At 60.6% G+C, this 57,510-nt stretch carries 52 protein-coding genes and 3 pseudogenes (1 of these 55 cut by a window edge); 21 read left to right on the forward strand and 34 right to left on the reverse strand.

Annotated elements, in window-relative coordinates; genetic code table 11:
- Position 1: 1 nt before the first annotated feature.
- Positions 2-1,030: pseudogene (locus BQ8482_RS26550) on the forward strand (nucleotidyl transferase AbiEii/AbiGii toxin family protein).
- Between the two features lie 280 nt (positions 1,031-1,310).
- Here the strand turns inward: BQ8482_RS26550 and BQ8482_RS26560 are convergent.
- From BQ8482_RS26560 to BQ8482_RS26590, 7 genes are all read right to left on the reverse strand, one after another.
- On the reverse strand, positions 1,311-1,778 hold the full coding sequence (locus tag BQ8482_RS26560) for a PIN domain-containing protein (RefSeq protein ID WP_123150316.1): 468 nt from the start codon (positions 1,776-1,778) through the stop codon (positions 1,311-1,313).
- The gene (locus BQ8482_RS26565; protein ID WP_123150317.1) at positions 1,778-2,920 is read right to left on the reverse strand and encodes an ImmA/IrrE family metallo-endopeptidase; all 1,143 of its coding nucleotides are present in this window, start codon (positions 2,918-2,920) and stop codon (positions 1,778-1,780) included. The genes BQ8482_RS26560 and BQ8482_RS26565 overlap by 1 nt, the downstream gene beginning before the upstream one ends.
- A 199-nt stretch (positions 2,921-3,119) precedes the next feature.
- A complete protein-coding gene (locus BQ8482_RS26570) occupies positions 3,120-6,440 on the reverse strand; it encodes a UvrD-helicase domain-containing protein (protein WP_123150318.1) in 3,321 nt (1,106 codons plus the stop codon).
- The gene (locus tag BQ8482_RS26575; protein ID WP_244602972.1) at positions 6,437-8,860 is read right to left on the reverse strand and encodes a PD-(D/E)XK nuclease family protein; all 2,424 of its coding nucleotides are present in this window, start codon (positions 8,858-8,860) and stop codon (positions 6,437-6,439) included. The genes BQ8482_RS26570 and BQ8482_RS26575 overlap by 4 nt, the downstream gene beginning before the upstream one ends.
- A 345-nt stretch (positions 8,861-9,205) precedes the next feature.
- The gene (locus BQ8482_RS26580; protein ID WP_123150320.1) at positions 9,206-9,823 is read right to left on the reverse strand and encodes an RES family NAD+ phosphorylase; all 618 of its coding nucleotides are present in this window, start codon (positions 9,821-9,823) and stop codon (positions 9,206-9,208) included.
- 3 nt (positions 9,824-9,826) lie between these two features.
- Positions 9,827-11,008, reverse strand: coding sequence for a hypothetical protein (locus BQ8482_RS26585; RefSeq protein ID WP_244602973.1), 1,182 nt, complete (start codon positions 11,006-11,008; stop codon positions 9,827-9,829).
- A 266-nt stretch (positions 11,009-11,274) separates the two neighbouring features.
- On the reverse strand, positions 11,275-12,756 hold the full coding sequence (locus BQ8482_RS26590) for a hypothetical protein (RefSeq protein WP_123150321.1): 1,482 nt from the start codon (positions 12,754-12,756) through the stop codon (positions 11,275-11,277).
- 167 nt (positions 12,757-12,923) lie between these two features.
- On the opposite strand from BQ8482_RS26590, the gene BQ8482_RS26595 reads away from it, so the two are divergent.
- Complete coding sequence (locus BQ8482_RS26595; RefSeq protein WP_165848733.1) at positions 12,924-13,385, forward strand: phasin; 462 nt, start codon at positions 12,924-12,926, stop codon at positions 13,383-13,385.
- 614 nt (positions 13,386-13,999) lie between these two features.
- On the opposite strand, the gene BQ8482_RS26600 is transcribed toward BQ8482_RS26595, so the two are convergent.
- The 4 genes from BQ8482_RS26600 to BQ8482_RS26615 form a co-directional block, all read right to left on the reverse strand.
- Entirely contained in the window at positions 14,000-16,243 is a 2,244-nt protein-coding gene (locus tag BQ8482_RS26600) for a PBP1A family penicillin-binding protein (RefSeq protein ID WP_123150322.1), read from the reverse strand.
- Between the two features lie 222 nt (positions 16,244-16,465).
- Complete coding sequence (locus BQ8482_RS26605) at positions 16,466-16,873, reverse strand: hypothetical protein (protein ID WP_123150323.1); 408 nt, start codon at positions 16,871-16,873, stop codon at positions 16,466-16,468.
- Positions 16,874-17,462: 589 nt separating this feature from the next.
- Positions 17,463-17,912: a CBS domain-containing protein gene (locus tag BQ8482_RS26610; RefSeq protein WP_244602974.1), complete on the reverse strand. Its 450-nt coding sequence runs from the start codon at positions 17,910-17,912 to the stop codon at positions 17,463-17,465.
- A gap of 222 nt (positions 17,913-18,134) precedes the next feature.
- Positions 18,135-19,337, reverse strand: a complete 1,203-nt coding sequence (locus BQ8482_RS26615) for an RHE_PE00001 family protein (RefSeq protein WP_123150324.1) — start codon at positions 19,335-19,337, stop codon at positions 18,135-18,137.
- Between the two features lie 233 nt (positions 19,338-19,570).
- On the opposite strand from BQ8482_RS26615, the gene BQ8482_RS26620 reads away from it, so the two are divergent.
- From BQ8482_RS26620 to BQ8482_RS39590, 3 genes and pseudogenes are all read left to right on the forward strand, one after another.
- Positions 19,571-20,662, forward strand: a complete 1,092-nt coding sequence (locus tag BQ8482_RS26620; RefSeq protein ID WP_123150325.1) for a hypothetical protein — start codon at positions 19,571-19,573, stop codon at positions 20,660-20,662.
- Between the two features lie 9 nt (positions 20,663-20,671).
- Entirely contained in the window at positions 20,672-21,841 is a 1,170-nt protein-coding gene (locus BQ8482_RS26625) for a site-specific integrase (RefSeq protein WP_123150326.1), read from the forward strand.
- A gap of 60 nt (positions 21,842-21,901) precedes the next feature.
- Positions 21,902-22,110 (forward strand): annotated as a pseudogene (locus tag BQ8482_RS39590) (integrase); the annotation flags it as partial.
- 22 nt (positions 22,111-22,132) lie between these two features.
- Here the strand turns inward: BQ8482_RS39590 and BQ8482_RS26635 are convergent.
- From BQ8482_RS26635 to BQ8482_RS26670, 9 genes and pseudogenes are all read right to left on the reverse strand, one after another.
- Positions 22,133-22,615, reverse strand: a complete 483-nt coding sequence (locus BQ8482_RS26635; RefSeq protein ID WP_123150327.1) for an RES family NAD+ phosphorylase — start codon at positions 22,613-22,615, stop codon at positions 22,133-22,135.
- Entirely contained in the window at positions 22,612-23,043 is a 432-nt protein-coding gene (locus BQ8482_RS26640) for an antitoxin Xre-like helix-turn-helix domain-containing protein (RefSeq protein ID WP_123150441.1), read from the reverse strand. The genes BQ8482_RS26635 and BQ8482_RS26640 overlap by 4 nt, the downstream gene beginning before the upstream one ends.
- A gap of 88 nt (positions 23,044-23,131) precedes the next feature.
- Positions 23,132-24,337 carry a plasmid replication protein RepC gene (gene repC / locus BQ8482_RS26645; protein WP_123150442.1) on the reverse strand — a complete coding sequence of 402 codons (1,206 nt, stop codon included), beginning with the start codon at positions 24,335-24,337 and terminating at the stop codon, positions 23,132-23,134.
- Positions 24,338-24,492: 155 nt separating this feature from the next.
- Positions 24,493-25,509, reverse strand: a complete 1,017-nt coding sequence (gene repB, locus BQ8482_RS26650; protein WP_123150328.1) for a plasmid partitioning protein RepB — start codon at positions 25,507-25,509, stop codon at positions 24,493-24,495.
- Positions 25,509-26,702: a plasmid partitioning protein RepA gene (gene repA / locus BQ8482_RS26655; RefSeq protein ID WP_123150329.1), complete on the reverse strand. Its 1,194-nt coding sequence runs from the start codon at positions 26,700-26,702 to the stop codon at positions 25,509-25,511. Before repA ends, repB begins: the two co-directional genes overlap by 1 nt.
- Positions 26,703-27,018: 316 nt before the next feature.
- Positions 27,019-27,703, reverse strand: a pseudogene (locus BQ8482_RS26660) (ArdC family protein); the annotation flags it as partial.
- Between the two features lie 277 nt (positions 27,704-27,980).
- On the reverse strand, positions 27,981-28,163 hold the full coding sequence (locus tag BQ8482_RS37820) for a hypothetical protein (RefSeq protein ID WP_133254833.1): 183 nt from the start codon (positions 28,161-28,163) through the stop codon (positions 27,981-27,983).
- Positions 28,164-28,529: 366 nt separating this feature from the next.
- Positions 28,530-28,859 carry a single-stranded DNA-binding protein gene (locus BQ8482_RS26665; protein ID WP_123150330.1) on the reverse strand — a complete coding sequence of 110 codons (330 nt, stop codon included), beginning with the start codon at positions 28,857-28,859 and terminating at the stop codon, positions 28,530-28,532.
- Positions 28,860-28,944: 85 nt separating this feature from the next.
- Positions 28,945-29,451: a hypothetical protein gene (locus BQ8482_RS26670; protein ID WP_123150331.1), complete on the reverse strand. Its 507-nt coding sequence runs from the start codon at positions 29,449-29,451 to the stop codon at positions 28,945-28,947.
- A gap of 87 nt (positions 29,452-29,538) precedes the next feature.
- On the opposite strand from BQ8482_RS26670, the gene BQ8482_RS26675 reads away from it, so the two are divergent.
- A complete protein-coding gene (locus BQ8482_RS26675) occupies positions 29,539-30,069 on the forward strand; it encodes a helix-turn-helix domain-containing protein (protein WP_123150332.1) in 531 nt (176 codons plus the stop codon).
- A gap of 103 nt (positions 30,070-30,172) precedes the next feature.
- On the opposite strand, the gene BQ8482_RS26680 is transcribed toward BQ8482_RS26675, so the two are convergent.
- A complete protein-coding gene (locus BQ8482_RS26680; RefSeq protein WP_133254835.1) occupies positions 30,173-31,162 on the reverse strand; it encodes a hypothetical protein in 990 nt (329 codons plus the stop codon).
- Between the two features lie 146 nt (positions 31,163-31,308).
- Positions 31,309-31,434, reverse strand: coding sequence for a hypothetical protein (locus BQ8482_RS40160; protein WP_280178877.1), 126 nt, complete (start codon positions 31,432-31,434; stop codon positions 31,309-31,311).
- Positions 31,435-31,713: 279 nt separating this feature from the next.
- Here BQ8482_RS40160 and BQ8482_RS26685 point away from each other — a divergent pair, with 279 nt between their 5' ends.
- Positions 31,714-31,917 (forward strand): hypothetical protein, encoded by a 204-nt coding sequence (locus BQ8482_RS26685; RefSeq protein ID WP_123150334.1) that lies wholly within the window; start codon positions 31,714-31,716, stop codon positions 31,915-31,917.
- Entirely contained in the window at positions 31,914-32,396 is a 483-nt protein-coding gene (locus tag BQ8482_RS26690; protein WP_023801640.1) for a hypothetical protein, read from the forward strand. Before BQ8482_RS26685 ends, BQ8482_RS26690 begins: the two co-directional genes overlap by 4 nt.
- A 922-nt stretch (positions 32,397-33,318) precedes the next feature.
- On the opposite strand, the gene BQ8482_RS26700 is transcribed toward BQ8482_RS26690, so the two are convergent.
- Together BQ8482_RS26700 and BQ8482_RS26705 are read right to left on the reverse strand one after the other, a co-directional pair.
- The gene (locus BQ8482_RS26700) at positions 33,319-34,326 is read right to left on the reverse strand and encodes an RcgR family putative quorum lactone hydrolase (RefSeq protein ID WP_123150336.1); all 1,008 of its coding nucleotides are present in this window, start codon (positions 34,324-34,326) and stop codon (positions 33,319-33,321) included.
- Positions 34,316-35,929 carry an RcgA family putative transporter gene (locus BQ8482_RS26705; RefSeq protein ID WP_123150337.1) on the reverse strand — a complete coding sequence of 538 codons (1,614 nt, stop codon included), beginning with the start codon at positions 35,927-35,929 and terminating at the stop codon, positions 34,316-34,318. The genes BQ8482_RS26700 and BQ8482_RS26705 overlap by 11 nt, the downstream gene beginning before the upstream one ends.
- Positions 35,930-36,173: 244 nt before the next feature.
- Between BQ8482_RS26705 and BQ8482_RS37825 the strand changes: the two genes are divergently transcribed.
- The gene (locus tag BQ8482_RS37825) at positions 36,174-36,557 is read left to right on the forward strand and encodes a hypothetical protein (protein WP_133254836.1); all 384 of its coding nucleotides are present in this window, start codon (positions 36,174-36,176) and stop codon (positions 36,555-36,557) included.
- A 195-nt stretch (positions 36,558-36,752) separates the two neighbouring features.
- Here BQ8482_RS37825 and BQ8482_RS26715 read toward each other — a convergent pair whose 3' ends face one another.
- From BQ8482_RS26715 to BQ8482_RS26735, 5 genes are all read right to left on the reverse strand, one after another.
- Positions 36,753-37,676, reverse strand: a complete 924-nt coding sequence (locus BQ8482_RS26715; RefSeq protein ID WP_425294141.1) for a formylglycine-generating enzyme family protein — start codon at positions 37,674-37,676, stop codon at positions 36,753-36,755.
- Positions 37,677-39,008: 1,332 nt separating this feature from the next.
- Positions 39,009-39,341, reverse strand: coding sequence for a hypothetical protein (locus BQ8482_RS38740; protein ID WP_208867837.1), 333 nt, complete (start codon positions 39,339-39,341; stop codon positions 39,009-39,011).
- Entirely contained in the window at positions 39,338-39,550 is a 213-nt protein-coding gene (locus BQ8482_RS26725) for a hypothetical protein (RefSeq protein ID WP_123150341.1), read from the reverse strand. The genes BQ8482_RS38740 and BQ8482_RS26725 overlap by 4 nt, the downstream gene beginning before the upstream one ends.
- The gene (locus BQ8482_RS26730) at positions 39,547-40,053 is read right to left on the reverse strand and encodes a thermonuclease family protein (protein WP_133254837.1); all 507 of its coding nucleotides are present in this window, start codon (positions 40,051-40,053) and stop codon (positions 39,547-39,549) included. The genes BQ8482_RS26725 and BQ8482_RS26730 overlap by 4 nt, the downstream gene beginning before the upstream one ends.
- Before the next feature lie 34 nt (positions 40,054-40,087).
- Positions 40,088-40,705 (reverse strand): hypothetical protein, encoded by a 618-nt coding sequence (locus tag BQ8482_RS26735; protein WP_133254838.1) that lies wholly within the window; start codon positions 40,703-40,705, stop codon positions 40,088-40,090.
- A 241-nt stretch (positions 40,706-40,946) separates the two neighbouring features.
- Between BQ8482_RS26735 and BQ8482_RS26740 the strand changes: the two genes are divergently transcribed.
- Genes BQ8482_RS26740 through BQ8482_RS26765 form a run of 6 tightly spaced genes read left to right on the forward strand, consistent with a single transcriptional unit; the run spans position 40,947 to position 46,569 of the window.
- Entirely contained in the window at positions 40,947-41,651 is a 705-nt protein-coding gene (locus BQ8482_RS26740) for a lytic transglycosylase domain-containing protein (RefSeq protein ID WP_123150344.1), read from the forward strand.
- Positions 41,632-41,940: a TrbC/VirB2 family type IV secretion system protein gene (locus BQ8482_RS38340; RefSeq protein ID WP_165848726.1), complete on the forward strand. Its 309-nt coding sequence runs from the start codon at positions 41,632-41,634 to the stop codon at positions 41,938-41,940. Before BQ8482_RS26740 ends, BQ8482_RS38340 begins: the two co-directional genes overlap by 20 nt.
- Before the next feature lie 3 nt (positions 41,941-41,943).
- Positions 41,944-42,246: a VirB3 family type IV secretion system protein gene (locus BQ8482_RS26750; protein ID WP_123150346.1), complete on the forward strand. Its 303-nt coding sequence runs from the start codon at positions 41,944-41,946 to the stop codon at positions 42,244-42,246.
- A complete protein-coding gene (locus BQ8482_RS26755) occupies positions 42,243-44,654 on the forward strand; it encodes a VirB4 family type IV secretion/conjugal transfer ATPase (RefSeq protein WP_123150347.1) in 2,412 nt (803 codons plus the stop codon). The genes BQ8482_RS26750 and BQ8482_RS26755 overlap by 4 nt, the downstream gene beginning before the upstream one ends.
- Positions 44,638-45,813 (forward strand): transglycosylase SLT domain-containing protein, encoded by a 1,176-nt coding sequence (locus BQ8482_RS26760; RefSeq protein WP_165848727.1) that lies wholly within the window; start codon positions 44,638-44,640, stop codon positions 45,811-45,813. The genes BQ8482_RS26755 and BQ8482_RS26760 overlap by 17 nt, the downstream gene beginning before the upstream one ends.
- A gap of 18 nt (positions 45,814-45,831) precedes the next feature.
- Positions 45,832-46,569 carry a type IV secretion system protein gene (locus BQ8482_RS26765; RefSeq protein ID WP_123150349.1) on the forward strand — a complete coding sequence of 246 codons (738 nt, stop codon included), beginning with the start codon at positions 45,832-45,834 and terminating at the stop codon, positions 46,567-46,569.
- On the opposite strand, the gene BQ8482_RS37830 is transcribed toward BQ8482_RS26765, so the two are convergent.
- Entirely contained in the window at positions 46,561-46,854 is a 294-nt protein-coding gene (locus tag BQ8482_RS37830) for a hypothetical protein (protein WP_133254839.1), read from the reverse strand. The genes BQ8482_RS26765 and BQ8482_RS37830 overlap by 9 nt on opposite strands.
- Here BQ8482_RS37830 and BQ8482_RS26775 point away from each other — a divergent pair.
- The 6 genes from BQ8482_RS26775 to BQ8482_RS26800 all read left to right on the forward strand — a co-directional run bounded on the left by BQ8482_RS26775 (position 46,832) and on the right by BQ8482_RS26800 (position 54,170).
- Complete coding sequence (locus BQ8482_RS26775) at positions 46,832-47,869, forward strand: TrbL/VirB6 family protein (RefSeq protein WP_123150351.1); 1,038 nt, start codon at positions 46,832-46,834, stop codon at positions 47,867-47,869. The genes BQ8482_RS37830 and BQ8482_RS26775 overlap by 23 nt on opposite strands.
- A gap of 96 nt (positions 47,870-47,965) precedes the next feature.
- Positions 47,966-48,682, forward strand: a complete 717-nt coding sequence (locus tag BQ8482_RS26780) for a VirB8 family type IV secretion system protein (protein ID WP_123150352.1) — start codon at positions 47,966-47,968, stop codon at positions 48,680-48,682.
- Positions 48,679-49,488, forward strand: coding sequence for a TrbG/VirB9 family P-type conjugative transfer protein (locus tag BQ8482_RS26785; RefSeq protein WP_051695063.1), 810 nt, complete (start codon positions 48,679-48,681; stop codon positions 49,486-49,488). The genes BQ8482_RS26780 and BQ8482_RS26785 overlap by 4 nt, the downstream gene beginning before the upstream one ends.
- Positions 49,488-50,933, forward strand: coding sequence for a type IV secretion system protein VirB10 (gene virB10 / locus BQ8482_RS26790; protein ID WP_123150354.1), 1,446 nt, complete (start codon positions 49,488-49,490; stop codon positions 50,931-50,933). Before BQ8482_RS26785 ends, virB10 begins: the two co-directional genes overlap by 1 nt.
- The gene (gene virB11, locus BQ8482_RS26795; protein ID WP_123150355.1) at positions 50,930-51,967 is read left to right on the forward strand and encodes a P-type DNA transfer ATPase VirB11; all 1,038 of its coding nucleotides are present in this window, start codon (positions 50,930-50,932) and stop codon (positions 51,965-51,967) included. The genes virB10 and virB11 overlap by 4 nt, the downstream gene beginning before the upstream one ends.
- Before the next feature lie 28 nt (positions 51,968-51,995).
- The gene (locus tag BQ8482_RS26800) at positions 51,996-54,170 is read left to right on the forward strand and encodes a type IV secretory system conjugative DNA transfer family protein (RefSeq protein WP_123150356.1); all 2,175 of its coding nucleotides are present in this window, start codon (positions 51,996-51,998) and stop codon (positions 54,168-54,170) included.
- Positions 54,171-54,186: 16 nt separating this feature from the next.
- On the opposite strand, the gene BQ8482_RS26805 is transcribed toward BQ8482_RS26800, so the two are convergent.
- The 4 genes from BQ8482_RS26805 to BQ8482_RS26815 form a co-directional block, all read right to left on the reverse strand.
- The gene (locus BQ8482_RS26805; protein WP_123150357.1) at positions 54,187-54,723 is read right to left on the reverse strand and encodes a hypothetical protein; all 537 of its coding nucleotides are present in this window, start codon (positions 54,721-54,723) and stop codon (positions 54,187-54,189) included.
- A 167-nt stretch (positions 54,724-54,890) separates the two neighbouring features.
- Positions 54,891-57,194, reverse strand: a complete 2,304-nt coding sequence (gene merBA, locus BQ8482_RS26810) for a bifunctional organomercurial lyase/mercury(II) reductase MerBA (RefSeq protein WP_123150358.1) — start codon at positions 57,192-57,194, stop codon at positions 54,891-54,893.
- Between the two features lie 108 nt (positions 57,195-57,302).
- Positions 57,303-57,434: a hypothetical protein gene (locus BQ8482_RS40165; protein WP_280178878.1), complete on the reverse strand. Its 132-nt coding sequence runs from the start codon at positions 57,432-57,434 to the stop codon at positions 57,303-57,305.
- Between the two features lies 1 nt (position 57,435).
- Positions 57,436-57,510: the end of a heavy-metal-associated domain-containing protein gene (locus BQ8482_RS26815; RefSeq protein WP_123150359.1), read on the reverse strand. It continues 222 nt past the right edge of the window; only the last 75 of its 297 coding nucleotides appear in the window; its start codon lies off the right edge, out of view; it ends in the stop codon at positions 57,436-57,438.

Raw genomic sequence — 57,510 nt, forward strand, 5'->3', positions numbered from 1 at the left:
CATGAGTACCGATGCTTACCGCCAGATCATCGCGGCATCCGCACGTGACCGGCTCGACCTGTTCCTCGCCACGGCCAATCGGATCGGAGCTCCGGTGGGCAATGTCGAAAAGGATTTCTGGGTCTGCTGGACCCTCAATTCGCTCTACCACGAACGGCCTGCGGGGGAGCCACGGCTGCTTTTCAAGGGCGGGACGTCGCTGTCAAAAGGCTATGGCCTCATCCAGCGTTTTTCCGAGGACATTGACGTTACCGTGTTCCGCGACGATCTCGACGAGGCTGCCTCCGTCGAAGAGCTTGAGGGACTGTCGAACAAGAAGCGCCGCGCCAAGCTCGACGCCATCCGGGACGCCTGCCGTGCGTATATCACAGGGCCGCTGCGAGACTTCCTCACCGCCCAACTTGCCGACATTACGAACGGCGCCGGACGGGTGGAGCTCGACGAAGCCGATGCCGATGGTCAGACCCTGCTGCTCTGGTATCCCGAGGTCGAGCCGCGTGATGGCGCCTATGTGCGACCGGCCATACGCCTCGAGTCCGGGGCGAAATCGGCGCTCGATCCCAATCGCCCCATCACGATCACGCCCTATGTCGCGGAGGAAGCGGCAGGCATTGATCTCACCGTCGCCGACGTGACCACGATCGAGGCGACCCCCACCTTTTGGGACAAGGTGGTGATCGCCCATGGATTGCGCCGCTGGTACGAGCGGCGCGGCGAACGGCCAGCGGGTGTCTCGGCACTATTATGACCTGCACTGTCTTCTCGGATCCGAGACCGGAAAGGCCGCGCTCGGCGATCTCGATCTTGGCGCCGATTGTGTGCGGCACGCACGAATGTTTTTCGACCGCCCGACTATGACCTCGCCTCAGCAGTCCCGGGCAGCTTCGCGATCGCGCCCGCTCCAAAGATGGTGGACGCGCTCACGCGCGACTATGCCAATACGGCGGCCATGATCTTCGGCACTCCGCCGAGTTTCGATGACATTCTGGAATCAGCACGGCAGATTGAGCAGGACGTCAACGGCAAGTAGCTGTTCACAACCGCGTCCGCCTTTCTCCCATGAGCAAGCCGCCTTTCTTTGCGGCCCTTAGTTCGTCGAGAGTTGGCGGCCACCAAACGGCGCCATCGATCTCCGTCTTGGGACCCCGAGCGCGAGAGCCAGGTTTTGATGAGCTCATCCAGGTCAGCAGGACGCCATTGCCCTCAGACTGTGAATCGGCGTCATGCATTGCCCCTCCTACTTGCAATGAAATCAACTGAATAGAACGCCGAACGGCATCGAGACCCCTTCACAGAAATTCCCGCCGAACTTAGAACGTCCAGTCTTCGGCTTCCATGAACTCCTCAAGGTTCATGCAGCCGATGCCCATGTGCTTGCAGATGGCTGGGATTTTCGCGCTATTGGGCTTGTCGGCCTCGATCGTCACGACGGTACGCTTTTCCGCGCAGGCCTTGGCCATCACGAACGGGTCGGCATTGCGCCCACCCTTCAAGAGTTTCTGCTGCTCAATGTTCTGCTGAAAATGCGGGACCGCATAGATTTTCGCGATAATGCCCCCCTCCTCGGCGGTCGGGATGGCAAACACGTTGGGGTTATTCTTCGCCCAAGCGCGAAGACTCGGCACAGGACCATCATCGACCTCGCGGCCGACTTCACGGGTCGAAACAATCGCGCCGTTCTTAATCAGCTCATCGAACTGAGCCCAAAGCGTCGGGAACCGCTTGGGATAATAGTTCTTGAACAGCGTTGAGAGCGGCGAGGTGTCGAAGACGTACATTACGCCCCCCCTTCCGCAAAATAGCTCTCAAGCGATTGCAGATTGCGCGGTTTAGTATCGAGGTAGTTGCCGAGCTGCTCCTGGTCGATGACGTTGCGATGATACTGCCCGAGCGCGAGGCCCACATAGGCGCGGCCGAGATAGGCAAGCTTGGTGCGGTAGTAGTTGCCGCCGTCGCCGGCCTTCTTCTGCTGCGCAGCCCAGCGGGCGGCCGCCTTGGCATAGGCGTCTTGCGTGATCTGGCGTCGATCGAGAAAGCGGCGGTAAATGGATTCACGGCTGACATGGAAGCGCGCGGCGATCTCCTCGGCCACGGCCTCGGACGGCGCGCGGCCATTCGCCACCTGGTCGAAAGCGGCTTCGGGCACAAGGAACGCGGCGGCGAACGCATTGCAGAGAACTTCGATCGCCTGCTTGTCGCGATCCTCGATGTTGGCAATGAATTCGTCGTGCAGCGTGTCGATACCGCTGGTATGGAACAACAGGTGCGCCAGCTCGTGAAAGAGCGTGAATATCTGCCGGGTCTTGGAGGCGGTATTGTTCACATAGATGATCGGGAACACGTCATCATACAGGCAGAAGCCGGAAAACTCGTCGTAGTAAAATGCATCCTTGAACACGAACACGCCGGCATTCTGCAACGCATCGCGCCATCCTTTCAGCGCTGCATCCGTATCCGCCCAGCCCTGCTGCTGGACGACGGTGACGCCGAGATACTCCCGTACCTCGGCGGCCAGGTCGCCGATCGGCCGCTTCAAATCAAGCGCAAGGTCGCGGGTGATAAGCCGCTTGGCGGGATTCTGGCCCTGCGTCATCTCGGCGAGATTGAGCTGCAGGGCTTTCGCCTTGCGCAGCAACAGGCGGATCGCCGATGGCAGGCGCTCGAACTCGACTTCAGGCAAGGTCCGGAAAGTCTCGGCGATCGCCGGCACTTTGGGCGGCTCCGGAAAAAAGAACACGGCGATCGGCAGCTTGAACGCATCGGCCATGGCCTCTAGCTGCGGATACGTTGGAGAGGATTTCGCCAGTTCCCACTCCTCGATGCGCGGGAACTTCTGCGCGGCCTCGGCCACGCTCAAACCGGCGCGCGTGCGCGCCCAAGTGACCAATTCCGGCGTTATTGGAATCTGGTCATTGGCCATAGCGCAGAACCACGTGTCGGATTTCCATCTGTCTTGGGCGCACTTGTGAGATTTACCAGTATGCGCAACCTGCTAAGAGTTGCATCGCATGCTGATCTTGCGCGGGCCTACATTCTTCACAATGTCTGCTTTTCGTCAGGAGCACCACCCGCCAAGAGCCCGCTCCGGGTCAAAGGTGTGAATTTGACAAATCACGGCTTCAATCGGCGCGGACACCCGGCTCCACCCACCGCACAGCGCCAAGAGTCATATAGACCAAGGCGCCGCGGCTTGCTCCGGTGGTTCGCAAGTAGTTCCCGAGTTGGCCCGCGTGAATTCGCATGTCCTCCTCCGTCGGCGCGATGTCGCTTTTCCAGTCGAGAACGATCGCGGCGCGACCGTTGTCCAATGCGACGGCATCAATCCGGCCGGCAAGGGCTGTGGGCTCGCTCGCATCCGCGAGCAATGTGTAGATCGGCCATTCTGGAACGAGACGCGGTCGTAGGGCGGCGATCTCCGGAAGATGCAGGGTTCGCCAGGCGGTCAAGGCGATTTCCTCGATCTCGGGAACACCGACCCCGTCTCCGTCATCCACCACCAGCTCGGCGATAAGCGCGCGGGCGCGACTGGCGAACCCGGCGAGGTCTTCATCAAGTTCGCCAGTCAGGACCTCCTCCATCACCTTGTGCAAGACGAGTCCTCGGACGCGTCCTGCGCCGATCGGCAGCTCCGTCTCCGGAGCGTCGCCGGAGTCGATCGCGATCGCTTCGGTCATAGGAACGCGATCGGGATCCTGGTTGCTCGGCTGAAGCCACGTGAGCGGGACGGCGGCAACCGAGATGGCGGCGCGCTCCGTCTCGAAGATGTCCCGCGTCTGTCCGTTTGGCAGATCGGCCGCGGCGGAGCGAGGTGCCCGATCGAAACGCGATAGGTCTAGCAGCGGGAGATCATGGTGCGCCAGGTCGACGATCCGCGCCCAGGATCTTTGCTCCGCCTGCGGCAGCTCCGGGACGACGAGGAGCTCCCGAGCGCGAGTACATGCGACATACCAAAGGCGCTCGCGTTCACGGGCGAGGCTTTGATCATCGGACGCGAGCGCCAGCAGAAGATCGGGCGGGACGACGTCGCCGATAACCCAATGCACCGTGTTATCGGACCCGCGATGTACGAACGGCTCGCGCGAGCGGAGCAATGTGGCTGTGTTGACCGGAATCACCACCGGCCATTCCAACCCCTTCGCGCTGTGGATGGTGATGATCTCGATGGCGTCGCCTTCGGCATCGACCCGGCCCTCGTTGGACGGAACCCCCTGACTCCAATCCCTGGTGATGTCACGGACGAACCGCTTGAGACCGGTGACGCCGTAAGGCCGCGTGCGTTCGAGAAAGGCTTCTACGTTCGCAGCCGCGCGGGCGCTGCGATCACCTTCGCGCGCGGCAAGAATGGGTTGAACGGCCAGTCGCTCGGCTGCTTCGGCGAGCAGCAGCGCTGGTGTCGTCGCTCTAGATTTCCATCTCAGTTCTTGCAGGATCGAAAGTGTCCGACGGGCAATCGGATGGGTTACATCGCTCAGCTCGGTCAACAACGAGAATCGCGGAACCGCGTGCGGGCGATCGGGATTTTGGGGCAAAGCCGCGGTGATATCGAGAAGCTCTTCCTCGGTCAGCCCGACAAGCGGGCCTCGCATCAGCGCGCCGAAGGCCAGGCTGTCGCCGGCGTCGGCGAGCACACGAGCCAAGGCGAGCATATCCTGCACTTCCTGACGTCGGAACAGGCCCTTGCCTGCTTGGGACGCGATCGGCAGGCCTCGTTGTTCCAGCGCGCGTTCATAGCGCCAGAGTTCGGTGCCTGTCGGCGCAAGCAGGGCTATTCCGCCGGCGGTGAGTGGAACCATCACGTCGTCGTCGTCGCGAACGTGCAGGTTGCCGATGAGCCGCACGCAGAGTTCAGCGACGGCTTCTGCCTCGGCATCGCGGATATGCTCTGACCGCGAATTGGGCGGCACGTCGACGGTGATCCTGGCCGCACACGGAAGGTCGTGAGTGGGGGGATCGATGGTCGCCGTGAGCGCCACATAGCCAGGTTGCCCGACACCAGAAAGTGGCGTCTCGAAACAGCGGTTGACATGGGTAAGGATGTCCGGTCGGGAGCGGAAATTTGCGGTGATCTGGATGATGTTGTCCGGCCACCGCCGTTCGATTGCAGCACGCGCCTGCGCATAAGATCCGACATCGGCGCCGCGGAACCTGTAAATGGCCTGCTTCGGGTCGCCCACCATGAAGAGCGCCCCAGGACTCAAGACGCTGTCCTGCCATCGCGGAGTGCGGTGCTCTGCAGCGATCAGAAACAGGATTTCGGACTGAATGGGGTCGGTGTCCTGGAACTCGTCCACGAAGATGTGCCGGTAGCGGGCCCCGAGAGCGCGGCGCACGGCATCGTGGTCGCGGACAAGGGCCCGCGCCCTCTCAAGAAGATCGTCGAAATCAAGGACGGCCGCGGCGCGTTTGAAGGCGGCATAGTCGTCAAGCACCTCGTCGAGTTCATCGGATAGCCCTGCGACAAGTGCCGTGGCAATGCGGCCGAGCACCACTCGGTAGCAGTGGTCGACTTGATCGAAATATTGGCCCGCCTCCTCACTGAGCTGGCTACCCAGATCCTTGCCGGCGACCTTTTCCCAGGCCGATTTCCGTCTTGGCCTGATTAGATCGAACGTGTTCTTCCGCATGCAGGAAAGTCGAATCGGATGGGCGAGCGCCCAGAGCCGGGGGAAATCGGGCGGCGTCTCAAAACTGCTGGCGTAAAAGTTTGCCAGCGTCTCGAGCTCGCCTACCAGCTCGAGCGTTTTGGGCTCGACAGGTTGAGCGGCTATCCAGCGCCGGAAGCCCGCGACCGCTTCGACCAGGTCCATGTCCGGACGGCCGGTGAGGTCCGCAGGCAGCGCCCGAGCATCGCGATGCTTGAGACGAAAGCGCGCCAGTTCCTGAAGGGTGGAGACAACGCGGCGCGGGTCTTGGCGCGACAAGACTACGATCGGATCGCCCGGCCGCTCCGGACTGTTGAGCCGCCGTTTGAGCCATTGCTCGAATATGGAGTCAAACGCAGCGGCAGCCTGGACCGCATCGAGCATCTGCGCGCCTGGATCAATGTCAGCCTCGACCGCGTAGCTTGAGATTATAGTCTGGCAGAAGGCGTGGATCGTTGCGGTCGTAAGTTCGTCAAGTTTGGCAGCGGCGGCGGACATTGCGTGCCGCTGAGGCGCGTCGAGGCCTTTGGGCAGGGCTTCCCGCAATGGGGCCGGCACGCGTTCGGCCAGAAGTTCGTTGACATAGCGATGGACGCGCACCGACAGCTCGCTGGCCGCCAACTCAGTAAAAGTGATGGCCGCGATCTCACCGGGTTGGACGCCACGCGCAAGCAGCATCGTCACGCGCCCCGCCATCAGGGCGGTCTTGCCGGTGCCAGCCGCCGCCTCGACGAGCAATGTCGAGTCAAGATCGGTCAGAGCCCGCCGGCGCGCGAAACTGTCCGCCAGTTGGATCATCGGCAGCTCCAGACGCGCGCAAAATCGTCAAAGGCGCGGCTCAGCACCGACTGTTTGATTTGAAAGTACGCTGTCGGCGATGCCGGAAGCGCCAGCCGGAAGTCGTTCCAGTTCTCGCGCGCGTCCGGACCGGGCAAGGCCCTGCCCTGCCGCAAAAGGACACCGGCCGCCCTCACATGGTCTGCGATCTCGGCGATGGCCTGATCGAGATCGGGCAGTTTGTAGACCCGCGGCTCGCCGCCGCCGAGGTAGATGAGGCGGGCGACAACGCGCGGGTTGTCCGGCACGAGTTGGCGTGCCGCCAGCGCATAGATGACGCGCTGGAGCTCGGCGCCGCCCCCAAGCACGATCTGATCGGCCTTCTTTGGCTCTGCGCCTGTCTTGTAATCCGAGACACGAGCCGCGTTTCCGGTGGCAGTCAGATCGAGTCGGTCGATGCTGCCTTGGACCCGAATATTGGTCCCGGTGATTATGACCGGCGCGGTCGGATCCCAAGGAAGATCGATCGCCGCAGCAACTGCCTCGTCGGCACGGCCGAACGCCAGCTCGGTCCAGCTGCGGGTGCCCGGCTGAAACGTCTCATCAAGCGTCAAGGCTTTGAGCGCCAGTTGGGCAGCAGCGTCCAGGGTGTGCCGCCACAGCAGCAACGGCGGCACGGATCGCTTTAGCGGCCACTCCGCGCTGACCGTCGTCGTCGCCTCTGCCAGGGCGGTCTCGATCTCGTGCCGCGCGGCGCGGGAATAGCCTGGACTGGGCTCGAGCGTATCGACGGTCCGCTTGAGGAGCTCATGCACGAGATCGCCATAGGCACGCGCATCGAGCGTCAGCGGCTGATCGTCTTCGGGGACTGACCGCCAGCCCAACGCATAGCGCCACACGAAGGCGAGCGGATCGCGGAGCATCAGACGCAGCGACTTCGCGGACTGAACCTCATCGATTGCGCGTGCGATGACTGGATGATCGGCCCTCGTTCGACCATCATGGGCGGTGATCGCGGGATTTCCCCAGTCGCGCCAGCACGCGTTAGCCGCTGCCAGCGCCGGCGAGTTCGCGGCCTCGTCCGGTCGGGCGAGCAGACGATCGGCCTCGCTGAACGCGTGCGTCGGGATTCGCGCCCGCTTAAGCCCTTGAACACGGGCTCCTTGCGGCACGAGCGGACTGGCCGCGAGGAGCCCGCCTTGGGCATTCCGGCGGCTTCTCGACAGGATGCAGCCCCCGGATGCCTGGGCAGTGATTACCTGGAACGCTCGTCGGTCCTGCGCAGTGACAGGATCTGGATCGAGTGTGCCACGGGACAAAACATGGCTTGGGATCAGCGGATCTTCCGCAGCGCGGCGCGGCCATGAGCGTGTGGTCATTCCGAGCAGACGAACCCATTGGCGAGGTGCCGCGGCGAGATGACTCGCCGGGCACCACACGGCACAGGCGCCGGGATCGCGGCCGTCGGGCAAGCGAACCTCCTGCAGTGAGAATTCCAGCGCCTCGGCAGGCGCCCGCCTCAGTGCCTCACTCCAAAGCACGCGAGCGGAGGTTCCCAGCAACATAGTGCCAGCCTGCTCGGCCGCGGCTGGGCCGTTGGCCAGCATTTCGAGGACCGGGATCAGGATCGGCCTCGGATCAATGCCGTCGGATCGAAGCCGGGTCGCTGCGTCGAGCGCGCGAAGCCATTGATCGAGTTCGAAGAGCGCGGCACCAGGTTGCAATCCAAGCGCCCAGTTAAGCGGCAAGTTTTGCAAGGCTCGGCTACGGCCTGCGGCATGACTGAAGAGCCGGCGTAGGCGGTCCTGACTGAGGCCGTTCAACAGAACGTCGGCAAGCGCGCCGCAGACCTGGCCTTCGCGCGACGCGAGGGCCAGCACACCGTGAGAGAAATGAAGCGGCAGGTCGGCGTCCGCTGCCAGGGCGAGAAAGTGCTCGTCCCATTCCCCGGTCGAGGTGGCGCAAATCGCAATTTCTTCGGGTCTCGCCCTTCCGGATGCGATGAGCTCGCGCATCCAGCGTAGCGCTTCCACCACTTCAGCAGCAGGATTGGCGCAGGACACCATCTCCATGGCGACAGCTGTTGGGCGCTGGTTAGTAGTGATCTCGCCCGGGAACCAGCTGACATCCGTGGCGCCGGGACTGTGCCAGGAGAGGGGCACCGTCTCATTGAGGGCCTGAAGCAGAGGGTGCCAGACCGGGGCGACGCGGACGACGCGGTCAAGCTCCACCGACCCGAGCACGGCCGGAGCGTGGACGAGGCGCTCGAGCGCGGCGGCGCGAAGGTCGCGCGTCGTCAGCACGCCTCTGGGTAGGTTTGCGCGGACGCGCTGCTCGATCTCGGCAATATCCGCCAGTCGGGCACTGCGATCGTCGCCTATCGGCAGCGAAAGGTCGGCCTGCCAGATTTTGGCGAGCGTCCTTGCGACGGCACGGATCATACCTGGAAGCTGCCGGATACTTTCTAACTCGGCAAACCCTCCGGCTTCGAGTGCCGCCCGGATGGCCGGATCGAGGTCCGCGGATCGGGCAGGTTGTGTAAAGGCGCCGGCCAAGCGAGCGGCCAGTTGCGGCATAGTGAGGATTTGTACGCCTGTTTCGCCGCGGCGCGCGGCAGCGATTCGACGCATCCGGAAGGCGAGAGGCCCTTCAACGACGACGGTCCGGCGGTTCATTGGCCTATGGCATTGAATCATGATTGTTACCATGCCGCAACGCCAAAAGTCGCACAATGTCAGGCGCTTAGTACGAACGCGTTGGGGACCACATTCCACGCTTATTTACAGTTACTCAACCTGTGCACTCGCATCAAAGACCGCGCCGTGTAGGCGCATCAATTCATCTGTGCGTTCTCTATGGTTCTCAAAGCGCTTGCCTGCCAGATGGCTGAAGTCTGAAGGGAGCAGGCGATCAAAAAACGCGAAACACACCTCTCCGTTGTTATGTCGCGACCTGTAGGCGAGGCCATCGAGATGCGGAAAATCGGCATATAGCGCCAACGCTAGTGCGCGAGACGAAGTGTAGTCGTCTGTTGAGCTGATCGAGGCGTCAACGCCGTGAAAGAGCAGACCTTCGTCCATGATCTTGGCCACGGTGGCAGGACGCTCTAGTCGAATGGGCGTCCACATCCGCTCCTCCACGAACTCCCGTCGCAACACCCGGTGTGCCGGTCTCCTCAGGATCGTCTCGACGAATGCTCCTTCCAATCGTTGGGCCGCGTAGAGAACTCGATATTCACCTCCTGTCGCATCGAACCGGTTCTGCGGTGGCGTTCCCGGATTTGGGCCGAAGAAGACCGGACCAAGAGTTTTCCGATGGACGCGTACGATGATTTCGCCTGCCTCCAACGTGCTGGAGAGCAAACCGGACGGGAAGCGTGCGGTTGGCGCGGACAATGTCGGCAAGGATCAGGCCTCGTCCGCGCCGAGATATGCCCTCGCTGCGTTGACGACGTCGTCGACACGTCCCTTGATCAGGACATGGGTGGGTGTATCGCCAAGGTTCGGATCCTTCTCTATCAGGAACTGAAGCGCCGACCAGCGACCGGCCCGCGATGTGTCGAAGAGTTTGACGACTTTTCCCAAGCCCTCGACGATGTGAGTGCGACGTCTGTCATTCACAAACTGGAATTTCGGCAACGTCAACTCGCTGCCGTGCATCATGCCCAGAGCCGAACCTAGTTTGACGCGCTTGTGCAGCGCCTGCCGGGTTGTACCAAGTAGCTTCGCTCCCTCCGTGAGAGACACTCCGCCGCCGGATCGTTCCAAAATGGCAATACTGACATCCGAGAAGCTCTGCTCCACAGGTTGGCCGAGCCGCCGCTGTGTCCCTTCCATTTCGGCAAGGAGATCGGCAGACAACCTGAATTGGTCAGTCGCGAGATCGATGTGCTTTGCAAGCTCCGAAAACGCGCGCGGCCTGTCATATCGGCATAGGCGCAGTAACTCCGTTCGCGCCGGTGTCAGGTCGCTGAGCAGCACGAATGCGTCAATCGCCAAACGCTCCGCGCGTGGGGTCGGCTGCCATCGATGGGTCAGCGCACTTCTGATTTGCTTCGATCGAACGACACAGTCGCTGATGATACTCCCGTACCAAGTCGACTTCACATGACTTCGGTGAACCGCGGAATGTCGGTATTTGTGAAACTTGAAATCGGTGACGTCCGCCTCGTGAAACGCTGCCCCCATCAAGAGCGCGGCGCACTGGATGCGGTAGTTGAATACAGCGACGAGATGCAGTGCCGGACTGACAGAGAGCTCGGAAGCCAGCCAGGGTTCAGGGCCGGCGACCAGCTTGCGCCAATCCTCGCCGCTGTCTTGATGATAAAGATCATGCACGGTCGCGAGCAACTGCCGGCTGAAGTTGTTGGGCCAAGGGTCGCTCTCATCCTGATGTTTGGTTATAGCGGTCACCGCCTTTAGAGCGATGTCGGACGGCCCAGGACCGCGCGAGGAAGCCAGGATCAGCCCAGCCAGATAGTCCGTCATGCTCTGCCCGGCCTCCCTGGCACGAGCTTCCGCGACGGCGCGCACGACCGGGTCAAGATCGCCGCTCGTGGTCGCCTGCTCACTTGTCATCTTCTCGCTCACTCGCATTCACTTTTTGGAATGCTCTCATTCTCTGGTTGATAACGTGGGTTGATACATAGAGTATGGAGAAGGCGTTATCAACCTTTTGCCCCAGGATGCGAAGAGCGTCGATTCCGAATAAGGATCAATACCAACGTGAGTATAAGCTCGGCGGTGCGCTTCAAGGTCATGCGCTACGCGCGCAACGGCGACAATCAGGAGGTCTTCAGACGGGCCCGATGCCCCGATCGGAATGATGAACGCAGCCGGACGCTCTGAGATGCGCGCTACGCTTCGCGCGATCTCGATCGAAGCTCGATATTCTGGATTAGAGGAGCCGGCCCATCCTGGTTGAGGATCGCCGAGACAATCTGAAAGAGTTCGGGAAAGCTCTTGTCGCCATCGAGTACGACCTCTTCCCGCTCCTGAATAGCTCTGAAGGCGATCTCCTTTTCGTTGGCTCGGACGATATCATAGATGAAGAAGTCAGGCTCCTCATGATGAGATCGATTTCTATCGAGCCCCCGAGCAATCATCGGAGACAGCTGAAGTCCCGAACCCTTCTGTATATCAAACAAGAAGACGAACTCGGACGGCAAACCTTCTGCACCCTCATACTCGTAGATGTCTATGAATGGCGGTGAGGAGCCACGCGCATTTCGGAACACGCCCTGGAAGCGATTAATGCTGAACGGCTTGCGTCGCGCGTCCTCGAAGTAGCCGAACACCTTGCCGGTGAATGCTCTGGCCAGGATGTTGCCCATCCGCTCAAGTAGCCGGGGGTAATCGAGACCATTGACCCTCTTTCCGTGCTTTGACAGTGCCACCTTCGACACGGCAGTGTCGAACTCCTCGAACACCGGACCGTCGGAAAGCTCCAGCAGTTCCTGCGCGAACTGCCACTTTGGGCCGGTCAGCGCCGCACATTTCTTGAACATCGCCCAGAGCGGACCCGCTGAGCGCTGCCGGAACGCCTTGAATATATTTCCGTTCGCCCCTCCCACGGAGCAGTGCTCCGCATAAGCGATATACGCCGCCATAGTCAGCATGCCTTCGAAAGCTTCACGGCCCCAGCGATCCATCTGATCGACCGAAGTCTCAGACAAAAATCGCGCCAAAGGATAAGCGGCAGGGTAGGGAAGCACCTCGATCAACGAGCTTAAACCTAGCCAAGTGTGGTCATTCGCCCGATCGGCGTAGACCCGAATGTCGTTTTGGTTAACGTAGCAAAGCGACGAGGTACTCGTGCCAAAGTCGAAGCCGAGATAGGTCTCTCCCCCAGCGTCCTGCGTTGCGTAGGTCATGTCCATGTAGAACGGTCGTCCAGAAACGATGGTGGTGTTCCCTTGTGTTCCATGACCATAGACGAAAACAGGTTCGGCGGTGCCGTCCTCTCTTACCGTGAGTTCAACTCCGATGCTCCCGGCGAACGTGGCGTCTCGGGGAGTCTGGACTCGCGAGTCAATATTGTGCCGGGCCGCTGTCTCTTCGGGATCGAAAGAAGACCGCATGAAGAAGTAATCCAACGTCCGAGTAGGCGCCTTGCTGAGTCGCACCTTCCACCGCAGCGGCTGGCCGATCAAGCTCTTCAGACTCGTCGAAGACGGGAGCAGCACACCGACGTCGGGCTCGATGCCATCGAGGAGTCCATCCTCGGGTAGGAACTTCTTCAGTTCCAGGCCATTGCCATTCGGAAAGCCGAGAGGGATTTCGCCGTTTTGCGGAGCAACAACCTCTGTCGTGTCGACGCTGCTCGCCTTTCGCCGCAACCGATTGTGAAAACGCGCTGAACCTATGCTTCGGCACGATGACGTAACGCTGGGGGAAGAAATTTATGGTGCGATGCACAAAAATGTTGCGATGCACCGTACGTTCCGTTACGTCAGTTTCATAAATGAACGAGATGGCTTTTGTGAAAGGCCGTTCACCGAAAAGGATGGAAACTATGGCCAAGACCGCTGATACCGTTGAAAATACCGCATTCCCCACCTTCGATGCCTCGAAGGCTACCGACCAGTTCCGCGCTGTCGCCGAAAAGGGCGTCGAACAGTCGAAAGAAGCCCTTTCGAAATTGACGACCGGCGCCGAGACGACACAGAAGGCTCTCGAGTCGACCTTCGAGACCGCCAAGACCGCCGGCAATGAGCTGTCGCTGAAGACGATCGCAGCGCTGCGCGCCAATGCCGAGGCCAGCTTCTCACACCTCGAAGCCCTGGTTGCGGTAAAGTCGCCGTCCGAGTTCATCGAACTGCAGACTGCCTTCCTGCGCACTCAGATCGAAAAGACCGTCGAGCAGGCGAAGGAATTTCAGGCCGTGACGACAAAGGCTGCCGAAGACGTGTCCAAGCCGATCAAGGCCGCCTTCGAGAAGGCGATGAAGGATCTCAAGGTCGCCTGATTGGTTTAGCCGATCGGAAATACCCGGAAGACCGGCACCTCCGGAAAATAGCGGCCAGCACCTCCTCCCGCTGGCCACAGATAGGAAAAGATCGGCACATCATCTTGCCGGCCTTTTTCTTTTGGCTTGGCGTCTCGCAATCGATCGTCCAGGGCGTCACGTCACTCGTAAGGCAAGCACCAGCCAGAGGCTTTGAGCTAGCATCGCGCGTCTGGCAAGTCATCGGTTCCGGTATAGACGCGTCACCCGCTTCCAATTCGTCTTTGCCATATGCAGCGACGAGAGCCTGTTCCGATTCCTCGTCCCGCATGCCGGCGCATGAAGAGATTGCCACTCCGGAGACCCAGCGAGCGAGAAAGTCCGCCCCGCTCCGTGTTATGACGAAAACGGCGCCCTGCCTGTGACTCGGCGCCGAACCATGACCCCACGCAATTCGCCCCTATATTATTGGTATCGCGATCATACCAGCGCTGAAAGAGGGGCTACATCGGTGCCGGTCGTGACCCCTCAGCTGGTCAGGAAAAGCGGGATAAATCAAACGGTTCACACACATTGGGGTAGAGGTAATGGTTTGGCGCCGGTTCACACGCCATCGCGTGAAGAAGGCCAGGACCCTATTTTTCGCAAAGCCTCCGTGGCCCGCGATAGGGCTGGAAAGTACAATCCTCGGCCCTGAACGAGCGGTAGGACCGGGAACAAGCGCGCACATTGCATGCGACCGGCGCATCCGCATCCGCCGATGCTGTCACGGCCTCGCCTTGGGGCTCGCCGGCCGCATCGGCAAGTGCCGCCGACATGAAGTTTCGCCAGATCACCGCCGGCAGTTTTCCGCCGGTCATCTTGTTCATCGGCGAATCGTCGTCGTTGCCGATCCACACGCCGGCAACCAGTGGCTCGCTGAAGCCGATGAACCAGGCGTCACGGTGGTTCTGGCTGGTGCCGGTCTTGCCCGCGGCAAAACCGTCGATCGCCGCTTCCTTGCCCGTGCCGCGCGCCACGACCAGCTGCAGCAACCCGACGAGGTCGCGTTGAACGGCGCTCAGATCCACGTCCGGCTGTTTTGACGGGCCGACGCGAAAAGCCTGCGGCTGGCCCTCGCTTTGAAACGAGATAATGCCCCATGGCTCGATCGGCGCGACGCCCGCCCGCACCGAAGCAAAGGTGCCGGTAATGTCGAGCAGGTTCACCTCGGATGCGCCCAGCGCCAGCGCCGGCGTCTCGGCCAGCTTAGCGTCGATGCCGAGTTCGCGCGCCGCCGCCGCGACATTCTTGATGCCGACCTCCTGCGCCAGATTGACCATCGCCGCGTTCAGCGACCGCGCGAAGGCCTCGGCGATGGAGACGCGGCCATTATACTCGCCGCCGAAGTTCTCCGGTGCCCAGCCGGCGATCTCGATCGGCCGGTCCTCGACGCGGTCGCGCGGCGACAGACCGGCCTTGAGCGCTGCGTAAAGCACGAACAGCTTGAAGGTCGAGCCCGGCTGCCGCATCGCGGTGACCGCCCGGTTGAACTCGCTCTTGCCGTAGTCGCGGCCGCCGACCATCGCCACCACCGCGCCGTCCGGCGTCATCGCGACCAGCGCCGCCTGCGATGCGTTGGCCTGCTGTCCCTCGGCGTCTAGCGCGTCCTTGACCGCCTTTTCCGCCAGCGCCTGAAGCCTTGGAATGATCGTCGTGCGCACCTTGATCGTGCCGCGATACGGCCCGGCGATCTCGCGCGCGTCCTGGATCACCCAGTCGGAAAACCAGCTGCCGGCGCGCTCGGCGGGCCGCGTCGGATGCAGCGTGGCGAATTCCGCCTTGGCCGCCGCCGCGCCCGCCGCCTCGAGCTTGCCGTTCTCCACCATCACGTCGAGCACGACCGAGGTGCGCTCGGCGGCACCCTGCGGATTGGTCAGCGGGTTGAGCTGCGACGGTGCCCGGATGATGCCGGCCAGCAGCGCTGATTCTCGCAGATCGAGCTCGTTGACCGCCTTGTCGAAATAGACCCGCGCCGCCGCCGGCACGCCGGTCGCGCCGGCGCCGAGATAGATGTTGTTGAGATAGCGCGTCAGGATCTCGTCCTTGCCGAACTTGCCCTCCAGCCAGAAGGCGATGACCAGTTCCTGGATCTTGCGTTTGAACGTCCGGTCGCTCTCCAGATAGAGGATTTTTATCAATTGCTGGGTGATGGTGCTGCCGCCCTCGACGACCTCGCCGGCGCGCAGATTGCGCCAGATCGCCCGCCCGACGCCACGAAAATCAATGCCGTAATGCTCATAGAACCGCCGATCCTCGATCGCCAGCACGGCGTCGATGAGATGCGGCGGAAATTCCTCGCGCTTGGCGTAGCCGCCCTGAAACGGCCCCTGCTGCACGATCGGCGTGCCGTCGGCGCTTTCCAGCACCACCACCGGCTTCAGCGATCCTTCGGCGATCTCCTGCCACGGAACGTCGCGCAGCGCCCAGTAGAAAAGCCCGACGGCCAGCGCCAGCCCGGCGATCGAGGCGAGCGCCAGCGCCCTGAACCACGTCAACCGCCGTCTGCCCGCGCCCGCCGGCCGGCCGCTTTCGCTTGCCGCCCGAAAGCCGCGCCACCGCTCCGCGAGCGGCGTCATCGTCCCCGGCAGCCCCCTGATCGAACCCGCAATGGCTCCGAGCCGGGCTTCCAGCCGCGAAATGTCGGTTTCCCCCACCCTCGCCCGCAGCCGTGCTGCCGCCGCCGACAGTTTCCGCGCCGCATTATGTGCCGCCACGGAAAAATCCTGGCGCAGCGCGACGGCGAGTTCACCTGCCGCCCTGCCGCTGCGGCCAAATGACGGCCGCGATTGGTCATCCCGATCGCTCTCGCTCTCCGGAGCTTTCTTCTCGTCGGCCATCAAGTTTTCATTCCGCGCGTCCCTGCCATTTTTTTTAGGCTCCGTGCAAATTTTGCACCTAGTCAGGGACGTTCGCGGAATTCGAACTGCTCAGCAAGAGAAAGGTTCGGATTGGCGTATCTCGCCTGTCGTTTGCACATCATGTGGAGACAATGAAATGATCAGCATCATTGAGGATGAGAGTTTGCAACTCGTGGCGGGCGGCTTAAGGAAGTGACTTGGCTAGATCAACCGATGCCGCTTCTTAGATTCGTTTGCCCGTCGCCCTCTGCCATTGGTGTCATTGGTTTTCGCTCGCTGCGCAGCGTCGCTTTGAGCCCGATCTGAGTTCTTCTTCCTTCCGCTAGTGCCGCCTTCATTCTCCCATCGCTCGATCGCCCTCCGTTCGAGCGCCTTACGCGTCTTAAGCACGTCGAACTCAATGCCGACGCCAGCCGATAGAGCTTCACTCGCGATGGCGTCGGCAAGATCGGCGTCGGAGATTTCCAGTTCAGGAAAGATCTGTCTTATTGCTGCTAGGGCTTCCGAGAGAGCAAATAGTTTCGGGTCTCTTTGGACCTCGTTGAGGAAGGCGCTAATTGCGGCGCGCACTTCAGGCCGAATTCGGTGGGTCGGGTCCGCGCTATTCATGGTGATTCTCCCTGGCAATCGTCTTAACGGTGCATACGCGTTGAGGGTTCCCCACGCGCGCGGGCACCAGTTTTCGCGGGTATGAGTGATTGGCCGCATTCACCGTGGCATTTATTGCCTAAGTTCTCCGGCCATTCGCGCAGTCGGTGGAACAGCGCCGACCATACCAGGGCTACGGTCTTTGGGATTTCGACCGGGCGGTCATCTCCGCGACGGGTGCCGCGTTCAGACGCTGCCTTTCGACAGTCCCAAGGCTTCGGCAGCTTCAGCCTGGGACAGCGCCATCATGCGACGCGCTCTCGGATTTCACCACCAGGTTCAGGGGGGTCGGGGTGTATCAGTGCCTCCGGGAGCCAACAATGAGCGAGGACGTCGATTCGCGATCTCCGTAGGTTTTTGATAGCCTTCTTCGACCCGAATGCATGCAGCGCCTGTGAACAGGCGCCACAGTGTGACCCACCCGCCACTGAGATTGCAATAGCTCATCGTGTCAATCGGCGCGGAGACCCCACGCCGATTTGACATTGGGGCGGCATGCCGCTAGCGCTCATGCCGCTCCCGTCTATTTGACGCAAGCCTCCCTGAAACCTCAGGCAGCCTGCACGTGCCGTTCAGCGTCGCGTGCGGCGATTTTGGCAAGCGGCGCGAGGATCGAACTTTCGCCCTTCAGGGCGATATCACCCAGTGAGATGAGGCCGGTCATCCGCTTCTGCCGGTTGAGCACTGGAAGGTGATGCACCTGGCGCTCCTGCATTTGTCCAAGCGCCTGCTCCAGGGTCTGGTCCTCGAAACAGAAGAATATGCCGGGCGACATCACCGCGCGGCATGTCAACGCTTCGAGGCGTTCGCCCGCGGCCACGCCGCGGCAGGTGATGTCGCGATCCGTGATCATACCAACGAGCCGATCGTTCTCGCCGATCGGTACGCAACCGATGCCTTCATCACGCATGACGCGCGCGACTTCCTGGATCGGCGTATCGGGGGAGTACCAACGCACTTCGCCCGTCATCGCTTCCTTTACCAGCATGGTAGCCTCCATGTGGCCTGGTCCCATCGGGATCGCGGACGGATGCAGCACAAAGACGGGACCGGGCAATGGTATTGCTGCGGACAGTACCGCCCGCGAAGTCCCGGCCATAACTATGTAGCCGGACGATGCGGTATGACCAGCCCATTCAGCCGCCAGATCCGAAAAAACTGAGCTGGCCGCAGCGCGGCCGAGATCGGTGGCGAGACAAGCACCGCAGCACGGACAGAAGTATTAAAGGATCCCCCACGCCCGGTAGCGCCCCCGGCCCGTCACTTCGCGGACGGCGAGTTCAGCGACCAGGTCGAGCGCGGCGCGCTGGCTGATTTTCAGCTCGGCCGCAATCAATCCCGCCGACACCACCGGCCGCGCCAGCACCAGCTCGATCAGCGCCGGCAGGCTCGAGTTTTTTCGCCTGTTCCTGAGCCGGCGTTCCATCTGACCTTTGGCCAGCGCCAGCCGGTCAAGTTCCTTCAGTCCCGCCGATGCCGCCTCTGCAAAGGCATCAAGCACGGCCAGCAGCCTTGTGGTCCGGACCGCGCTTTTGCGCCGCTCCCGCGGAATGATGCGCAGACCGGCATTGAGGCAAAAGAGATGCGAAGCGACCTTGCCGCGCTGCCTGATCAGCGCGGCGACCAGCAGCGTGCCGAGCCAATGCTGGTGCTGCAGCGGTTCGATGTCCTGCCAGGCCTCCCAGGCGATCGCCGCGGACAGCACCGCCGGCATGTTTTTCACCTGGTCGACGACGGCGAACCAGTCGGCCAGCCGCTGGTCCTCGTCCCAGTCGAGATCGCGGATCAGCGGCCCGAGACCGTCAAAGGAAGCCGTCTCCGGGGTTTTTGCCCCCTGCCCTGCCGCGTCGACATCCGGGCTGTCCGCCCTGCGCGGCGCCAAATTTTCGCCCGCCAGCAGCCGGCTGGAGCGGGCAAGCACGGCATCGATCTCGGCCAGTTCCTCGGCAAGAGCGTCCTCCTGGTCGGTGTCTTCGGAAAGGCTTTCGCCGGCGTCGTCTTCTGGCCAGGTGGCCGCCGTCGCGGCATCGGGGTCGGAGCCGGCCCGTCCATGACTCGCCCCGTTGCCGCCGCCCTGATCTTCGCGGCCGCGCAATGCCAAAATGCCAACGCGAGAAAGCGCCCAGTCCGGCTTTTGGCCAAAAATCCGGCGGCGGGCGCGCAGCACGGCGTGCGCCCGAGTGAGCTCGTGGGTCGGGGTGCGGATGTCCATACGGGCGTCGTGCAGGACGAGGTCTTCCGTGTGGACGAGTTCGCCGTCGAGCCAAAGTGCTGCGGCCGCGTCGGCGAAGTGGGAGCGTTGCAAAAAACCGTCGCGCAGCGGACTCTTCTGCACGCGCTCGTCGAGGCGGGCCAAAAGGTCTTCGGCGCGGGCGAGCGGCGCGATCAGGGCGTTCAGGGGCAAGTTGGCAAGATCATAAGCCATTGATTCGATTGTAACCGATTCGCGTAACGGAGGCTATATTGCTATTCGCTTCCGTCACAGGCGATATCTTCGGCGACAAAGATGACTATCGATAATGACCTCTTATCGATAGTGATTGATCTCGCCGCCCAAATCAGTCATTTTCGCCCCCCAGGAGCCCGCCAGCCACGACAATCGGGCTCGCCTTCGACGAGAAACCGCTTCTTTCGTTCCCCGCCGCAGAGAACCTTGCCATGACCACGGAACCCGTCCGCCTGCCCGACCCCGCTTCCGTCGAAACCGTGCTCGCATCTCTGGAGGGGCAGTCGGCCGACGCCGAGCTCGCCCCCGCCCTCAACAAGGCCTTTCCAGGCTTTGCCTTCACCGTCGCGACGATCGACGATCCCTATTGGTGCAACCCTCACGCTGTTGTCGCTGCCGACGGCACGCGCCGCGGCGACCACCGTGCCTGGGTCGAACGCGGGCTGGCCGAACTCAACGGCGATCTCACCGCCTTCTGGAACCGGCATCGCAAGGACGGGGAAAAATTCACCGAATGGCGCGGCGCCAGCGCCTTCGCCATTGCGCCGACCGGGCCGGGGGTCGCCGACTTCGTGCAACTGTCGCTCGGCCGCGAGATCGAGGTTCTGGCCGGCCCCGTAGTTGATCCCGACTACCGCCCCAACAGCGTCGACCAGCTCTTCGAGCCGACCTGGGTTTCTCGCGCTTCCGCTGCCGAGGCGCAGCAGCTCGCAGGACCGGTCTACCGCCTGCGCGGCCGCGCTGGCGGCGGCATCGTTCACATGAGGAGTTTTTTGGGGCGCCGGGACTGCGTCGAGCGCGAGCAGCGGGCGGCGCGGCGGCCAGAGCTCGAGAACCGCGTCATTCGTGAGGGCGGCCCAGACGGCACGCGCGACACCACGTTTTTAGACGCCAATCCGGACTGGTTCGATTTTGTGCCGCGCGAGAACCGCTTTTTTGCCGACTGGGAGCGGTCGAGCGCTTGCGCCCACCGCATTTTTGACCATTGGGCCTTCGACATCCACGATCTCGAAGATCGTGGCCGGCGCGAGATCGGCTTTATCCCGCGGCCGCTCAAAATGCCGGCAGAGCGGCTGCCGATGGAAGACAGTATTTCGGTGCATCGCCTGATGGAGCGGACCGAGGCGATCGACGCCGATCTTGGCCTGCCCTTCGCCTGGTTCTTTCTGATGACGCACGGGCACTGGGTCGATCCGGACGTCGGCGATGCGATCGCTGAAGGCCTGCGCCAAGGACGGGTGCGCCTGCCAGACCGCGATGCCGCCGTGCTGCTCGCCTGGGCAGACAAAAAATATCTGTTCTGAGCCGCCGTCATGGATCTTCGCCTGCCAAAGCCCTTACCAGACCAAAAACTGCGCCGTGCGGAGGCGCTCGATGCGCTGGATTCGGTGCTGCCATTCGACCGGCGCGATTTTCTGGCCGAAATCCTCACCGACGACGATGTCGCCACACTGCGCCATCTCGCCAAAGAAGGCATCGGCGAGAATTCGCTGCGGGCGCTGGCCTCCGACCTCGGCTATCTCGAGGCCTGGTCGCTCGCCGCGACCGGTTTTTCGCTCCCCTGGCCGGCGCCGGAGGCACTGCTGATAAAATTCGTCGCCCATCACCTGTGGGATCCTGCAAAGCGTGAAACCGACGTGTCGCACGGTATGCCGGAAGACGTGACCGCGGCGTTGAAGTCGGCAAAACTGTTGCGCGTCGATGGACCGCACGCGCCGAACACCGTACGCCGGCGTCTGTCCAGCTGGTCGACGCTGACCGGCTGGCGCGGTTTTGTGGGAAAATTCAACGCGCCAGGCCTGCGCAGCGCCATAAAACTCGCCGTGCGCGCCAGCGCCCGCCCCCGGGGCCGCAAGAGCAAAAGGGCGGTGACCGCCGATATTTTGACCACCCTGCTCAACACCTGCGCCGGCGACCGTCTCGTCGACCTGCGTGACCGTGCCCTTCTTATCACCGCCTTCGCCTCCGGCGGCCGCCGCCGCAGCGAGATTGCTTCGCTCAGGTTCGAGCAGATCGTCGAAGAAGAGCCGGTGACCGCCGACCCCAAGAATTCCGGCGGCGAAAAACTGCCGTGCCTGTCGATCCGGCTCGGCCGCACCAAAACGACCCAGGCCGACAGCGACGCTTTCGTGCTGCTCGTCGGCCGGCCGGTGACGGTGCTGCAAGCGTGGCTGGAGCGTGCTGAAATATCTGAGGGCGCCGTCTTCCGCGGCATCGACCGCTGGGGAAATCTCAAAAAACGCGCGCTGACGCCGCAGGCGGTCAACCTTATCCTGAAGCGACGCGTCGCCGAGGCCGGGCTTGATCCGATGGCATTTTCCGCCCACGGCCTGCGCTCCGGCTATCTCACCGAAACCGCCCGCCGCGGCATTCCGCTGCCCGAAGCCATGCAGCAGTCACAGCATCGCTCGGTGCAGCAGGCGTCGAACTACTACAACGATGCCGAACGCACGCTCGGGCGGGCGGCGCGGATAATCGTCTGAGTCGCAGATCGACCCATCACAGCTTGCGGCGTCAGCTCCAGGACAATTGGTTCCGAGGCAGCCGCGCTTGCCACCGGCGTGCGCGGCGACCTCTCACAAGGCGAACGGAGCCAAAAGTTCTCCGACCAACGCTGCGCGCGGGCCTTGCCTCATCGGCCGGGGTCGACGAGCGCTAATGTGCAAAAGCAGCTCGGCCACGCCTCGGCCGAGATGACGCAAATACAAGCGCCGACGTGACGTCAAATCTCACCAAGGCCTCGGGATTGTAGGCGACAGAATGCCCCTCCCCCGTTACGCGCCAAACAGCCGCCGGTCCCAGTAGACGGGCTGGTGCAGACTTGTCTGGATCCTTGAAAACTCCGGATGCGCCGGATTGATCAGCACATTGCAATCGAGACGCGCCACGACACTCGGCACCAGCAGGATGACGCTGCGCCGTTCTAAACACCAGGTTTCGCCAAATCCCTTGCTCACCGTCGCCGGCATCGTGTCCCAGCCGGGCAGTGACGGCTGGGAAAAGACCTCGTAGCTCACGCCGCTCGGGATTGTGATTTCGATGTAGTGCTGGTTGGGCGGCAGTCGGCCGCTGCCATGCACCAGCTTTTCCAACAGCGCCGTCGAATAATGCTCGCTGGTGTAGATGATAGGACTTCCGGGCGTGTTCCACCGCCCAGGCGCGATTGTCGAACCGGTCGCGTCGAAGATAGGGTAGGTGCCGGCCGGATCACCGATACGAAAGGACGATAGCGTGCGATCGAGAGCCTGCGCCGTCACGCAGCACTGCCGTACTTCAGCCCTGCGAGAATATCGACCACCATTTCGGCACCGAACTCGCTCATGATAACGACGTCGATCGGTCGCTTGTCCTCAATCATCGGGTGCGGCCGAAACAAGAAATCGCGCGCTTCTTCTTCGTTCTGCCAGACATCGACAGCAAGGCCCCAGACGCGCGCCACGCGGGCCAATCGTGTGCCCTCGTCCGACGAGAGGCGATGTACCGCCTTGCGCCGCTCGTAGGTCGCCTTGGGGATCAGCCGGTATTTGAACTGAGCATCGCCAGGCGCCAGAAGATGCGCAACGCGCTCGAGCGCCCCAATGGGAAGTCCATGCTCGATCCTGGAGATCAGCCCGAAAGGCGACCGTGCCGCCACCTCTTTGACGGGCAGCCCCAACACGTCGGCGACATTTCCGAACGCTAGCATTTCACTCTCCATTCCATGTGAGGCAGAATATAGCCTCACATGATGCTCCATACAAGCCCCGCATCAGCGCGAACCGATCCGCCAACGGTCAGCCTGTCATCTTTGCTGTCGCGCCGTTCGCTCGTAATGCCGCCATCAGCATCGGCCCGACGGAAAACTCCCCTGCCCTCGCCTTCTCGGTCAGCACGCGCAGATAGCCACCAGCTGACTCGATGTGCTGTGCACGCTGCAGAATGCAGGCAATCACCACCGCGGCGATCTCCTGACCCATGACATGGCAGGCATCCTCATACGCCGACGGCGAGACACCCAGATATCCCCGCAGCTGGGCGGCGGTTATCATGAAATCGCGCCAGTTGCCGATGCCGTCGACGGCGTAGTCCGCAATTTCGGGGCAGGCCTTCAGCACCAGCCCCAGTGGATAGGTTTTCGGGGCCTCTGCGGTCCTCGTCCTTGGCTCGGCCGCCGACCCGCTTTTTTCCAAAGCCGGTTCAAATTCAAAAATAGAATCGGTATTTGAATCAGATTGCTGCCGCTCGTTTTGGGACTCATTGGCGCTCGGATTCGTAGATTCCATATGGATTTCCAGCAGCTTATCCACGTCGTCACGCAACGCGGCCAGATCGGCCACGATAGGTTCGAGCTCGGCAATGCGGGCTCGGCGCGGAATTGTCTCCACAATGGCGCGGAAACGCCTCCACAGGCTTCCCCAGTCGCCCGGCACGTCTTCCTCAACGGCCGCCTCGACCAACTTCTGGATATCCCGGCGGTGCAGCGTAATGCGTTCCCTCATTAGCCTGAGCGCCCGGTTGTCGGCGCGAACACGCTCGGCCGCCGCCTCGAACTCTTGAGCACGGGCCAGCAGCGGCGCCAGCGAGAAACCAAATGCTTCCTCGATCTCCCCACCCCTGCCCTTCCGTGCATAACGCTTGCCGTTCGGGCTGTCCCGACGGATGACCAGACCGCAATCCACGAGCTCCGCCAGGTTCCTCCGCAAGGTGGAATCGGGCATGCCGTGCGCCCTGAGGGACAGCTGTGCGTTCGAGGGAAACACGATGAGGCCATTTTCATCACTCAACTCACTGTCAGGATAGAATGACAGCAAGGCATTCAGGACGGCCAGGGCGCGATCGCCGATGCCGACGATGCTCTTGCCCTCGCAGAGGTTCCGGTAGATCTGCCATTTGTCGACGACCCTGCCCTTGGGGATCTCCCGTGACTCGTTTTGCGCTGCCAGCATGGCAAGCGACATCGGCCGCCGCCCAAAGGGCGTCGTTGCAATACCCGTCTCCATTTCTTCCTTCGCCTTCAATTAGGCAAAAGAAATCCATCCGCCGAATCGACGCTTAAAACTCTTGACACTGATTCGTGGAAATGAGATTCTCGGCTTGCTACAGATCGAGAAGGGCTTCCACGGTTCGCCGTCGGGGGCCTTTTTCTTTTGCGGTTTCAGTTCTCCTGCTTCGACTGCCAATCGGCATAGAGGCCATCTAGCCGTTCGGTAATGTATGCGGCAAAGAGCGGCCCGTTGACCGCGCCAATAGCGATTGTGGCGGTTTTTCCGTTGGTTTTCAGAGAGACGCGAATCGATTTGTCAGCGGGGGCCCAGGATTTGAGAGCACCGTTGCTTTTGGGCGTCTTCTCAGGTTTGGTTGTCAGGGCATCGACCACTGCTTGAAAGCGTTGATCGCTCGAGAGCGCCTTAGTTTCTGGTTCCGATAGCAATGCCAGCACGTTATTGACGTTTGCCTTCGGCAGCAGCTCGGCGAGTTCCATCCACCGCCTACGGCCGATTTCAGGCGCAGCGCCTATGGCTTCGATCAATTCGATTGGCACCTGCCGCACAACAGAGACCATTTTAGACAGAGCAGCCTTATCGATCCCAAGGGCCGCCATGATGGTCTCTCGGGAGAACGAGCGATCTTCCAGGCGAACTGCAAACAATGCTCTCTCTATGTATGAAAGATTAGTCCGGGCGTTGTTCTCCTGCCCCTGACTGACGACGAGCTGCTCGTCGGAAAGTTCCCGAACCACCGCGCGGACGTTGATACCTAATACCTTGACGGCCGCCAGTCTCCGATGGCCATAGGCGACCTGATACCGTCCCCGAGCGTCTGGATGAGGGCGCACAAGGATCGGCACCTGTTGTCCGTGGTCCTTGATTTGCTCGCTAAGCTGGGCAAGCTTGACTACATCGATGCCAATTCGATCGCTGACGAAAGAGGAGTCAACGAGGGCTGGATCGATCTCAATGATCGTTTGCCCTTCGGCTAGCTGCTTTTCGATATCCTGAGCGCGTTCGAACTTCTGCGTAATGTTGCCGAGGGTCTTGGTGATCCCCCCAATGGGAGTGTTGCGCATAGCAGGAGGGACGAAGCCCGCGATCGGTCTCGCAGCCGTCATCGGCGATGAAGTTTCAGTGGCTGGGTTATCAACCGAAACCTCAATGAGATTCTTGCGGGCCATTATTTCCTCCCCCAGGTCGCCTTCAGCAGGCCTTCGATTTCCGAATTGACCTGATTCAAGGACTCCATAGCGCGGTCGTACGTTCCCCTCGTGAATTGCGACCGCTCGACTTCATAGAGGGTCTGCTTTGTCACGCCTGCGTCGGAGATCGCCGTCGATTTGAGCATGGGGTTGTGAAGCATCCGATTCCCAAAGATGGCGCGCATGAATCCAGTCATCTGGCTTTGCGGGCCGTCATTCGGCTCGAAACGTGTCACGAGATAGCGCATCCAGTCGTAGCTGGTGCGTCCCCCTGCCCTTTCCACGACAGCCATTAACTCGCTGGTCATCGCCAGAAATTGACTCATCGACATCACATCGAGCATTTGTGGGTGAACGGTAATGAGAACCGACGTCGCGGCACAAAGCGCCGACATCGTCAAAAAGCCCAGTTGCGGGGGGCAGTCGATAATGACCACATCATACAGACTTTCAATATCGGTCAGGACTTCGCCGATCCGGGCAAAGAACATCGATTCTGCGGATCCAGCCATGATCGCTTTTGGGGTCTCATGCTCGAATTCCATCAATTCGAGGTTCCCCGGCACAATGTGCAAATTCGGCGTGTATGTCGCTCGGACGATCTCCGAGAGCGGTCGCGGTTCGTCGTATCGTATAGCGCCAAAGAGCGTCTCGCCCTCGCCAACATCGAGTTCGGGCTGATGGCCGAACAAAGCCGATAGCGACGCTTGTGGATCGAGATCAATCGCAAGCACCTTATAACCCCGAAGTGCCAGATACTGGGCAAGGTGCGCGGACGTGGTTGTTTTTGCGGAACCACCTTTGAAATTCATGACCGCAATCACCTGAAGTTTCTCTCCAGGACGGCGGTTCGGGACATATTTTGGGGACCCGTTCTTTTCGTCGAGAGTCTGCCGAATCCGCCCCATGTCGTCCGGCGTGTACATGCGCCGACCGTTAGCCAGCGGCTCTGGCCCGTAGCCTTCGGATGCGACTTGCCTGAGATATCCTTCTCCGATGCCGATGTAATAGGAGGCCTCGGCCGGGCTGAAATTGCGAATCGCCTTCTGAGAATTCGGAGGAAATATCTTCTGCTGGTGCAACTGCAACTGACGTGACAGTTCGAGCGAATCTGCCGACAACATAGACGGCAGGTGCTCCTGTTCACCGCTTTGAATTGAAGTCTGTAACATCCTTGACCCTCGAACTGCGCAATTAACGCTAAGATGCGATAAACAGCGCAGTTACAATAAGACCCGATTCGTTACGAATTTACAAACGCTTAACCCTGATGCCGTTTCGGACTCAGTTGTCCGCGGACAACTAATTGGGAATGGAGAAGAACTTCCCAGGCCGAGCAGTGGTTGTCCGCGGACAACCAAATGGCAAGTCACGTGAAACGATGAAGGATCGATTGCGTGACAGTGCCGAAGTCCCCGGCCGCCGTCCCGATAGCCGCTTCTCCTTACGCGGCGTGCTCTCCGGCGGCTGGCTGCAGGGCCGTGACAACTCGGCAGCGGCCTGCGCCTTCGCAGCGGCCGCGATGATGGCTCTCTTGTCATTCTTAAGGACGGGGAGCCAGCTCGCCAGATAGGCGGGTGTGTTGTCGCGCGGCATGCGCCCCGCCTAGGTGGGCATGCAGAAACGATGCGAGATCCGCAAAGGCTCCTCGACGGCAAAGCCTTCACTGCCGAACCTGCCCGACAATTCGCGGCTCCAGGCGATGCCTTGCGCCGGACCAATGCGAAACCTCGTGTAGCAAAGTTGAGTAAAGGTGCACCTCCCTGTCGTAGCGCCCGCGGTCAGGCATGAGGATGTCGTCGACGCTGGGCCGGTAGCAAGCTTTGGTGCCACCGTAGCTGACGCTTGCACCGGCGTTCTGGACAAAACTTTCGACGGTCTCAATGTATGGAACCGAATTGCCCGGCAGATCCTCAGCCGGGGTGAAGGACCGATCCGGCATGTTCTCGATCTGCTCAATATTGAGGACGGTGTAGCCCTCCAGATAAAGAATCGCGCGGTCTTCCTTGTCTTCGTTATCCTTCGGCGTGAACGTGCCGCACTTGACGACAAGGGTGCCTTTTTCGCCCTTGCGGACCTGGACGCCGAAGTCCTGGGCCTGCCGGTAAGTCATCCAAGTGTTTTCCTCGTAGCCGAATGTCTGGCCTGCGACCCACAGCATGATGACGCTCATGCACCCCGAAGGGGCCGCAACGGAGAGAAGGACCGCGACAGCGGTTGCATGGGGGAGGGGCTATCGTAGCTTGTCCGTCAAATCACCCCGACGGATGGAGGCGGCCGGGCCGCATCGATCACGCCTGGCCGGTCAACTACGGTTGTTGAGAACCTTGCCGCCTGCGGACGCTGTCACCGTTCGCGGTCATCGCTATCGCGCTCACGCGCTCGCTCCGCCGCGGTATCCGTAGTTCGGCAGGCGGCGTGTCTTGTCGGCTCGCTTCAGCCCGTTCGGCCTACCCTTCGATGACCCCCGGCTCACGGCCAAGGCGGGAAAAGTTGGATTCCGCGATAAAGGTAACCTCCGCCTCGTCATCGGGCAGCCGTTCGGGGAGGTCAGCGCGATCCACGGCGACGATCCGCTCGTTGGTGACACGGTCTTCGTCCCCGAGCATCGGGCCGGGACTTCTGACGTTCAAAGGAATTGTCCGCTGCCGGGAGACCCTCACTCGCTAGCAATGCACACACCACTGATGAGAGCTGCTTGTAAGCAGGGCTGCCTGCGCCCCCGCTCAGAAGGGCAGGGATGGTGTCCAAGCCAAAAGTCAAGGCGATGAAGAAGCACACGATGCCAGTGGTCGCGACCGTGATCACATCCAGTAAGTCGTCTACCAATCATCTTGTTGTCGGATGGTCTGCCAGGGCGCCACTCGGCCGAAGGGGAGGGGGGCACGAACCCAGCTGCGATAGCGGTGCCCTGCCGGATTGCGCCGCCGCGACGACTAGGCCGCTGCAGACGTTGCCGGAGGGCAAAGCGAAAACGTGCAGAATCGTCGGACGTTCTGTCAATCGCTCGTATTGGCATTGGCAACTTGGAAGGCGTTGAACGTCGTTGCGACCAGATCGGTCGTGTAGACCGTCTCGCCGTCCTTTTCGTAGGATGAGTTGCTGATGCGGCCTTCGGCTATGACCGGCTGGCCTTTGGAAACGTTGTCTTTGATCCAGGCGGCCTGATCATCGAACACGGTGACGGTGACCCAGTCCGTCCTGGTTTCCTTTTTCCCGGCGTCGTTGGTCCAGTGGCGGTCGGCCGCGATGCTGACCTTGACCGCCTTATTGAAGCTGGTGACGCTGCCGACGTTCCCGGCAACGGTGAAACGGTTGATGCTGCGCATATTGGGATCCCTTCTGTAATTAGGTGGCTCGATTTCCGTTCGCACGTCAATTAGAGTGTCATAATAGAATCGACGGAAGCAGCAGTCAGATGTTGAGATTGAACCAGGCCCGGTGTCTAAAACCCTTGGCGTCAGTGTACTCAACGTACCAAGGCTTTGACCGCACCGGCCGCGGCATGCTGATGGTCTTCTGGCAACTGTCGCCGTCACGCCGGTTGGTGACTGGCTTGAAGATTGGCCTGCCGTTGCGATGGTTGAAGCACAGATTCTCGCGCTTCTCGCACATGTTTGGTTTCGAGCGGTTGCAGTTGTGCCCGACGTCGCTGTAGCCGACGGTCCAACCTTCGGGGCAGTCGGCATAGACGTCTTTCCGCGCCGCGGAGGAACTCGCGGCGGGACACGTCGGCCACGAGAAACCAGGACGCTTCATGGCGGCGAGGAGCCGGTACATTGGCGGGTGGCAGCTTGGGGTGGCTTGCCAGTTCCCGGAAACGCACAGCAGTACCTGACAGCCCCATTCGGATGCCGGCGCGCTGCTGGCGTAGAGGGAGCCAGCCGCAATGGCGGCGGCATAGAGCAGAGATTTGGTCAAAAGGAGCTCCTTTCACGGGTGTCGCAGTTTATACTTTAACTTATTTCTTGCGGCCACGAAAGGAGGTTTGTATGGGGTTGGACGGCGGTGGAAAAATACGATCCGAGAAACGTTTTGGACAACCCAGAGCGCGATGCGATGCAGGCGCAAATAGCGGCAAAACTCGAAGAAGAACGACAGCGGCGGAATCTGGCGAATCGAGATTTCGTGGCGCTGATCAAGAACTTTGCCAGCGAAAAGGAGTTCTCCTACCGCACCTACTATTTGACGATGCGCCAGGAGCAGAACCTGACACTCGCGACGGTCGCGTTATTTGCACGGGCCCTTGAAATCAGCGTCGCTGAATTGCTGCTGCCGCCGGCAATCCTGGAGCCATCCATGAAGCGACTCGACGTCCAGCAGATCAAGGACAATATCGCGCGCGCGATAAATGGCTTCCGCAGCCGCAAGGACATGATGAAGAAGGATGTTGCCGACCTGATCGGCATCTCGGTCGTCACGTATTACAAGATCGAGCAAGGGCAGCAGAACCTGACGCTGGCGATAATCGGCATGATCGCCAAAGGGCTTGGCGTGCCGACGGCCGCTCTGCTCCTCGGCCGCGTCCCCAAGCGCTGATTTTTGCCTTGCCGGGCGCAAGCGGCTCCGGCAGGCTTGTTCAAAAGCCCCCTTTGCGACGGTTCGATTGGGCGCGGACTGGTTGGGTTATGCGTCCCAGCCGTCAGCCGGACGGTGGTTTGCGTCTAGCAAACCGCTGAAAGCGGCCCGAAGGGCCACCCGTCCGGCTGTAGGAAGGCTGTCCGCCTTTCTGTTCATTGCCGTAGGTTCCTGAGGACGCCGCTTTTTTGAACCCTGTCGGACAAAATTTAAGGCCGAGGTTCGGCCGAAATTTTTTGAGCCATGCGAGCCAGCGCCGGCACTGAATTTTTATCAGGTTTGGCAGATGCCTGGCGCGCCATTGTGGGCGCTCTGTGATGTCGAGCAGGCCAAGATGGCGTGCCCGGCGCAGCGCGTTGCGGACGGTGGTGGCGCCGACGCCGGCGCGGTCGCCGATCTCTTTGACGCTCGATCCGCAAGAGCCGTGCTGGCGGCTGTCCGAGGCAACAATATAAAGCACGGCCCGTTCACCCTCCGTGAAGCGATCCCGCACATTTGGGGGTAGGGCAGCCATATCGCCCAAGCGTCGTTTCCTCGCCCATCGGACGGGGCAGCGCGACCCGCTCGCCGCTTGGTGGCGCGACTGCTCGGATTTGGGGCGCTTCGAAAAGTAGGTCCGCGCCGGCGGCAATCGGGTTTCGCGCGCCACTTGCAGCAGGGAGCGCCGCGAATGGGCGGCCTCGCTGAGCTCTTGCGCCTCCTGGTCCCTCAAGGCGCCCTCGGCTAGCCCTCGCCAGACCAGCGCAAGATAGTGGTCGATCTGCTTGACCGTCGTGATGTCGGCAAGCCACTCGGCCATTTCGGTGTGTATGGTCACCACGTCTTTCCCTTGCTTGCGGCAAAGAAAATCCGTGGCGCGAAAGCGCATTTTCCTGTTGCGACTGTCAGGGGAAGAAGCTAGATTTTGCCATCTTGTTTTGGTGGCAATTCGACGGAATTGGCGTTCCGTTCTAGCTACGACCTCTTGGAAATCCGGCCTTCGCGCCGGGTTTTCTTTTTGCCTATCAGTTCTCCTACGATTCGATGATTTGCCACGGTAAGCGGCACGACGCATAAATTAAAGTAAAAACATGATTGCCGACAACCTCGGAATACGCGGTGCCGCCGAGGCGGTTCGGCTTTGCGCCGTCGGCGCATCCGTTCCCGGCCGATCGCCTTCGCTGCACAGGGGAGGGCGGCTTTCCCCGCCCCTGTCGTTAACTATTCGTCGCTGTCGTCAGTGTTTTCATTCGCTTCGGAGCGAGGATGGACGCGGGTGAATATCGGCGCGATAACATCGGTCGTGTAGACCGTCTTGCCGTCCTTTTCGTTGGGCGAGTTTGCCAACCCGGCCTTCCACGTAAAAGCTGTCGCCAACGTTCACGTTGTTCTTGATCCAGTCGGCGCGTGCCGCTCAGGATCGTGACTGTAAGGCGAAAACCGGTAGGGGGACCACTCACCCGAAGGGCCGATTCTCGCATGCGGATCCGCAGCCGGTCCTGCACGGAGTCCGCGAAGCCGCGGAGGAAGAATGGGGGGATGCCGGTTTTCGCCTTTTTGGGGAGAGGGGGCAGAGCCCGCCTTTCCCCTCTAGCGACAAAGGAGTTGATACTTTAACATCGCTGCATGAGCGACGCCCAACAGATCGCGAACATGTATTTTGAGGAACTGCGCGAACGCGCAGAGCGCGAGGGGATTGACGCTGCGTTGCATGTGGCAGCGATGACGCTGGCGTTCTATCAGAACAGCGCCAGCACTGGATTTCATCGGCGACAAGGGCCGTTGCTGGTCACGCCGACGACTGAGGTAAACGGGCCGGAAGAACCATGAACAATGACAGCGTGTCACTCTTTCGAATGCGTGCGATCGCCCCCGCAGCGATCATCACTCTGCTGGTGCCCGGATTCACGTTTGCGCAGGCAGGCAATCCGATGTGGCAGTCAGGGTATAATTGGACGTGCGAAGCGACGGCCCGCACGATCTGTGAGCGAGACGGGACTTGCAAAATCGGCGATGCAGGAGGTGTGAAGTTCGAGATCGAATATGAAAACAGCCGTGCGCTGTTTCCCGACGGGACGGTGAAGATCAAGCGACACTACCGGCAGACGGTCAATGACAGTCCCCTGCAGGCGGAGGTGAAAGTCGAGCTGGCGGACAACCGCGTCCTGTGGTTGACGGCGGTCGATGCGAGCCGCACTTACTCGCAAGCCTGGACGGGAGCCATTGTCGAACCGAAAGGAGGGGTCGTGCTTTCGATCACGCAAGGCGTTTTTTGCCTTCCAGAATCTGCGGGAATGCCAAAGGGATGACACCGGACAGTTTGACCCGAAGGCAGCGTCGGGAACTCCGATGGTGGGCCGCTGAACTTGGCAAGGATCAGCAAGGCAGCGTGCCTTGCGTATCGTGTCACGGCGTCGGGCTGCAGGCGCTCGAAAACGATCGCGACGCCGCCGAATTCAAGAACGGTGTGGGATACGCAGCTGAGCCTTGCCGCCGTTGCGCCGGCATGCGATTTTTTCGCCGCTAGGGGAACTGTTCCCGTCCAATCGATACCAGCCAATCGCCGCGTGCGGACCGGCAAAAAAACAGCCAAATTGTTCACCTCTGCGACGTTGTCGCTCCCCACAGCATCCCCGGATTCACATGAGGGAAGGCGGGCAAGACTGCGCCGGTCCTCGTCGGGGCATTGCTGAGCTAGGCGGGGATTTGCAAAACGTAGCGCATCATGTGATGCCGGGAAAACACAGTTCCCCGCGGCCGGCCCAGCCATCGTTCAAAAAAGCAGCAGCGAAAAGCTTGTCACAAACCTCAATTAAAGTACGACAATCAACGGTAGCAGGGGCGACATCATGTCGGAATCCGCGGCCGCACATGGCGGCTTCGTCGGATTTCGGCAGCGAGGTGCCGATGCAGATTTTTCAGGTCCCGGCGATCGAGGACCAGCCCCTTTTTGCGACATGCTTCAACGCCGCCTCAAGAGATTTTGCCAAACAGACTTTGATACTGGTGGCCGGGACGCTTGAGCGCGGAGGAAATTCCGCGGTGCCCGGCGGATGCTTACGGTGGTCCTAGGAATGCCAGCATCCTGTACTCCCAACCCAGCCGTTCCGCCATACGCACAAACGCCGCTGCCCCGAGAAACAGGCGGGTGCGCGCGGCCAGCCCATACAGATAATCGTTTACACAGGTCAGGATCGCCGGGCCGACTTGTCAGCAGACGACAGAAACCGCTCAACGGCCGCGCCTTAGTAACCGCTTCAAGCTCAAACCGGCCAACAAAATGTAAGGCGGCGTGGCGAGCGAATAGTGGCCACAGTTTAATTCCAAAATATTTGGCCTAGCCCCGGCGTCCTTCAGCCTCTGCATGAACCTCTCCGATAGCTCTGGCAACACCACTTTGTCTCTCTTAGCCAACACAACATGGAGATCGAGATCAGGCCGTGCCAAACTATGCGCGTAATTCTCCAAGTTAAGTGGACCCCAGGCCCTTCTGAGATCGGTCAGCTCAATCTCAGGCTCAAGGCTATCGCGTATCGATCGTGTCGCGCGGCCCGTCCAAACCATATCCGCTAGACTCCCCGCCGTCAGAAACAACGAGGCTTTTGACACAGCCAAGTCGTGTGCCGCGACTATGGCCGCAACCCAGGAACCTAAGCTCATTCCGAGAACCGAAATCTCTCGATAGCCTTCGCTTTTCAACCACCGTATGAGTTTTCGCCCATCCAACACTGCCTGCCTTACAGATTGGATCGTTCGACCGAGATTAGGGCTAAGCATATAGTCGGCGTGCACGGAGCCGGGACGGCTGCGTTCGAAGTGATAAGGCATAGCAATCTCGACAACCGTGATGCCACGCTGCGAGAAAAAGTTGGCAATCTGACGATTCCGGGCGCTTGCATTCCAGTGGTGAAAAATCACCATCGCCTGATCGAACGACCCGCTTTCTGTGACTTTCGCCGAGACGACATTGTTTTGTTCGATATCAGTAGAAATGTCCGATGGAAATTTGACCCACCCATCTAGCTTTTCAAAACCCTGATCACTCACACTCGGCTCATCGAAAAAGGCTGGATCAGCCACGGCTTGGTCCGCAAGGGCACAGAATTCCTCGATACTTGTTATCTTCTTCGCACCTGGAAAGGCGCGTTCCGCGTCAAGGACGAAATCCGTTAGTTTCTTCCCTTCCTCTCCGCGAAGGGCCCGGCGTTCGTCCCAACGATCGAGCCAACTATGAAACACTCTGATTGTTTCCTAACTCGCTCGCTCGCCAGCGGCCTAATCCTGGATCGAACAGGCCGTATAGTGCGACTAGCACTGAAATGGCCAGAAGGGTCGAAAAGCCGGCAAACGCGTCGATCAACAAGTAGCTGACAACAAGTAACGCCACGACCGCCGACATCTTCCACAAAGGCGCATGAAATCGACCTCCGACACCTAATCGGATGGAGCCATACAGAAATACAAAACAGGTCGAAATAACGATAAGAAGGCTGCTGTAATGCGTCGGCATACGATAGCGGAACCCGGTGCTCACATCATCGCGACCTTGGAACATCGAAGACATATCGCCGACCAACCACGCCATAATATTCTCACCACTGGACGCCAGATAAGAGCTTTGGACCTTCATCCATATGGCGACCAGAACCCCCAAAACAGTACACCGAAAAACCCCACGCATCACTGTGAGGCCGGCTTCATTGAGCTCTTGCTGATGATCAACATGCGGCAGCTTCTTCAATCCGTCTCCAATTCTCCAAAGATCATGAACAACCGTATAGAGCAAAATGAGACCTGCGAAGAAAAGATAAAACACCAGGCACATGTATAGGTAAGCGAGCCCCGTAAAACCGACTGTTTCGGGGACAGATATGACCTCAGGACGCACAAGAGCTATTTTTCCCCAATCCATGGCATAGTTGCCACCGCCCTTCATCAACGGGATCAAGGACACGCCGATCCATTGAAAAAGACCGGCGAACAGCAAGCAAATCAAAAAAACCGACCAATATGTGTACGAGGAAGCGTCAACGTTGCGCAACCAGGCGTCGTCGCTTTCCACCTGATCGCCCTGCACTGCGAGCTTTCTGCGCCCCTCACTTTTCCAGAAGACCAGCAACTCTGTAACGAAGAAGAAAAACAGCGGTAAGAACACCATAAAGTCGAGTGTCCAATTTGCGGCCCAAAGGAATCCAACCTGCTTAACGAGCCCGTCCGCTCGCTCGTAGGTGACGTTGTGGATACCAATGATGTAGGACAAAAAGCCGAGGGCGGTCATGCCGGCAAACACCGACGCCGGTAAATTCAGGGGAGATCCGTGACTAAAAAACGCCTCCGATTTCCTCGCCAAACTAAAACGTCGCCTCGGCCCCTTGGCGTCAGTATCCCGTGTCAACTCTGCCGGGGAGTCTGTCTCGTCATCGAAGGTCGCAGTCAGTGCCGTATCTGGAATCTCCTGTGCAACGCTGCTTCCGGCTCTCTTCCATTCTCGTCTCTTGGCCGATAACCGTGATTGCGCCGCACTAAGCTCCACCTGCCATTCGCTAGTTGCGACCGGATCATCGCATCCAAAAATCCTCGCCAGCCAACGAATGTTGGCAGTGCTAATTCCCTTCTCGTTCTCTTGAAACCAAAGCTGCACCGTTCGCAGATCGACCCCAACCCGGTTGGAATCAATCTGTGAAATCGCCTCTGCAAGAAGCTCGGGCGTCCATGGGCCTGCAGGAAACCCGTCTTTGCCCAACGGCCGACCCGCACCCGCCGCCGCCAATCGTTTGAACAATTCTTTGAAATCACTCCCGTCTCTCGGCGGAGGGAGAAATAACTTTCCGTTCCTAAACAATGACTTATAGGCTCTTGTTTCGTTCCGTTTCGCTAGGCTTCGTATCCTATCGTGCCTTCGTCCTCAATCAACGTATTTATCAACTCGATGCAACTTCGCAGCGCGCTTCCAAGCTTTGGACATGCGCCCCCGGATGAAGCGTACAACTGATTGATTTTGGGAAGGAACATGGCCGAAATCATTTCCTTGGAGCGGGCGAGGGACGCCCAACGTAGCTTCTCACCCCACAAGGAGGATGCGCGATATGGCTCTGGCTGTAATAACGTTTAATGGTGAACGCCTTGAGGATCCTATCACTGAAAGGCCGCTCACAACGGTACTTCGACGGCATCGTCAGTTGAGAGAGCAGGTGGAGCGTCTGTGTCGGCGTCTCGTCGAGTGCGAGACGGAAAGTCGGTTTTCAGCGCGGCTCGAGATGCGACTGAACGAGCTCCTTGCCCAGGAAGAGCATGCACGGGACGAGATGCTTCGATTTGCGGTCGAAAGCATCGAGGATTGCGCTGCCAAGGCCGAGCACCTTCGGTGGTTGCTCAACGAGGGCGACAGCGGATTGGAAGACGCCGATTGGAATCTGCTGTTGCAGTCGTTTGTGAATAGTACCCCGGTGGCCGCCGGCGCTTTCTCCTAAAGCTTGCGTGCGGACGCCAAAGGTGCCTGCTAGAAAACGAAGATTTTTCAGAAGGCGCCATCTCGCCGTCGCGAAAGGGTGGAATCTTGCTGTCTAAGCCGACTGCCGGAGTGCACAGGTAGCGCCATTTCCTGACCTTCCAACCCGCCGAATCAAACGTAGTCCTCGGATCCAAAGCGGTCGTTGGTTGCGGGATCACTCCCAGCTCCGGTTCTGCGGTCGCACGATACAGCGAAACCCGAGATGCGAGATCGAGGTATCGATGGGCTGTGCCATGCGCGCGGCAGGCCGGTAGCGCCGGCAGTAGTTCGGCGCGCACAGATGCGAACCGCCCTTGGTGACCTTGCGCGGAATTTTGATGTCCGGCTGGCTCGGATCGAGGCTGCCTTCGCGCGTGCCGCCGCGCGGGTTGGCGGCGCTGCAGCACGGGCTATCAACCTCGACGTGGTCCTGATACCAGTCGGTTGTCCACTGCCAGACATTGCCCGCCATGTCGAAAAGGCCGTAGCCATTAGGTGGGAACGATCCGACCGGCGCAGTGTATTCGAAGCCGTCCTCCAGCATGTTGCGGTAGGGGAATTCGCCCTGCCAGATATTGGCCATGTACCTTCCGTCAGGCGTTAGCTCGTCGCCCCACACAAACTCCGCGCCATCAAGTCCGCCACGCGCGGCAAACTCCCATTCGGCTTCGGTTGGCAATTCCTTGCCGATCCATTTCGCATAGGCCTCGACATCCTCGAATGCGACGTGCACCACCGGATGATCCAACACCTTCTTGATTTTGCTTGCCGGCCCTCTTGGATGGCGCCAGTTGGCGCCGGCGACATAGACCCACCAGTTGTAGTGGTTGCGCAAGTCGACTGGCCCCGACGGCTTTTTGAACATGGTCGAGGAAGGCGCCAGCATTTCGGGCAGCGCACCGGGATAAGCCGCCGCGTTGGCCGGCTTTTCGGCAAGCGTCACATACCCGGTCTCGGCGACGAAGCGCCCGAACTCGGCATTGGTCACGGTGAAGCGGTCCATCCAGAAGCCGTCGACACGCGCGCGATGCGCCGGAGCTTCTTCGGGATAGGCCGTGTCCGAGCCCATCAGGAATTCGCCACCGGAGATCCAGACCATATCGGGATATGGCGGTTCGCGGGGAGAGGTTTGAGCATCTCGCTCGCAGGCTCGGTTCATTTGCCCTGTCAGTGGTTCAACATCTGGTATGAAGCAACAGTGGGCCAAAATCGGAGCGCTGCCTATTGATCTTTGGGGAAATGGCGCCGGTCGGGCTAAGTTCGTGCGGAAAGAGCGGAAAGCCAATGCAAGCTGGCGGCATCAACGTCCGCTTTGCGCGTGACACCACGTGGATGGGACCGGACGTCAGTGGCTTCGGGACGGGCAGGATGCCGTTGTCTTAAAATGCACGTGCACAGCTTCGGCTCCTCGGGAGCCAGTTCCGGCGGACGCTCGGAAGGCGCCTTCTTCGCTATCCAGCGACAGAACACCAAACGATTCAAGCTTTTCTCCCGAACCTTCGCCCGCGCTCGACGGAGCGCACTGATTTTTAACTTGTCGGCCCCGAGCGCCACCGCGCCGAGGACGTAGGTCCGGTTTGGACCTGGTTCTCGACCTTCGGTGTAGTCACCGCGAAGGTCAGTAATGGGTCATGGGCCTGAGTTCGGCCGAGCGCGAGTGAACTTCCGCAAAGGTGAAGGTTTTTCGCGTTCGACGTCCGAGGGGAATTGATCGATCGAACAGGTCCGCGACAAGCCCGATCCAGGCGGTCGCCCTGGCTGTAACGCGGACGACAGTGCGACCCATCCTGACAGGAATTGCGCCAACGGTCGGCCGGTGTTTACGATACCGATCTGCCAGCCTGCCATGAAGTGAAGAGGAGAGTTCACCATGTCCGGGATCAGCCGCCGCGCCTTGCTTCTCAGCTCCGGGAGCGCCGTCATCGCCTCGACGATTGCGGCAACGGCTCACGCCGGAGAGCCGCGACGCCGGGACCGAGAACCGTCCCGCGACCTGCGGGCGCTGATAAAGGCGCACAAGGCAACGTACGCGGCGTTCGGCAACGCAATCCAAGAAAGGGACGGCAGTAATCGCGAACACGACAGAGCCAGCCGGGCCGAGGAAAGGGCACTGCTGGCTGTCTGTGCCTATCCTGCGGTCAGGGAAGGTGATCGCCGGGCCAAGGCCAGATATCTTTTGAGGATCGAGGGCCGCGGCGAGCTCGACTTGGCAGAGCACATGCAGGCTCTTCTCGGTTCGACAAATGTGGAAAGGGTAGGGGACTGGCTTCCGCATCGCGGAACTTGGACGTCCGTGCCTTAATCAGAGCTACGTCAATGCTCGATGTAGCCGCCAAGGCGGCCTATGTGCGGACGCTGCTGCGCGACGGTGGAGCGGTTTGGACGAGAAGGACTGGGAGACGCTTTTGCAGTCGTTTTCAGATCATGACGGCTATTGATAGAGCGAGGCCATCCAGCCGCTCGGGGTTTTAGAAAAGCCGACGATGGATTGTCTCTTCCTTTGGCCGCCGAGACCGTCATAAGTGACGTCAACGGCGCATCGTACACCGGGTCCCAGGGTGTCTTTGTCGCATTGCCCCAACGACAATTGTAAATTCGGCCAATCATTGGGCTTGGCAGCTTGCAGCGACGAACGAGCTTCTTCCTCAGTGGGAATCTCCCATTGGGAGTTTCGAGACGCCGGCGATGTTAGTGCATAGGTTCCGCCAACTCCTATGGCGACACCGATCACGAGAGCGATTGCAGAGGATGTGATGCTGTTCATGAGTACCAAAGACTAAGGAGCAAATCACCTAGAGCCGGAAATTGATCGCACAGCCATGTGAGCGCCAGAAGGAAAATGATGGCGGCTACAGCCCAACCGTTACCGCTGTGGAGATCGGCGAGATCGCGTTCGGTTTGCTTCTGCGCTTCCAACGCCTCTGCCTGCACGATTGTCATAGGGCGGTTGTATTGGGACTCTGGCATGGTCATTGGCCAGCTCCTTTCGTAGCTGCCGGCTGCGAGGACCGCAAAAGCGCCTGAACGGGGTGTGGGAATTTAAAAGCCCACAAGCCCTCGCCGGAGCCTTTTGCGGTCAATTCCGCAACAACATAACTCACGTTGACGGCATTGCCATCGGCATAGGTTGCTGCAAAGGCGAAGCCCGAAGAAATCATGGCTGTGCCAACGTCGATCGTCGAACCCTCGATCTCGGCGGCGCAAACTGTGAAAATCGCGTCGTCCCGCGCTCGCCCGATCGGTTGGCAAGTCACTGCCGCCGTCTGAAACAAGCCTCCGAGCTGAGCCAGCGAAAGACTTCCGCAGTCGCGCTTATTGCCGGCGGCGTCGACAGCGATGCTGCCGCGTATACAGGACTGGATGCCATATAGTCGGTAGACCTGGCCATTGAACTCCCAGGTGTCGCCGGTCTGCAACGTGATGTTCTTGGGGACTGTGAAGCTCGATGCCACCTGCTGGCCATAGGCCGGAAGCAAGGTTGCGGCGATTGTCATCGCCGTCAAAAGAATGTCACTGGCTCGTATCGCCAAGGCCCATTTCCTTTCCCATGACGGCCGACTCGAGGAGGTCGGGGCGAAGCGGCTTGCCCTTCTTGTCAACGGCGATCTGAGCAAAACCCTGGAAGACCATAGAGTCGTCGTCGTTGGCGACGAGGAACGGATCGTTGTTCGACCCTTCGCCAACGCGGGCGAAACAGGACACAGGATCGGGCGTTCCGGGCGTCGCTTGCAGGACCAGTGTCTTGCACAGGATCACGCTGGCGCGCTCGTTGTAGATCGTGCCGGCGTCGTCTTTCGCGGCGTCCTTGCAATCCCACGTCTGCACCCGATTGTAGATGACCTTCTTGGACGGGCACGACGTGAGGCCGCGCAAAACATATTCGACGCCGTTGATCTTGCGATGCGTCGCGTCAATGATTTCGACGGGAGACGAGATTTCGTCGACCTCGCGAGCTACGAGCTTGCCGGATGCATCGTAGCGTTCAAGAACGAAGACCTTCTTGTGAGGTTCGGCGAACTGGCTGAGATATTCAACGCGCGGTTCGGCGAATGGTGACGGCTCGTCCTGGGCGGATGCCGCGCTCATCGAGGCAGCGGCGGCAATCAAAGCGGGAGCGATCAATTTCATGACGGTATTCTCCGTTTTGGCTGCATTTGTGCGCGGCTGACCGAAAGCGTCAAGCGGCTGGCGCGGGCAGCGCCGAAGGCGCAACACGGGCGGCTTGGACGCGCTGAGGTCGCCCGCGCTATGGTCAGCAGCAAAAGGGGCGAATTGCCGACGAGAAAGAAAGCCATGGTTGTAGTCGCTTGTTGACGAGCAGGGTTGCCGCGGTTATGACGTAAGTTAAAGTAATAACCGGAGCGACGCAATGGCCAGAGTTTCGTTCGTCGGAATTCTTGCGGCGGGGGTTGCGCTAGCAACACAGGGCCATGCGCAGGATGCCGTCCCTCGGCACGCTCTGCAACCGGTAAATGTAGCAGCTCGCATGGCAGCGGCGTTTCGGAACGAGAAACCTGCCGCGTACACCGTGACATTGAATCATCAGTCGCCTGAGACGCAGATGCCAGCGGCAACCGAGTGTCCGGGAGTCGACAGCAAGGCCGTAAGCGACCTCGTGCGCGCGGTGGCAGCAGAGGAAGGTGTCGATGCTGACCTGGCCGATGCGGTGGCTTGGGTGGAAAGCCGGCATGGCGCGGCGCGCAAACAATCGTCGGCAGGCGCCGTGGGGATCATGCAGCTGATGCCGGGAACGGCGGGCGATCTTGGCGTTCGTGACAGGTGTGATGTCGAGGCGAACGTTCGCGGCGGCATCAAATATCTGAAGCAGCTTTACGGTGAGTTCAGCGACCCACTGTTGATGCTCGCCGCATACAATGCTGGGCCTGCAAACGTACGTCAGAGCCAGGGCATTCCGGAGTTTCCGGAGACAGCCGGCTACATCATCAAGGTTCTCAACCGCTGGAAGCTGTCAGCCATGGTCGGCTCGTCGCAGCCGGCGAACGTGTCTGAGGTCAATGGAGAAGGGAAACTCGAAAATGCGTGGAAGGACGGACATGTTATTGAAGTGGAGTAAATTCACGCTGCAGTTCGCGGCTGCCGTTGCAATCGGCACGATTTTGCAGCCGATCGCCGCTTTCGCTCAGGACGCGGCGCCAATTGAAAGTGTCTTCGATTGGCTGGTCGGCGTCCTGCAGGGCAACATCGCGCGCTCTATTGCGATCATAGCGGTCTGTTTCCTCGGGTTTATGGCAATGACCGGCCGTCTGGCCTGGCCGCTGGCGTTCTCGATCGTCGTCGGCATCGCTTTCGTGTTTGGCGCCTCGACACTGGTCGACGCAATCCGTGAGACCGCCTCGAGCTAAGACATGAACGACAACGAAGATGACCTGCCCACGGCCGAGCCTGTGAGCCTCGCCTTGACGCGCCCCTTGATGGTGTTGGGAGTGCGTTACGAGGTTTTTTGGCTGAACGGTTTGATCGGCGTCGTGTTCTTCATCGCCACCAGCAACATTCTGCTTCCGCCCCTGGTGGCCGTGATCGGCCACGGGGTGTCGGCCTATCTGTGCCAACGCGACATTCACATGTTTCATATTTTCGAGCGCCTTTTTCTGACCAAGCGGGCGATGGGAAACACCTCGTTTTGGGGAGCCAGGAGCTATTCTCCGTGAGCATCAACGCTGATCTCAAATACGGCAAACAGCGCAAGAAAGAGCAGGGCGTGAGTGAACACGTCCCATTCTTGCGTCATGTGGATGACAATGTATTGGTGACCAAGGCGGGCTTTGTGGCCTGCATCATCCGCATGGGCGGTCTGCCGTTCCAAACGATGGACCAGTCAGAGCTCAACGCCCGTGTCCTGAACCGCAACACCACATTCCGCAATCTCTCGTCGTCGCGCTTTGCCGTCTATGCGACGATCATCCGCCGTCACATCACGCCGGAGATCGAAGGTAGCTTCGACAACCCGTTTGTCGCGGAGCTGGACGCGCGTTACATGGAGGCGCTGTCCTCCAAAAACCTGTTCGTCAACGAAGTTTACATGACGGTCATGCGCCGACCGATGGTCGGCAAGATCGGCTGGGTGGACAAGATTTTTGATCAGTTTCGTTTGCAATCGGCCGGCGAGGAAACCCGCGCCGAAGCACTCAAGGAACTGCACGATGTGACCGACAGCATCGTGCAGGATTTCGGCGCCTATGGGGCGCGCAAACTCGGCGTGGTCGAGCGCAACGGCAGCGTATTTTCGGAGCCTGGGGAATTTCTAGCGAAGATCTTGGCGGGCGCCGATGAGGTGGAAGTCCCGCTCCCCCGAATGAGCTTGGCTGAGGCGATTCCGACGCGGCAACTGCTGTTCGGGCGCGAGGCGATCGAAATCAAGGGGGCAGAGCCCTCTGGTTCGAAATTGGCCGCGATGATCTCCATGAAGGAGTATCCCCCCTACACAACGCCGGGCGGCCTCGACGGGCTTCTTCGCCTGCCTCATGAGATCATCATTACACAGTCCTTCGCCCTGGAGGACCGCGTTGCCGCGATGGGCCAAATCCGCAAGATAGGTCGACAGGTTGTCGGGTCTGACGAAGGGGGCACGTCAGTCGAGCAATCCGTTCACGACGGCATGGACAAGCTGGCGCAAGGTGAAGTCGTGTTCGGCGACCATCATATGACCGTTTGCGTGGTCGCTCGGTCAGTTCCGGAGCTCAACAAGGCAATTTCCAACGTGCAGTCGGAAATGTCGCGTCTGGCCATCATTCCGGTACGAGAGCGTCTGAACATGGAGCCGGCGTTTTGGGCGCAACTGCCGGGGAATTTTAGCTACATCGCACGCAAGGCATTGATCTCGTCGATGAATTTCGCGGGACTGTTTTCGGGGCATAATTTCCCGTCCGGCCAGAAAGATCGACTGCATTGGAAGCGTCCGATCGCCCTGCTCGAGACGACAAGCCAAACGGCCTACTATTTCAATTTCCATGTCGACGACGTGGGTAATTTCACGGTTTTTGGACCGACCGGCTGGGGCAAAACCGTGGCAATGTCCTTCCTGTTGGCTCAAAGCATGAGGGTCGAGCCTCGGCCGCGCTGCGTGTATTTTGACAAGGATCGCGGCGCGGAAATCTTCGTGCGGGCGCTCGGCGGCCGCTATGAAGTTCTGGAACCCGGTGTTCAAACCGGGTTCGCGCCCCTGCAGCTGGACGACACGCCAGAAAATCGGTCATTCGTTGATACGTTGCTCCAGTATCTGCTGAAGCCCGACAACGGCACATTGGAGCCCGCCGAGATCCGGGTCATCGGCGATGCCGTCGATCAGATTTTCAGGATTCCGAAAGAGCGTCGCGTCTTTTCGATGCTGCCGGAGGTCCTGCGCGGTCGTTTGCAACCGGGGATGAACGACCTGACACAACGGCTCGAGCCGTGGCTCGACATGAAGAGCAGAGGGTGGCTCTTCAACAATGCGACCGACCAACTCGACTTCTCGTCGGTGGTGATCGGCTTCGACATGACCAAAATCCTGAATGAGCCGAAAATTCGCACCGCGGCGCTGCTCTATATGTTCTTCCGCATCGATCAGGAGATAAACGGCGATCCCTTCCTGGTATTCCTCGATGAAGGCTGGAAGCTTCTGGATGACGACGTTTTCGTCGAGTTCATCAAGGACCTGTTGAAGACGATCCGTAAGCGCAACGGCGTGGTCGGCTTCGGCACCCAATCCGCTGACGATGTTGCAAAGTCGGCGATCTCGAACACGCTAATTGAGCAGACCTCCACCAACATTTTCTTCCCCAATCCGAAGGCCGATCAGGAATCCTACCGCAGACGGTTCACCTTAACGGCCAAGGAGTTCCGGTTTGTCAGGGAGACGGCGAAGGAAAGCCGCGCATTCCTTGTGAAACATGCGTCGGATTCGATCGTCGCCAAGCTCGACCTCTCGACGATGCCGGACTTGGTGAAGGTCCTGTCGGGCAACGAAAAGACGGTTCGCGAGTGTGAGGAGCTGCGCAAGCACTATGGCGAAGAGCCGACCGCGTGGCTCCCCTATTTTTGTGGATGGGAGACGGAAGCGGATGAGCAGGCAGCTTAGAGCCGGCCCGACGGCCGTATTGTTCGCAACGGCCGTGACGGCGCCGATGCTCATCGCCCCAAGCATTGGTCTGGCGCAAATCGCTGTTGAAGACGATCCCAACCTCGTCGAGCGGAAAAAAGATGAGTTCCAGAACGACAGTTCCAATGAGGAAAAGAAGTCTGAAACTGGACAGCGCAAGGCCGTCGTCTGCACCTATTCGAACAAATACCGAAACGAGATGTTCCGGCGCTCGCCAAAACAGGCGCTCGCGCGCGATGCGGCCAATGTGTCGCTCATCCGGCACTACGCGAAGAAGTATGGCATTTCGGAAGGATTGGCGCTGTCCGTGTCCTACCAGGAAGCGCGCTTCGACACGTGCGCCGGCAGCCATACTGGCGTGAAAGGCGCGATGCAGCTCACCAAGAGTACGGGCCGCGGCCTCGGCTTCGATCGCGATATCAACGAACAGAATGTCGAGGGCGGAGTGAAGCTGCTGAGTCAAGCGGTCAAGAAATGCGGCGGCACGAATTACGCATGCCTCGCCTCTTACTACAACGGTTCGACGGCGGCCGAACAGGCCAATTGGTCGGCTGGCGTCGGGCGCTGGCATGGATACTTCAATGAGTATGCGGGGTCCGGTAAAGCGCCGGCTGCCGCCCCGCCGCCCTTTAGCATCCAGGTTAGCGGCACCGCCGCTGCCGGTGCCGCACAGACTGGCGGTGTCAATGCCGTCAACAAGACGGCTGCGGGGCTCGAAGCAAGCGGTGCGCAGCGATCGCAGTATTCCAGCCTCATCGACACGTTGGCGGCGGGTGTCGGGACGAAGGAAGAATACATGGATGCCTGGGACGAAAACTCCACGTCGCGCGGTTTGAATGCCGACCTGCTCAACCAGCTTATCCAGGGCTCTGCAGCGGTGAACGAGCTGCTGAACGCTCGTCTTCTCCAGCGCAACACCAAGCTCTCTCAGGTGTCAAAATTCGGTACCAGTGAGGGCACGGAAAACCCGTTCTCATGCGATCCCGTCATCCTGGGCAGGCTGGAGGTGCCGGAGCATTTGTGGCCCGGCTGCGCCAAACGCGTCACAGGATCGGGCGGCGCGGAAGAGAGCACACTGGTTCCCAATGCCAACGCGGCGGCGGGTGCTTTGGAAATCATGCAACGCAACGCGCAATAGAGTGAAAGGAGCCCCGTTATGAAACGGACTGTTGCAGCATCGCTATTCCTGGTCGCGTCTACTGCGCTCGGCAATGCGCAAATCGCGGTTATCGACGGCGCCAATCTGGATGTCGCGCGAGAAAACGCCGAAAACACCAGCTCAATCATGAAGAGCAACGAGGACATCCTTGAGAAGTCGCAGGAGATCCTGCAGGCGCTTTCCGGGACGCGAAACGGATCACTCGGCATCGGTCAACAGGGGCTCGGCGGGGGAATGTCGATCGCCTCCGCGCCGTCATTTGGATCGGTTCTCAACGGCGGGACACTCTCCTTTGGCGGGCTTGGTGGTCAGGCGCAACAGATCGCCGGCGCGGTGATCAACGGCCTGCAGCTGGTCAAACAGCTGAAAGCCGTCATCGAGGGTGAGGACCCAGGCGCCGTGAACAGCCTTTACAGCGGCAGCGTCAACGCCTCGGCGCTGCTGGCCGCACTGACGCAGCAAGCTTCGCAAGGCGTGACGACCCGGGAACAGTCATTGCAGTCGGCGACCGGCCAAATCGGTCAGGCGGAGAACGTCAAGGGTTCCGTGGACGAAAACACACGCATGCAGCTGGAAACCGCGCGCTCGATCAACGAGCTGATCGGCGTCCAGAACGGCGCGGTATCGGCCCTCAACGAAGACCTGAAGTTCCGGCTGACGCAACAATCTCAGGTACAAAAGCTGCTGCAATTCAAAGACGTTAACCCGTTCAAGGATGCCGGCGGTTCACAGTAAATCGTTTGCTACGGGGGCGGAGATCGCCGGCATCGATCCGGGGAACGGTGCCGGCGATCGTGACTCTGACGGCGGAGAAAAGCTCATGAATTCTCGGGTGTTTTTGGCGCTGATGATCGTCGCGCTGGCAACTGCCTGCGCGAGACCGGGCCGTGAGCTCAAGGCGCCTTGCGGCCCGATTTCCTCGTACGCGGCCAATGACGCGTGCGGCGAGTTGAAGCCGGCAAACTCGGCATTCGACAAGGTGATGTCGGAATAAGGCATGAACCCCGTTTCGACCATCATCAGCGACCTTCTGAGCGGTGTCGATCAGGCCGGGGCTCGCTTTGTAGAGGTCCTGTACAAGCGCATCGGCCTTTATAGCGAAAACCTGTTCTTCGCGATGCTGGTCCTCTATGTGGTCATTTGGGGTTACATGCAGATTTTCGGCCGCTCGACGGCCTCGCCGCTGGAGGCCGCGTGGCGTCTCGGCCGCGCGATGTTCATCTACTGGATGGTCACGAACTGGGCTCCGTTCTCCGAGACGATCTATACGCTCGTCCAGTCGATCCCGGAAGTTCTGGCCAACCGCATCGTCCAAACGATTTCGTCGACGACCGGCACTCAGGTCTCGTCGGTCGATGCTGTGCCGGCAATGTTCGACGCCCTCTACGAAGCGACGTTGCGGGTGGTGCCCGAACTCTACACGTCAGTGTTGACCGACTTCTTCGGCGCCCTTTTGGCGATCATCATCATCATTTTTACGCTGCTATTCATCGGCGTCGCCGTAGCGGCGATTATCGCTGCAAAAGTCCTTCTTTTCATCATCCTGGCTCTTGGGCCGGTGTGGATCATCATGGCCCTCTTCAATTATTCCTTCAAATTCACCGAAGGCTTTTTCTCCGTCACTGCGAATTTGGTGGTGCAGCAGTTGCTGATCTACGGCTTCCTGGGTTTCTACTACTACATGGTTCAGCTCTCGGTTTCCGCGATGGAGGGCGGCGCCGGGACCGACATAACCGGCAAGCTTTCTCACGTGATGCCACTCCTGCTGGTCACGTTGGTCGGGTTCTATGTTCTGTTACAAATACCCATCATCGCCGGCATTTTGACCGGGAGCGGACCGATAGGCACCGCCGGAGCCATTCACGGCATTCGGCGGGCGGCAAGGGGAACAGTGGACAACGCAGTTACGCGGACCACGAGGCGGGCTGGCAGTTCGCTTCTTAGGAGATCAGCCGAGGGACGTCCCCGATTTGCGGCTGATGTGGGGAAGGCAAGCATTCAACGCGAGACGGCCAAAAACGCGTCCTCGCTATAGGGTCCACGGGAGACGGCAGAAAGCGCCGAATTCGTCATCAATCGCTTGCGATCTGATGGCGGCGAGAAGCGAACTTGAAAGCAAGGCTAAATTAAAGTGTCAAACGCACCGACTGAAACTGGCTTGGTCGACCAGCGCTACTACCAGCAAGGCAAATCGTGGGAAGACGACACCCATCGCCGTTTACGGCGGTCGCGAACATTCGCTTGGCTGCTGACCGGCGTCTTCGGCGTCATAGCGCTTCTCTCACTGGTGGCGCTCGTCCTGGTTTTTCCGCTCAAGCAATACGAACCCTATATGGTCGCCGTCGACAAAACGACGGGCCACCTCGAGATTGCACGAGCCCTGAAACCGGGGGACCTGTCCCAGGATGAAGCGGTCACGGCGGCGAACATCGTGCGCTACATCAGGGCGCGCGAGACCTATGACCCGCGCATGATCAAATCGAATTTCGATCTGGCCCAGCTCTATTCGACCGGAGCAGCTGCCGACGATCTTGTGCGGGAATTTACGCCATCAAATCCGAATTCCAGAGACAAGCGCTACGGGATGGACACGACCATCGCCGTAACAGTGAAATCGGTTTCGTTCCTGAATCGCACGACAGCCACGGTCCGCCTTTCGACCGAGGAAACGCGGCAGAACACAACGCGGCGCGAGCACTGGGTGGCGGTAATCAAATTCCGCTACACCAGCACGCCGCTCAAAAATGAGTATCGGTTCGATAATCCATTAGGCTTCCAGGTCACGGAATACCGGCGTGACCAGGAATCGTTGCCCGACGCCGCGCCGGCCGACAGGACGGTACAGTGAGGCGGCGCCTGAAAACGGTGGCGCTGTCGGCCGCCCTTTGCCTGGCGTTGTCGGTCCCGGCGCTCTCGCGCGACAGCCGGATTCGCTACGTCACCTTCAACAACGACAATGTCGTGACGGTCCAAGCGGCGATCGGCGTCTCGACGATGATACAGCTGAGCCCGACGGAAGTTATCGAAACGATATCGGCCGGCGACACGATCGGATGGTCGATCGTGCCGAAAAAGGGCTCGGGCATCCTGTTCGTCAAGCCGCTGGTCGAAAAGGCCGAAACCAACGTCAACATCGTCACCAACAAGCGGGTCTATTCCCTGCTCCTGGTCGGCTCGCGCGAACCGTCCTTGCGGGCGTCGTTTCATGTTCGGTTCAAATACCCCGACGAGGACGTGAACGCGCGGCTCCTCGCCCAAGCCGAAGAAAGCGCCCGCAATCCATCGCTGAAGAACATCGACCCGTCGATGCTGAACTACGACTATGCCTATCGCGGTGATGACTCGCTCAAACCGCGCGTCGTGTTCGATGACGGAACGAAAATGTTCCTGCAATTCACGGGCGACGTGCCGGCGATCTTTGTTGTCGAAGCCAAAGGCCGTGAATCTCTGGTGAACCTGCGCACCGAAGGCGAATACATGATCGTCGACAAGGTTGCGGGGCAATTCACCCTGCGGGCCGGCGACAAGACGTTGTGCCTGTACAACCGTCAATCCCCATCGCAGCGCATGCCGGACCCGATTGGAGACATTTATGGCCCGGCAAAACTCGACAAGAAGAGCGAGCGTGGGCAGTTCGAACAGAGGAACCGCTGATGTCGAACATAGACTATCATGAGCTCGACGGCGGTAGCCCGGTTGCCCGGCGAAATGCAGGTTTGGGCACGAAACTCGGCATAGCCGGAATCGGGCTGCTTCTGGCCGGTGGCCTGTTGTATATCAATTGGCCGAGCGGGCCGTCCGACCGGAACGCGACATCGAACGAGGACGAGGCTTTCGAGACCTCGACTTTTCAGCCGCGCGAGCCGGCGACGCCGGCGACGGCATTGCCCCCGCAAGACCAGATTGTCATTCCGCCTCCTCCGACTCCGCCGCCGCAACAGTCGACCGATGTCGACCAGACGGTCGCACCTGGCGTCGATCTCGAGGAGCAGCGCCGCTTGCTCGAACAGCAAATGCGCGAGGCCGAGGCACGCCGACGTGCCGAGGAAGAGGCCCGTCGGCGGGAGGAGGAAGCGCGATTGGCGGAGGATGAACGCAAGCGCAAGGAGCAGGAAGAAACCGAGCTGTGGGAGCGGCTGCGCTCGAACCAGATCGTCACCGACGGGGAACAGGACGCCCCGACAGGCGACGCGGCCGCGGCCATCGCCGGCGACGGACAGCTCAGTCCTGTCCCTGGGGCAGACCTGGACCCCAACAAGGCATTCCTCGCCCAGGCCGAAAGTAGTCGGAACGCTCAGGCGACGGCGACGAAGAACTACCGCACGGATGCCCTGATTGCAGAGGGCACCATGATCCGCGGGTTTCTTGAAACGGCCATCAACACCGACCTGCCCGGCATGGTCCGTGCGGTTGTTCGCGAGGATGTGTATTCCCTTGACGGCCGCCGCGTGTTGATCCCGAAGGGATCTCGGCTGACCGGCGAATACAAGTCCGGCATTGCTCGCGGCCAAACGCGCGTTTTTATCGTCTGGAACCGGATGATCCGGTCCGACGGCGTGTCGGTCAACATCGGTTCGCCTGGCGCTGACAGCCTCGGCCGTGGCGGCATGGCCGGTCGCGTCGATCGCCACTGGCTGGAGCGCTTCGGCTCGGCGATTGTGCTGTCGATCGTTGGCGGTGCGGCGGAATACCTTTCGGCGCTCGCCGACCCGAGCGGCGGCCGGCGCCAGGAGACCATTACCCGTGTCGATCCTGTCACTGGCGAGGTAACGACGATCACGATCGATCCGGAGCGGACGGAAGAGGAAGCCCGTGAGATCGCGATCGAGCGCTCCGCAAGCACAATGACCGAACTGGCCAAGGAGGCTTTCGAGGATTCGCGCAACATCCCGCCGACGATCTATGTCGACCAAGGGACGTCGGTGATCGTTTTCGTGCGGCGCGATCTCGATTTTTCGGAGATCTACGCCGATCCGGTCCAAGAAGAGCTGGCGAGACTGAAACGCGGCGGCAAGCCGCGTGTCGCGATCGACCCTGTTCCCCTCTACATGACGCCGAAGGACAACTGGTTTCCGGCAGCACCCCCGGTGACCAAATGAACATGATCAAACACCCGGTCGCCGCGTCGGGCCCATATGCCAAGTTCCCAATTCTGGCAATGGAACTGGAACCGCTTCACGAACTGCTACGGCAGGACGATGTTTCCGAACTTTCCGTCAACAGGCCGGGCGAAATCTTTGTCGAGCGGCTTGGCGCCACGGAAATGGAGCGGATCGCTGACGCTAGGCTGACCGACAAATGGATTCGCAATCTCGCAACACTTGTCGCCAGCTCGACCAATCAACAGGTGAATGAGGAAAAGCCGATCCTGTCGGCGGCGCTCCCCAGCGGCGAGCGCATTCAGTTCGTGCTGCCGCCGGCAGCTCCGGACGGCGGCGCAATTTCGATCCGCAAGCAGGTCATCATGGACATGACCGTCGACGACTACGCCAAGCGCGGCGCCTTCGAGGAAACGCGCATGGGCAACGAGCTCGGTTTGTCGGAAGAAGAAACGGAGCTGGTTGGGCTGATCGGCGACTCCGATCCGATGAAATTTCTGGAGCATGCGGTCAAAAATCGCGTGTCGATCGTTGTTTCGGGCGGCACGTCGACCGGTAAGACGACCTTCCTGAACGCCTTGCTAAAGCTCATTCCTCCGGGCGAACGGATCATCACGATCGAGGACACACGCGAGCTGAAGCCCGCCACGCCGAATACGGTGGCCCTGCTCTCCTCCAAGGGCGACCAGGGCTTAGCGAAGGTCGACGCACAAAGCCTGCTGGAGGCGTCGTTGCGTATGCGGCCGGACCGGCTGTTGCTCGGCGAGTTGCGCGGCGCGGAAGCTTTTTCTTTTCTGCAGGCGATCAACACCGGACACCCCGGATCCTTGACCACGGTGCATGCCAATTCGGCGCGCGCCGCCTATGAGCGCCTGGCGCTGATGGTCATGCAGGGCGGCGTGAAACTCTCGCGCGACGAGATCATGGATTACCTGAAAGAGGTGATCCCGATCGTGGTCCAGCTCTCGCGCCGGGATGCCGGCCGGCGCGTCGTGAGCGAGATCAAATTCACAAAGGCCGAACGCCTCGGCTGAATCTGAGAAGGCGACGAATGAGGGCGTGATGGCACAGATCATAAAGGGATTGTTCGTGACGCTCATGGTCGTGGCCGTGGGCGTTGTTTTTTTCGCCATCGCCTATGCCGCCGTCCATTGGTACGAAACGGGCTCCTTCGCCCTGATTCAGGATCTCGACCAGGATCCTTTTGCCACCCTGCGCCGCGCCTACGCCGACGTCGCCATTCTCGGCCGCTATCAGCAGGCGCTTTATGCGGCCGGCCTGGCATTGATCGGCGTGATGGTGCTGGCTGTCATGACCGTGCTGATGACGCGCAAGGCATCGAATGACGCCAGGTTTCTTAGCTTGGCGGAAGTCAATCGGGCCGGTTTGACGAAACGCGGCGGCGTCTTCATCGGCCGCGTGGGCGGCAGCCTTGTGAACGTCATCGGCGCGTTCACCCAACGCGGTTCTAACAAGAGGCACTTGACCAAGCCGAAGTTCATAGGCGGAAAAAAGCTATGGGTCGATGGCGACGACGTCGGCGGCTTCGTCGTCGGGCCGCCGCGATCAGGCAAGGGTGCCGCGTTGGTCATCCCGAATGCCCTGCTCTGGCCGGATTCGCTCGTCGTGCTGGACATGCGGGGCGAGACGTATCAGGCGACAGCAGGCTATCGCTCGACCTTTTCCAAGGTCATCCGGTTCTCGCCGGCCGACGAAAAAGGCGAGACGGAATGTTACAATCCGCTCGATTTCATTAGCCTCGACACCGACCAGCGCGACATCGACATCCGCAACATCGCCGCCGCGCTCTTTCCGCGTCCGACGACAGGCGAAACCTATTGGGTCGACGATGGTCGCATGCTTTTTGCCGGCGTGATCTCCTACGTCATGGAAACGCCCCGCCTCGAGGACAGCCAGCGAACGCTGCGCCAGGCGCTTCGCATCATGAATGGTGCCGACCGGCCGTTCCTGGATTGGATTCAGGCACTCCGCGAGGAGGAAGCACGGGAACTTTCCGACTACACTCTGCAGATGCTCGCCAGTTACGCCGACATGTCGGACAAGCAATTTTCCGGCCTGTTTGGCAGCGTGCGAACCGGGCTAAACCCGTTCATGAACGAGCGGCTTTTGCGCGCGACCGACAAGAGCACGTTCGACATCCGCAATCTCAAGCGCGAAAAGGTCTCGCTCTATCTCGACTTCCGTATCGAGCAAATCCGATCCATCGGACCGTTGTTCAACGTCCTGATTTCGCAGCTGATGAACTATATGGCCAAAGAGCTGCCTGGGCGGGGTGAGAACCGCGTCTTGATCCTGCTCGACGAGTTCCAGAACCTCGGGAAACTCGAAAACGTCATGGAAGCGGCCACCATCCTCGGCGGCTATGGCGTGCCGACCTGGTTCTTTGTCCAGTCGCTCAAGTCGGTGGACACCATCTATCGCGAGGAAGGCCGCAAGACGCTGGTCAACTCCGCGCGTGTCCAGGTGTTTTTCGGCGCGCAGGACGCCGAAGACCTGAAATACATTTCCGACACCCTGGGCGAGCGCACGGAAGTCCAGAAGGATGTCAGCAAGACGCAAGCGACGATGTTCGACATGCACCACGCGCGCACCGTACATGTAAAGGAGGTCCGGCGGCCTTTGATGCGCCCTGACGAGATCCGCACCATGAGCCGGAACAAATGCATAATCCTTCCTCGCGGTTCGCACGCGATTTTCGGCACACGCAATTTCTATTTTGCCGACGCTGAGCTGTCGAAACGTGCCTGGATGCCGATTCCGGCTTTCAAGGCGGCGGCCGCCAAGGTGGACACAGAACCGGATGCCGGCCGGAAAGCAGCACCAAAGCCGAGTGCTGGTTTTGGCGACATGTTGGTTCCGCCGCGGTTTGCGCGCGCGAATGAAGCGGCGCCGGCACGAACGCGGCCGCGCGGCGCCGTTTTCGCGGCCAAGGCTGGCAGGCGCCCTCCCCCGCCGGCGCGTCCGGTCACCGTGACGACCTACATTGCAGCCAACCCTAAACCATCGACCCGGCGGCCACCCCTGCCTCGGAACAAGCCCGACTTGGCTGCGATTACGCGCGCCGCTGGGCACAACGACGCAGTATCGACAGAAGCACAGGCAAAGATCGCTGAGGCAATCAGCCGGGTCGCCAAGGTCGCCGCGAAGGCGGCCAATAAATCGGAAGCCGGCGCCGGCTTGCGGGATCTCGATACGGCCTTGCAGGGCGTTGATTAGTCAAGACCTTGCAAAGTCAGTGCGGCGCGCCGCCTTGAAGAAGATACCGATATCCGGTCGTCGTCGTCAGCGCCCGCGCCAAGTGGGTATAGTGGCCGACCGCGCACCCGAAGCGGCGGCGGATCTCGCGGGCAAAGTGCACGTGGTGAACGCCGGCCTCCCACGCTAGGCTATCGAGCGAATGATCGTGGATCTGCTCCTGCACCTGCACAAGCCACGGCGGTGGAGCGCTCCGCGCTTCGAGACCGGGACGCTCGGTGAGTTCGGTGAGAAGCACAACAAGGGTATGCGCAACGGAGGTGGGCGACAGATCGTCCGATGTCTCAATTTCCCGGCGTAATTGAAAGGCGAGCCAATGCAGCGGCGCACGGCGTGCTGCGTTCAAGCGCTCGAAATCGACGACAGTGTCGCCGGCGCCGAGCATCTCGGGGTCGATAGCCACCGTCAGGCAGTGGCTGCCTTCGTGCGAAATGCGCGCACTGTAATGCACTCCGGGCGGACGGAAGATGAGCGATGCCGGACCGAAGGCGAGCCGCGTGCGACCCCAGTCCACCGAGTAGCTTCAGTCGAGTGTAAGGCAAAGTCCTGCCCAGCGGAGTGGTTCGGCCGGAACCATGGTGGACGCACAATAGGCGGCTTCTCGAACCTTAAATCTCGGCCCGTCGAGCGCGTTCAGGGGGCGGACGCACCTATGGCTATTCAGGCAATCGGATTGCTGGTCTAGCCTGCGCAGCATGAGAGCTTCGCCACGTCCTTATCGAAGGCGAGCGCCGCTAGCTTCAGGCCTTCGACGGTGGTGAGATAGGGGAAGATCGTGTCTGCAAGATCATTGATCGTAAGGCCCTGCCGGATCGCAAGTGCCGCAGTTTGGATGCTGTCCGCCCCTTCCGGCGCAAGAACATGCGCGCCGAGCAGCCTGCCACTGCCGGCCTCGGCGACAAGCTTGATGAGCCCGCGGGTGTCGCGGGCGGCAAGCGCGCGCGGCACCTGGTCGAGACCGATCGTGGAGACACGGACGGCATGGCCGGCCGCACGCGCCGTGGCCTCGGTCAGGCCGACGCTCGCCACCTGCGGATCGGTGAAGACAATGGCCGGCATTGCGCTGTTGTCGTAGCGCAGGTCGTCGCCGTTGAGGGCGTTCCTGGCGGCGAGCTTCGCGCCATAGGCGGCCATGTAGACGAACTGGTCGTGGCCGGTGACGTCGCCGACGGCATAGATGCCGGACCGGGTGGTGCGCATGCGGTCGTCAACGATGATGCCGCCCTTCGGCGAGACGACGACCCCGTGCTCGGCTAGCCCGAGGCCTTCGAAGTTGGGCGCGCGCCCGGTGGCGATAAGCACTTGATCAGCGTCGATCGTCGTCTCCTGGCCATCGTGCGCGACCGTGAGCGCAACGCCGTCGTTACTCTTCCGGATCGCGCGGTAGGCAATGCCCGAGACAACAGCAATCCCCTCGTCGGCAAAGTACCCCGTCAGCGCCGCGCTGATCTCTGGCTCGGCTTCGGGGAGCAGGCGGGAGCGGCACACCAGCGTCACCTTGACACCGGCGCGCCCAAACATCTGGGCGAGCTCCACCCCGACATAGCCGCCGCCGATCACAAGCAGGGAGCGGGGCAGCTCCTCGAGGTCGAGCGCCGTCGTGCTGGTGAGATACGGTACAGTCTCGATGCCGGCGATGGCGGGCACGGCCGGTCGCGCGCCGGTCGCGATGATGATCTTGGCGGCGGGGATGCGCGTGCCGTTCACCTCGACACCGCCGTCCATGAGACGCGCCGGCCCGTCGTGGTAGGCGATGCCGTTGTAGGCGGGAAGCAGATCGACATACTTAGCCTGGCGCAGCTCGGAAACGAGCGTGTCCTTCTGCCGAACGGTTCCCCGCCAGTCTGTCACTTCGGCTTCGGCCGTAATGCCGGCGAAACGTGCCGCCGCCCGAGCATTGTGCAGCGTCTCGGCGGCGCGGATCAGCGTCTTTGACGGCACGCAGCCGATATTGACGCAGGTGCCGCCAATGGTGCCGCTGCCGATGAGCGCGACCTGCGCGCCCTGATCGGCAGCCGTGATCGCGGCCGAAAAGCCGGCCGAGCCGGCGCCGATCACGGCAAGGTCGTAGGAACCACTATTGCGGCCATTCGTGCCAAGGCGCCGATGTGTCACGGGCCTGTCGTGCGATGCGGTGTTGCCCGGCGACTGAAACTCGCCTTGTGCTCCGGCCGCATCGTTGTCTTGGCTCGCGATTGCGTCGACACCGGCAAGGCTCGGCCCGAATATCGCCCGACCTGCCTCAAGAGCTTCCTCGATCGACAGCCGGAATCCTGGTTCATCGGATTGACGCTCCTGACGCCACGTGGCGAGGTGATCCTCCGAACAGAAGAAGGCCGTATTCGCACAGAGCGAGTTCGCAGCGCACTCACCTTCGTATCGGACGCTTTGCCACATGACCGCCGTCCGCGGCTCGACCTGGGCTAAGCCCTTACCGCGATCTCGCGTGGTGATGCGGATCGGCGCGCCGCAATGGCGGCAGCGCGATGCGATCGCGATGTCGTGGCCGGTCATGGCGCCGATGCCGAGGGCGTCGACCGAGCACATGGCATTGAGTGAGCGTCCGTCCAGTGTGACCCGGTGGCCGGTGTCGCGGTCGGTGACGGGATAGGCGCCGACGATTTTGTCGCCGTCGAGCACGACAAGGTCGCGACGGCGGAGCTCGTCGAGCAACGATTGGATGGCCGTCTCGTTCAGTCCCACGCGTATGGCAAGCACGGCTGGCGTCGGCGCTCGCCCGTGTTCCACGTAGTGCTGGAGAAGGGCAACGCGCACGCCGTCCGTGGCGGGGTCGTAGCCGCTCCAGCGATTGAGCACATGGTCAGAGCCGACCATGGCCAGCAGGGCGTCCTTGACTGCGGGCGATGAAACCACCGACCAGTCCGGAAACGTCACGCCCGGCCGCACGGCAAAGTTCGGCGGTGGTTCGGATGCGGAAGCCGCAACCTTTTCCCGGGACGAAGAGGATGCGCAGCAATCGTTCATGGCTTCAGGCTTTCCTTGAAGGCTTTGTCTCACATCGGATCGTTGTGGGATGGCGATAGAGGCCCAGGGCGAGGACCACGAGGAAGGCAAAGAGCAGCGGGAACACGATCATGTCCGCTCCCGCAATCCAGGCCCTAGGCCAATCGCCGGCAGAACCACCGCAAGCACTGGCGTGGCGCGGCAGATCGCGGCGATGATCGCACCCACCGTGCCGGTGAGGATGAGCGCGCGGTCGTTCATGTCAGCTGCCTTGCCGCTGCGTCGGGCGGGCCGGATAGCCGGCATTCATGCTGGCTGCCGCGATGGCATCGGGGTT

It is taken from the genome of Mesorhizobium delmotii (assembly GCF_900149755.1).
Lineage (GTDB): Bacteria > Pseudomonadota > Alphaproteobacteria > Rhizobiales > Rhizobiaceae > Mesorhizobium > Mesorhizobium delmotii.

Bases quoted from the DNA above. Each gene is read 5' to 3' on its own strand.
- BQ8482_RS26560 (WP_123150316.1), bottom strand. From the start codon at position 1,778: ATGTACGTCTTCGACACCTCGCCGCTCTCAACGCTGTTCAAGAACTAT.
- BQ8482_RS26565 (WP_123150317.1), bottom strand. From the start codon at position 2,920: ATGGCCAATGACCAGATTCCAATAACGCCGGAATTGGTCACTTGGGCG.
- BQ8482_RS26570 (WP_123150318.1), bottom strand. From the start codon at position 6,440: ATGATCCAACTGGCGGACAGTTTCGCGCGCCGGCGGGCTCTGACCGAT.
- BQ8482_RS26575 (WP_244602972.1), bottom strand. From the start codon at position 8,860: ATGATCCGTGCCGTCGCAAGGACGCTCGCCAAAATCTGGCAGGCCGAC.
- BQ8482_RS26595 (WP_165848733.1), top strand. From the start codon at position 12,924: ATGGAAACTATGGCCAAGACCGCTGATACCGTTGAAAATACCGCATTC.
- BQ8482_RS26600 (WP_123150322.1), bottom strand. From the start codon at position 16,243: ATGGCCGACGAGAAGAAAGCTCCGGAGAGCGAGAGCGATCGGGATGAC.
- BQ8482_RS26605 (WP_123150323.1), bottom strand. From the start codon at position 16,873: ATGAATAGCGCGGACCCGACCCACCGAATTCGGCCTGAAGTGCGCGCC.
- BQ8482_RS26610 (WP_244602974.1), bottom strand. From the start codon at position 17,912: ATGGAGGCTACCATGCTGGTAAAGGAAGCGATGACGGGCGAAGTGCGT.
- BQ8482_RS26615 (WP_123150324.1), bottom strand. From the start codon at position 19,337: ATGGCTTATGATCTTGCCAACTTGCCCCTGAACGCCCTGATCGCGCCG.
- BQ8482_RS26620 (WP_123150325.1), top strand. From the start codon at position 19,571: ATGACCACGGAACCCGTCCGCCTGCCCGACCCCGCTTCCGTCGAAACC.
- BQ8482_RS26625 (WP_123150326.1), top strand. From the start codon at position 20,672: ATGGATCTTCGCCTGCCAAAGCCCTTACCAGACCAAAAACTGCGCCGT.
- BQ8482_RS26640 (WP_123150441.1), bottom strand. From the start codon at position 23,043: ATGCTAGCGTTCGGAAATGTCGCCGACGTGTTGGGGCTGCCCGTCAAA.
- repC (WP_123150442.1), bottom strand. From the start codon at position 24,337: ATGGAGACGGGTATTGCAACGACGCCCTTTGGGCGGCGGCCGATGTCG.
- repB (WP_123150328.1), bottom strand. From the start codon at position 25,509: ATGGCCCGCAAGAATCTCATTGAGGTTTCGGTTGATAACCCAGCCACT.
- repA (WP_123150329.1), bottom strand. From the start codon at position 26,702: ATGTTACAGACTTCAATTCAAAGCGGTGAACAGGAGCACCTGCCGTCT.
- BQ8482_RS26665 (WP_123150330.1), bottom strand. From the start codon at position 28,859: ATGCGCAGCATCAACCGTTTCACCGTTGCCGGGAACGTCGGCAGCGTC.
- BQ8482_RS26680 (WP_133254835.1), bottom strand. From the start codon at position 31,162: ATGCGTCGTGCCGCTTACCGTGGCAAATCATCGAATCGTAGGAGAACT.
- BQ8482_RS26685 (WP_123150334.1), top strand. From the start codon at position 31,714: ATGAGCGACGCCCAACAGATCGCGAACATGTATTTTGAGGAACTGCGC.
- BQ8482_RS26690 (WP_023801640.1), top strand. From the start codon at position 31,914: ATGAACAATGACAGCGTGTCACTCTTTCGAATGCGTGCGATCGCCCCC.
- BQ8482_RS37825 (WP_133254836.1), top strand. From the start codon at position 36,174: ATGGCTCTGGCTGTAATAACGTTTAATGGTGAACGCCTTGAGGATCCT.
- BQ8482_RS26715 (WP_425294141.1), bottom strand. From the start codon at position 37,676: ATGGTCTGGATCTCCGGTGGCGAATTCCTGATGGGCTCGGACACGGCC.
- BQ8482_RS38740 (WP_208867837.1), bottom strand. From the start codon at position 39,341: ATGAACAGCATCACATCCTCTGCAATCGCTCTCGTGATCGGTGTCGCC.
- BQ8482_RS26725 (WP_123150341.1), bottom strand. From the start codon at position 39,550: ATGACCATGCCAGAGTCCCAATACAACCGCCCTATGACAATCGTGCAG.
- BQ8482_RS26735 (WP_133254838.1), bottom strand. From the start codon at position 40,705: ATGAAATTGATCGCTCCCGCTTTGATTGCCGCCGCTGCCTCGATGAGC.
- BQ8482_RS26740 (WP_123150344.1), top strand. From the start codon at position 40,947: ATGGCCAGAGTTTCGTTCGTCGGAATTCTTGCGGCGGGGGTTGCGCTA.
- BQ8482_RS38340 (WP_165848726.1), top strand. From the start codon at position 41,632: ATGTTATTGAAGTGGAGTAAATTCACGCTGCAGTTCGCGGCTGCCGTT.
- BQ8482_RS26750 (WP_123150346.1), top strand. From the start codon at position 41,944: ATGAACGACAACGAAGATGACCTGCCCACGGCCGAGCCTGTGAGCCTC.
- BQ8482_RS26760 (WP_165848727.1), top strand. From the start codon at position 44,638: ATGAGCAGGCAGCTTAGAGCCGGCCCGACGGCCGTATTGTTCGCAACG.
- BQ8482_RS26765 (WP_123150349.1), top strand. From the start codon at position 45,832: ATGAAACGGACTGTTGCAGCATCGCTATTCCTGGTCGCGTCTACTGCG.
- BQ8482_RS26775 (WP_123150351.1), top strand. From the start codon at position 46,832: ATGAACCCCGTTTCGACCATCATCAGCGACCTTCTGAGCGGTGTCGAT.
- BQ8482_RS37830 (WP_133254839.1), bottom strand. From the start codon at position 46,854: ATGATGGTCGAAACGGGGTTCATGCCTTATTCCGACATCACCTTGTCG.
- virB10 (WP_123150354.1), top strand. From the start codon at position 49,488: ATGTCGAACATAGACTATCATGAGCTCGACGGCGGTAGCCCGGTTGCC.
- virB11 (WP_123150355.1), top strand. From the start codon at position 50,930: ATGAACATGATCAAACACCCGGTCGCCGCGTCGGGCCCATATGCCAAG.
- BQ8482_RS26800 (WP_123150356.1), top strand. From the start codon at position 51,996: ATGGCACAGATCATAAAGGGATTGTTCGTGACGCTCATGGTCGTGGCC.
- merBA (WP_123150358.1), bottom strand. From the start codon at position 57,194: ATGAACGATTGCTGCGCATCCTCTTCGTCCCGGGAAAAGGTTGCGGCT.
- BQ8482_RS40165 (WP_280178878.1), bottom strand. From the start codon at position 57,434: ATGAACGACCGCGCGCTCATCCTCACCGGCACGGTGGGTGCGATCATC.